Source organism: uncultured Rothia sp. (genome assembly GCF_916049665.1).
In the GTDB taxonomy this organism is placed as follows: domain Bacteria; phylum Actinomycetota; class Actinomycetes; order Actinomycetales; family Micrococcaceae; genus Rothia.
The window spans coordinates 1-57,671 of sequence record NZ_CAJZIE010000001.1 but is presented as its reverse complement, the minus strand read 5'-3'; the positions used below and the strand labels follow the sequence as shown (position 1 = coordinate 57,671).

40 protein-coding genes, 1 tRNA gene and 1 other RNA gene (1 of these 42 running past the window's edge) are annotated in these 57,671 nt (G+C 59.1%); 21 read left to right on the top strand and 21 right to left on the bottom strand.

The features are described 5' to 3' along the window. Together tgt and QZ540_RS00205 are read left to right on the top strand one after the other, a co-directional pair. Positions 1-359, top strand: partial view of a tRNA guanosine(34) transglycosylase Tgt gene (gene tgt / locus QZ540_RS00210; protein ID WP_294626827.1) — the 3' end only. The gene continues 952 nt to the left of window position 1, outside the view; the window shows 359 of its 1,311 coding nt (coding positions 953-1,311); its start codon lies beyond the left edge, outside the window; the stop codon is at positions 357-359. A 32-nt stretch (positions 360-391) separates the two neighbouring features. Further along, positions 392-901 (top strand): SRPBCC domain-containing protein, encoded by a 510-nt coding sequence (locus tag QZ540_RS00205; protein ID WP_294626826.1) that lies wholly within the window; start codon positions 392-394, stop codon positions 899-901. A 118-nt stretch (positions 902-1,019) separates the two neighbouring features. Here QZ540_RS00205 and QZ540_RS00200 read toward each other — a convergent pair whose 3' ends face one another. The 6 genes from QZ540_RS00200 to QZ540_RS00175 form a co-directional block, all read right to left on the bottom strand. Continuing rightward, a complete protein-coding gene (locus QZ540_RS00200) occupies positions 1,020-1,721 on the bottom strand; it encodes a hypothetical protein (RefSeq protein ID WP_294626825.1) in 702 nt (233 codons plus the stop codon). A gap of 191 nt (positions 1,722-1,912) precedes the next feature. Beyond that, on the bottom strand, positions 1,913-3,034 hold the full coding sequence (locus QZ540_RS00195) for a phosphoglycerol transferase (protein ID WP_294626824.1): 1,122 nt from the start codon (positions 3,032-3,034) through the stop codon (positions 1,913-1,915). A gap of 105 nt (positions 3,035-3,139) precedes the next feature. Next, on the bottom strand, positions 3,140-3,652 hold the full coding sequence (locus tag QZ540_RS00190) for a thioesterase family protein (protein WP_012904184.1): 513 nt from the start codon (positions 3,650-3,652) through the stop codon (positions 3,140-3,142). A 344-nt stretch (positions 3,653-3,996) separates the two neighbouring features. Continuing rightward, positions 3,997-5,502, bottom strand: a complete 1,506-nt coding sequence (locus tag QZ540_RS00185; protein ID WP_294626823.1) for an amino acid permease — start codon at positions 5,500-5,502, stop codon at positions 3,997-3,999. Between the two features lie 234 nt (positions 5,503-5,736). Next, positions 5,737-7,191: an amino acid permease gene (locus tag QZ540_RS00180; RefSeq protein ID WP_294626822.1), complete on the bottom strand. Its 1,455-nt coding sequence runs from the start codon at positions 7,189-7,191 to the stop codon at positions 5,737-5,739. A 107-nt stretch (positions 7,192-7,298) separates the two neighbouring features. Further along, complete coding sequence (locus QZ540_RS00175) at positions 7,299-8,027, bottom strand: queuosine precursor transporter (RefSeq protein ID WP_294626821.1); 729 nt, start codon at positions 8,025-8,027, stop codon at positions 7,299-7,301. Positions 8,028-8,299: 272 nt separating this feature from the next. On the opposite strand from QZ540_RS00175, the gene QZ540_RS00170 reads away from it, so the two are divergent. Together QZ540_RS00170 and QZ540_RS00165 are read left to right on the top strand one after the other, a co-directional pair. Beyond that, positions 8,300-9,388, top strand: a complete 1,089-nt coding sequence (locus tag QZ540_RS00170) for a hypothetical protein (RefSeq protein ID WP_294626820.1) — start codon at positions 8,300-8,302, stop codon at positions 9,386-9,388. Between the two features lie 109 nt (positions 9,389-9,497). Continuing rightward, a complete protein-coding gene (locus QZ540_RS00165) occupies positions 9,498-10,193 on the top strand; it encodes a TetR/AcrR family transcriptional regulator (RefSeq protein ID WP_005509262.1) in 696 nt (231 codons plus the stop codon). Between the two features lie 108 nt (positions 10,194-10,301). Here QZ540_RS00165 and QZ540_RS00160 read toward each other — a convergent pair whose 3' ends face one another. The 3 genes from QZ540_RS00160 to ffs form a co-directional block, all read right to left on the bottom strand. Continuing rightward, positions 10,302-10,625, bottom strand: coding sequence for a type II toxin-antitoxin system VapB family antitoxin (locus QZ540_RS00160; RefSeq protein WP_005507186.1), 324 nt, complete (start codon positions 10,623-10,625; stop codon positions 10,302-10,304). Positions 10,626-10,745: 120 nt separating this feature from the next. After that, positions 10,746-10,834, bottom strand: a tRNA-Ser gene (locus QZ540_RS00155). Between the two features lie 341 nt (positions 10,835-11,175). After that, an RNA gene (ffs, locus tag QZ540_RS00150) (signal recognition particle sRNA small type) lies at positions 11,176-11,272 on the bottom strand. Positions 11,273-11,487: 215 nt separating this feature from the next. Between ffs and QZ540_RS00145 the strand changes: the two genes are divergently transcribed. From QZ540_RS00145 to purL, 8 genes are all read left to right on the top strand, one after another. After that, positions 11,488-14,376 (top strand): DNA polymerase III subunit gamma and tau, encoded by a 2,889-nt coding sequence (locus QZ540_RS00145; protein WP_294626819.1) that lies wholly within the window; start codon positions 11,488-11,490, stop codon positions 14,374-14,376. Between the two features lie 180 nt (positions 14,377-14,556). Beyond that, positions 14,557-15,672: a recombination mediator RecR gene (gene recR, locus QZ540_RS00140; protein ID WP_294626818.1), complete on the top strand. Its 1,116-nt coding sequence runs from the start codon at positions 14,557-14,559 to the stop codon at positions 15,670-15,672. Positions 15,673-15,860: 188 nt separating this feature from the next. After that, positions 15,861-17,156, top strand: coding sequence for an aspartate kinase (locus QZ540_RS00135; protein ID WP_044150814.1), 1,296 nt, complete (start codon positions 15,861-15,863; stop codon positions 17,154-17,156). A gap of 155 nt (positions 17,157-17,311) precedes the next feature. Then, positions 17,312-17,854, top strand: coding sequence for a helix-turn-helix domain-containing protein (locus tag QZ540_RS00130; protein ID WP_294626817.1), 543 nt, complete (start codon positions 17,312-17,314; stop codon positions 17,852-17,854). 52 nt (positions 17,855-17,906) lie between these two features. Beyond that, complete coding sequence (locus QZ540_RS00125; RefSeq protein ID WP_294626816.1) at positions 17,907-18,857, top strand: 3-methyladenine DNA glycosylase; 951 nt, start codon at positions 17,907-17,909, stop codon at positions 18,855-18,857. A gap of 122 nt (positions 18,858-18,979) precedes the next feature. Further along, positions 18,980-19,231, top strand: coding sequence for a phosphoribosylformylglycinamidine synthase subunit PurS (gene purS / locus QZ540_RS00120; RefSeq protein ID WP_005507194.1), 252 nt, complete (start codon positions 18,980-18,982; stop codon positions 19,229-19,231). 5 nt (positions 19,232-19,236) lie between these two features. After that, positions 19,237-20,049: a phosphoribosylformylglycinamidine synthase subunit PurQ gene (purQ, locus tag QZ540_RS00115; RefSeq protein WP_294626815.1), complete on the top strand. Its 813-nt coding sequence runs from the start codon at positions 19,237-19,239 to the stop codon at positions 20,047-20,049. A gap of 25 nt (positions 20,050-20,074) precedes the next feature. Beyond that, complete coding sequence (purL, locus tag QZ540_RS00110) at positions 20,075-22,393, top strand: phosphoribosylformylglycinamidine synthase subunit PurL (RefSeq protein WP_294626814.1); 2,319 nt, start codon at positions 20,075-20,077, stop codon at positions 22,391-22,393. 138 nt (positions 22,394-22,531) lie between these two features. Here purL and QZ540_RS00105 read toward each other — a convergent pair whose 3' ends face one another. Continuing rightward, positions 22,532-23,194: a heme oxygenase (biliverdin-producing) gene (locus QZ540_RS00105; RefSeq protein WP_294626813.1), complete on the bottom strand. Its 663-nt coding sequence runs from the start codon at positions 23,192-23,194 to the stop codon at positions 22,532-22,534. Between the two features lie 234 nt (positions 23,195-23,428). Here QZ540_RS00105 and QZ540_RS00100 point away from each other — a divergent pair, with 234 nt between their 5' ends. From QZ540_RS00100 to QZ540_RS00070, 7 genes are all read left to right on the top strand, one after another. Continuing rightward, positions 23,429-25,783, top strand: coding sequence for an HtaA domain-containing protein (locus QZ540_RS00100; protein WP_294626812.1), 2,355 nt, complete (start codon positions 23,429-23,431; stop codon positions 25,781-25,783). Between the two features lie 184 nt (positions 25,784-25,967). Beyond that, positions 25,968-27,131: a hemin ABC transporter substrate-binding protein gene (locus tag QZ540_RS00095; RefSeq protein WP_294626811.1), complete on the top strand. Its 1,164-nt coding sequence runs from the start codon at positions 25,968-25,970 to the stop codon at positions 27,129-27,131. Then, positions 27,131-28,210 (top strand): iron ABC transporter permease, encoded by a 1,080-nt coding sequence (locus QZ540_RS00090; RefSeq protein WP_294626810.1) that lies wholly within the window; start codon positions 27,131-27,133, stop codon positions 28,208-28,210. Before QZ540_RS00095 ends, QZ540_RS00090 begins: the two co-directional genes overlap by 1 nt. Further along, the gene (locus QZ540_RS00085) at positions 28,207-28,977 is read left to right on the top strand and encodes a heme ABC transporter ATP-binding protein (protein WP_294626809.1); all 771 of its coding nucleotides are present in this window, start codon (positions 28,207-28,209) and stop codon (positions 28,975-28,977) included. The genes QZ540_RS00090 and QZ540_RS00085 overlap by 4 nt, the downstream gene beginning before the upstream one ends. Before the next feature lie 241 nt (positions 28,978-29,218). After that, positions 29,219-31,777 carry an HAD-IC family P-type ATPase gene (locus QZ540_RS00080; protein WP_294626808.1) on the top strand — a complete coding sequence of 853 codons (2,559 nt, stop codon included), beginning with the start codon at positions 29,219-29,221 and terminating at the stop codon, positions 31,775-31,777. Positions 31,778-32,373: 596 nt separating this feature from the next. Further along, positions 32,374-34,446 carry a glucose PTS transporter subunit IIA gene (locus QZ540_RS00075; protein ID WP_294626807.1) on the top strand — a complete coding sequence of 691 codons (2,073 nt, stop codon included), beginning with the start codon at positions 32,374-32,376 and terminating at the stop codon, positions 34,444-34,446. A gap of 181 nt (positions 34,447-34,627) precedes the next feature. Further along, positions 34,628-35,653: a dihydrodipicolinate synthase gene (locus QZ540_RS00070; RefSeq protein ID WP_294626806.1), complete on the top strand. Its 1,026-nt coding sequence runs from the start codon at positions 34,628-34,630 to the stop codon at positions 35,651-35,653. Between the two features lie 141 nt (positions 35,654-35,794). Here QZ540_RS00070 and QZ540_RS00065 read toward each other — a convergent pair whose 3' ends face one another. From QZ540_RS00065 to QZ540_RS00015, 11 genes are all read right to left on the bottom strand, one after another. After that, the gene (locus QZ540_RS00065) at positions 35,795-37,498 is read right to left on the bottom strand and encodes an ABC transporter family substrate-binding protein (protein ID WP_060823969.1); all 1,704 of its coding nucleotides are present in this window, start codon (positions 37,496-37,498) and stop codon (positions 35,795-35,797) included. Positions 37,499-37,747: 249 nt separating this feature from the next. Beyond that, a complete protein-coding gene (locus QZ540_RS00060; RefSeq protein ID WP_049361841.1) occupies positions 37,748-39,454 on the bottom strand; it encodes an ABC transporter family substrate-binding protein in 1,707 nt (568 codons plus the stop codon). A 331-nt stretch (positions 39,455-39,785) separates the two neighbouring features. Then, positions 39,786-41,495: an ABC transporter family substrate-binding protein gene (locus QZ540_RS00055; RefSeq protein ID WP_294626805.1), complete on the bottom strand. Its 1,710-nt coding sequence runs from the start codon at positions 41,493-41,495 to the stop codon at positions 39,786-39,788. A 443-nt stretch (positions 41,496-41,938) separates the two neighbouring features. Then, on the bottom strand, positions 41,939-43,639 hold the full coding sequence (locus QZ540_RS00050; protein WP_294626804.1) for an ABC transporter family substrate-binding protein: 1,701 nt from the start codon (positions 43,637-43,639) through the stop codon (positions 41,939-41,941). 408 nt (positions 43,640-44,047) lie between these two features. Further along, complete coding sequence (locus QZ540_RS00045) at positions 44,048-45,778, bottom strand: ABC transporter family substrate-binding protein (RefSeq protein WP_294626803.1); 1,731 nt, start codon at positions 45,776-45,778, stop codon at positions 44,048-44,050. 366 nt (positions 45,779-46,144) lie between these two features. After that, positions 46,145-47,845 (bottom strand): ABC transporter family substrate-binding protein, encoded by a 1,701-nt coding sequence (locus QZ540_RS00040; RefSeq protein ID WP_294626802.1) that lies wholly within the window; start codon positions 47,843-47,845, stop codon positions 46,145-46,147. A gap of 429 nt (positions 47,846-48,274) precedes the next feature. After that, positions 48,275-50,368, bottom strand: a complete 2,094-nt coding sequence (locus tag QZ540_RS00035; RefSeq protein ID WP_294626801.1) for an ABC transporter ATP-binding protein — start codon at positions 50,366-50,368, stop codon at positions 48,275-48,277. Beyond that, positions 50,368-51,369 (bottom strand): ABC transporter permease, encoded by a 1,002-nt coding sequence (locus QZ540_RS00030; protein ID WP_005507216.1) that lies wholly within the window; start codon positions 51,367-51,369, stop codon positions 50,368-50,370. The genes QZ540_RS00035 and QZ540_RS00030 overlap by 1 nt, the downstream gene beginning before the upstream one ends. After that, positions 51,366-52,361 (bottom strand): ABC transporter permease, encoded by a 996-nt coding sequence (locus QZ540_RS00025; protein ID WP_005507218.1) that lies wholly within the window; start codon positions 52,359-52,361, stop codon positions 51,366-51,368. The genes QZ540_RS00030 and QZ540_RS00025 overlap by 4 nt, the downstream gene beginning before the upstream one ends. Before the next feature lie 516 nt (positions 52,362-52,877). Next, a complete protein-coding gene (locus QZ540_RS00020) occupies positions 52,878-54,605 on the bottom strand; it encodes an MDR family MFS transporter (protein WP_294626800.1) in 1,728 nt (575 codons plus the stop codon). 141 nt (positions 54,606-54,746) lie between these two features. Continuing rightward, positions 54,747-55,418, bottom strand: coding sequence for a TetR/AcrR family transcriptional regulator (locus tag QZ540_RS00015; protein ID WP_239661593.1), 672 nt, complete (start codon positions 55,416-55,418; stop codon positions 54,747-54,749). Positions 55,419-55,593: 175 nt separating this feature from the next. Here QZ540_RS00015 and cls point away from each other — a divergent pair, with 175 nt between their 5' ends. Both cls and QZ540_RS00005 read left to right on the top strand, forming a co-directional pair. Further along, complete coding sequence (cls, locus tag QZ540_RS00010) at positions 55,594-57,072, top strand: cardiolipin synthase (RefSeq protein ID WP_294626799.1); 1,479 nt, start codon at positions 55,594-55,596, stop codon at positions 57,070-57,072. Between the two features lie 19 nt (positions 57,073-57,091). Next, complete coding sequence (locus QZ540_RS00005) at positions 57,092-57,640, top strand: hypothetical protein (RefSeq protein WP_294626798.1); 549 nt, start codon at positions 57,092-57,094, stop codon at positions 57,638-57,640. The last annotated feature ends 31 nt before the right edge of the window (positions 57,641-57,671 follow it).

Genomic DNA, 57,671 nt, shown 5'->3' with positions numbered 1-57,671 from the left:
TCGTCGGCATCGAAAACGGCGTGGACACCTTCGACTGCGTCTCCCCCACCCGCGTGGCACGCAACGCAGCCGTCTACTCCCCCACCGGCCGCTACAACATCACCAACGCACGCTTCAAGGCAGACTTCTCGCCCATCTACGAGGGCTGCGACTGCTACACCTGCACCCACTACACCCGCGCCTACCTGCGTCACCTCTTCAAGGCGGACGAGCGTCTGGCGGCGACCCTCGCCTCCATCCACAATGAACGTTTCATCGTGCGCATGGTGGACGACGCCCGCGAGGCAATCAAGGATGGCACCTACTTCGAGTACCGTGACGAGTTCCTCGGCAACTACTACTCCGGCAAGAAGCCCTAAACCCGCTCTTCAACCCGCGTAAGGAGAACCCTATGAGCATCACTCATGTTCCCGATGAGGAGCTTCTCGTCTTCGACCACGAGATCGCCGCACCGGTCGAGGACGTCTTCGGCGCCTACCTGGACCCCAAACTGCTGGTCCGCTGGTACGGCCCCGCCGGCTGGCACGTGCGCCCCACCGACGTTGTCGTGGAGCCCGTCGTCGGCGGTCTGCAGCGCCTCTCCATGATTAACGAGGTCGACCCCTCGGTATCCTGCATCCTGCAGAGCCGCTTTTTGAGCATTGAGCCGTTCAAGGAGATCGAGTACGCCGAGCAGCTGCCCGACCACCTGGGCAACCCCGGTAGCGTGCTGGTGTACCAGCGTCACCGTTTCTTCCCCGAAACCGTGATCACCTCTGACGGCGTGGGCTCCGGTACCCGCATCGTTATCGAGATTGGCCCCATGCCCGCCTCGGTCCATGAGGAGGTGCGCACCACCTGGCGTTCGACCTTCGCCCGCCTGGACGATGTGCTCGCCGCCCGTGCCCGCGGGGAGCTCTAAACCTCGCCGTGCCGACTCCTCGAGATAGCCTCGAGACAGCAAAGCGCCGCGTTGACGAATCACTCGTCAACGCGGCGCTTGCGTTTAACGCCTAAACCTTGCGGGGGTGAGCCGCAGGCTAGTTAGTCAGCTTCACGGTAATGACGGTGCTACCACCATCCAGGGACACGCACTCGGGGGTCGCACGATCCGCGCCGTCACCCGGCTTCCAGTAGCAGCGCGCCGACATGACGGTACGCTCACCATTCGCCTTACCGGTCACCTCCGCGGGATTCTGCATCACAAACTGGCGGACCAGCTCACGCGCAAACAGGCAATCCACCGCACCTGAGGTCACCTGAACAACTCCGTTGTGCTTCAGGTAGCCGGTAGCGTCCATGCTGCCACAGCTACCGCCAGCAGACTGAACATCCGAGCTGGACAGGCTCGCAGTGCTCGATGCGCTCGCCGAAGCGTTCGAACCGGCCTTCGCCGATGCGGAGGAGCTCGCCGCCGCGCTCGCCTGCACGGTCGCCGAGGGGCTTGCGGTGGTGATGGTGCCCGGGGTAACGGTAGCCGCCGCGGTGGGGGTGTGCACAGTACCGGCGGTCGGGGTGCTTTCAGTAACCGTTGCGGTGCGGGTGGGCGAAGGGGTCGCCTTCGCGCTCGTAGCGCTGGGGCTGGGGGTTGCGGTAGCGCTCGGGGAGGCGGTAGTGGCACCTCCGGAGCATGCCGACAGGGCAAGCAGGAGCGTGGCACCGAGCGCCACGGGGCTGTAACGCTTAGCGGTGCGGAGAGTAGTAGAAGAAGTCTGGGTAGAGTGCTTCTGTGCCGGATGCATGGTGACCTTTCTGCGTCATCGGTTCGGGTTCCTAACCAGTATTCTAAAGACGCTACCTGTGAGCTAGCTATGTGGATATGACATCTCAAGGACTCGCGAAATAGCCCCAAGAGCACGAAAGGAAGGGCTCCCCAGCATTGCGGGGAGCCCCTCCTGAGCTATCGACAAACATTATGCCCGCGTGCTCCGTTTTAGAGCTGACCGCCACCAATCGGAACCGAGTAGGTTCCGCCATCGTGGCAGGTCATCATGCCATCCTCCGGTTCGCCGTAGCAGGTAATCTGCTTGCCGGAAGCCGCAGGGAATGTCGTCACATTATTCGGACGCAACATGAGCGTGTTCGCAGTCGTGCTCTCGGCATGCAGGGTCGCGGGGGCGACATCCTCCACGCGCTCATCGTAGGCACCCGTAGCAAAATTCATGCGGGTGATGCGCACCGGCGCTGAGAAGGTACGACCCACCGCGCCGTTACCATCGGTGAGCTGACCGCCCAGACGACGCTCACAGGTCAGAGTCGACTCAGCGGCATTCAACTCGCAGACGGTGCGCTCATCGTAGCTCTTGAAACGGTAGTAGCCGGCACCAGAATCGTACCGGGCAGGATCCATGAGGAACGGAATGTCAGGAGCGTCCGGGTTCTGCAGGCGAGCCACGAAGGCGACATCCTCGCCAATAGTGCATTCGGGGGCGCCGCGGTCCTCACGACGGTTCTCCGCCATCTCGTACTGCGGGTTCCAGTAGCAGGTGGCGTCCTGAACCTTCGCAACCTGATGCTGGGTCATGTTGTCGTCGGCACGCGGGGTGGTGACGTACTCGGTCAGCACATCCAGCGCGTGAGCGCAGTCCACGGTACCGCGCAGCACCATGATCTCCGCACCGGTCTTCAAGTAGCCCTTACGACCAATATGCCCGCAGCGCTCGCCGGCGGAGGCGCGTTCAGCCTCCACCTTTTCGGGCGCGCGAGGAGTGTCACCGGTGGAGCTTGCTGCCGCGGCGGGGGTTTCCTTCGCCTCAGCCGGTGCGGAGGACTCGGACGCCTTCGCCTCGGCGCTCTCTGCGGGAGCCGGCGCCTGAGTCTCGGTGACGGTCGGCTCGGTCTTCTTCGTCGGTGACGGGGACGCGGTGGAGGAAGGGAGCGGGTACTGCGAGTGGTTAGCCGTGCCGGAGGGGTTGGGGGTCGACGAGGAGTTTTCGCTCTGAGAACCGCCAAAACAGCCGGTCAGGGCAAGAAGCAGGGCGGCGGCGCATCCGGTGGCGCGCATCGTGCGGCGACCCCAACCGGCGGGGCCTGCCTGAGTGTGGTGAAACGACATCGTTATCTCTCCCGGGAATGAACCTTTTGCACCCTTTGCAGAAGGTATTTAAAGCATACGCTTCACCCCGTTCAAGACCGTTTTATTACAGCGGAGCACCAGCCCCTACTTCTGCGGCAGGTAGGAGCTCAGCAGGTCACGCTGCTCGGGGCTGAGTCGGGTCAGCCGCCCCGCCACGGAATCCCAGAACGCCAGCACGGTGAAGGCACGCACGCATTCGCGGCCGTCCACCGGGGAGAGAATCGAGTAGCCAATCCGCACGGATGCCGCGCTGACCTTCTCCACGCGCGCACGCACGGGTACGGGCTCGCCGGTGTAGGGCAGCTGAGCCAGGTAGCGGATGCCGTGCTCGGCGATGAGTGCCTGCACGCCCTCGGCGACCAGCTCGAACAGCGGAATCGGAGGCTGCGGTGCCACGCTTGGCTTCTCACCGGACGACGGAGGCGGGCCGAAGAGCGCCACGCGGGCTTCTTCCATGACCGAGAGGATTGCAACGTTGTTGACGTGGCCGTAAGCGTCCATGTCGCCCCAGCGGGCGGGAACGTGCACCAGCAGTTCGTCGGTGGTACCAGCCTCAGAGGCGGCGTTCTTTTCGGGGGTGTTTTCGTGGCTTTGCATGGTTTTAACTCTACTCCCCCGCCGCTTTGAGGGGGCTGTTCACACAGGTTCGCACTATAAAGCAAATGAACACATTATCTAGGTTTAATGCTCTAAAAATATGTTCAGAAATTAAAATGATGAGGCTCGAAAGCTACGATGCTTTCGAGCCTCATCCAACACACAGACATTTGAACGCATACAAGATCATACGGTTCACTGTCTATCATAGACCCGCTCTGAGAGCCCACGGTATTTTTACGGGTTTATTACGAGGAATTCCAGAAATTTTCCGTATTTTTCGTTTATTACCTTCTTGGAGTCTCTACAGACCCCAACACAGGCCCTCCCGGCAGCTGCAGAACCTAACGGCCCAGCTTTGCCGCAGTCTCCAGGGCATGATCAGCGTCGTACTTCATGGCGTCATACTCGGCAGTTGCCTGCTGAGCCTCCACGAAGGTCTGCTCATCAATCATGTGAGTGTGGCGAATACGGGCGAAGTACAGCAGGCTCAGCACCACAAAGTAGCCCACGCCCACAATTGCCGGAACCATGGAACCGCGCACCATGAAGAGCGCAACCCACACCGCGAAGAGCAGCAGAACGCCCACCGCTGCGGTGAACTGGCCACCCCACAGGCGGAAACCGCCCGTTGCCGGTTCAACACGCTTGTACACGATGTACGCGAAAAGAATCAGAACCCACACGGTCAGCGCGCACACCATAATCACAAAAATCATGGAGAGGAACGCTTCCTTCGGGCTGTACAGAGCCAGCAGAATAGCAATCACCATACCGCTGGTTGATAGCCATACCGCACGCGCCGGAACGCCGGCACGGTTCACCTGAGCCAGCTGGATAGGCGCCATACCGTCAACCGCCAGCGAGTGCATCAGACGCGCACCCGCGTACAGGTTCGCGTTCGCGCTCGACAGCGCCGCAATCAGCACCACAAAGTTCACGAAGTGCGCCACACCGTGCACACCCAGCTGCTCAAAGACCAGAACGAACGGGGAAGCTTCCACCGCATCGCCCAGGCCCGACGCCGAACGCCACGGAATAATAGCCACAACAATCAGAACTGCCAGCACGTAGAAGGTCGCCAGGCGAATCATCATCGCCTTCGCCGAGGAACGCACCGAACGGGAGGGGTCCTTCGCCTCCGCAGCAGAGATCGAAATCATCTCAATACCGCCGAAGGAGAACATCACAACAGCCAGCGACAGCCACACCGACTGAGGGCCGTTAGGCATGAAACCGCCGTCGTTGAAGAGGTTTGCGGTACCCACCGCGGCGTGACCGGGCAGGCCGAAGAAAACCAGGCACAGGCCCACCAGCAGGAAGGCAACAATCGAAATGACCTTAATCGAAGACAGGAAGAACTCCAGCATGCCAAAAGACTTCACGCTGGTCAGATTCAGCACAATCAGCGCCACACCAAACACAGCAATACCAACCCACAGAGGCAACTGCGGCCACCAATAATTCAGGTAGGTTGCCACCGATACCAGCTCAACACCGGCAATCAGAACAGTCGCAGTCCAGTAGGCAATGCGAGTCAAAAAGCCCGCGAAGGGGCCCAAGTAGCGGGTAGCAATAGTACCGAAACCGCCACGGACAGGGTAGCGAACCGCCATTTCACCGGTTGCCGCGCCAATCACCGAAGCGAGCGCAGAACCAATAGCGTAGGTGAGAATGACCGCAGGACCAGCCATCGCAATGGCGGTGCCCGAACCCAAGAAGAGGCCCGTACCGAGCGCAGAACCCATCACAATCATGGTCATCTGTCCGTGGGACAGCGAACGCTTCAGGGTGCGCGATCCGGCGGTCCCCGCTGCAGCGTGGCTGCGGGTATCGTCGTTGTGGGACACGAAGGTGCCTTCCGTCAGTACGCCTTAGGGGCGTGATGTGCAATGTGTGCTCGCACCCGGCTCCCGCGGCCTCATGTCCTCGGTGACAGGTGCGAATAGTTAACTATTCTACGGGCACGCCCGAGCCGTTCAGAACGGCGCCGCCAGAACCCGCAGAAAGCAAAAGGCACCGAACGGGGTTGCTCCCCCATCCGGTGCCTTTCATGGTTCAGCCTCGCGAGGCTTTCACGCTATTTAGTGCTGTGCCGCGCTGGTATCCTCGTCGGCGTGCATAGCGTCCAGGTCGGGGCGCTCATAACCGCCCTTAACCTTCGAGGAGATGGCGTAGCCAATAGAAATCAGCACGAAGAAGACGATGCCGACCATGATGGATTCCTGAACACCCGAGCCGGGCAGCATGAACATTGCCGCCAGGGTCGCCAGAACACCCGCCAGAGCCAGGCCAGCGGTGATGCGGCCACCCAGCACGGTGAAGGAGGAGGCATCCTTCTGGTCCTTCTTGTACGCCTGGTAGGTCAGCAGAATCATGATCCACACAATCAGGATGCACAGGGTCACCAGCGCCATGAGCAGGGCAAAGATGTCGCCAATCTTGGCAACAGCCATCACGGTCGCCACAACAACGCCGGTGAAGGAAATCAGCAGAGCTACGACCGGCACACCGCGCGAGGAGGTGCGGGCAGCCACTGCGGGAGCCATACGGTCAGAGCCCAGGGCGTGCAGCAGGCGAGTTGCCGCGTACAGGGAGGCGTTAGCGCCAGAGAGCGCAGCAACGAGCACCACGAAGTTCATGATGTCCGCCGCGAAGGGGATACCCAGTTCAGAGAAGACGAGCACGAACGGCGACTCGGTCAGCTCCGAGTTCTGTGCGGCGGTCTGCCAGGGCACCAGGCACAGAATAATCGCCATGGACACCACGTAGAAGGTGGACAGGCGCCAAATCATTGCCTTCACGCTGGTTGCCACCGAGCGTGCCGGGTCTTTCGCCTCCGCTGCGGAGAGAGAAATCATTTCCACACCGCCGAAGGAGAACATGACAACAGCCATCGAAATCCAGATGGATGCCGGGCCGTTGGGCAGGAAGCCGCCGTCGTTCACGAGGTTTGCGGTACCCGCCGCGGCATGACCGGGCAGACCCACGAACACCAGCAGCACACCAATCACCATGAACACGATGACGGCAGAAACCTTAATCGAAGAGAGCATGAACTCCAGGGCGCCGAAGGACTTCACGCTCACCAGGTTCAGCACCAGAATAATCGCGCCGAAGAGGGCAACGAACACAGCCAGGGGAACGTCCGGGAACCAGTACGCCATGTAGTGGCCAACCGCCACCAGCTCAGCACCCGCCAGCGGCACGGTGCATGCCCAATACGCCCAGCGAGTCAGGTAGCCGCTAAAGGGGTTCAGGTATCGGCTCGCAATGGTGCCAAAACCGCCCTGGACGGGGTGACGCACGGACATTTCGCCCGCGCACGCGGCAATGGTTGCCGCAATCATCGCACCAATAGCGTAAGAGAGGATTGCGCCGGGGCCTGCAATTTTAATGGCGGAGGAGGAGCCCAGGAACAGGCCCGTACCCAGCGCCAAGCCCATCGCAATCATGGTCAACTGGCCGTGGGAGAGGGAACGATTCAGCGAGTCGTTCTTCTCCGACTGCTCGGGGGTGTTCCCCTGCAGTTTAGACATAACGTATCTCTTTCTTAGACATGCTGTGTATTGAATAAAGCTGAAATGGCAATGCCGCCCAGTCGTTAGGCCGGGCGGCTCTGCACATCAGCTGTAAGGAGGTTAGCTTATGCCACGTACTCGAGTTCGTGACGCTTGAACCAACCAATAATCGGGTAGCTGATCGGCATGAGGAGCACCTCGACCAGGCACTTATAGATATAGCCAATCAGCACGTAGTTGATGAACGCTTCGATGGTCTCGATGCCGAGTACCGGTGCGGCGATCGAGCAGAAGATGAGGGTGTCGAGCAACTCGCCAACCAGGGTGGAGACAATCATGCGCAGCCAGAGGAAACGACCCTTGCTTGCCTTCTTCATCGCTACCATGACCCAGGCGTTCAGGGTCTGACCGAACAGGTAGCCGAGCAGGGAGCCCGCAAAAATCTGCCAGACCGGGCCGAGAACCTGTGCGAACGAATCCTGGCCGGTGTAGAAGCTTGCCGGCGGCAGGTGCACAATCAGCAGGAAGCACAGGGCGGCAAAAGCAGCCGAGGCGAAGGACGCCACAATGGCGCGGCGGGCACGCTTAAAGCCGTACACCTCAGAGAGAAGGTCGCCAATAACGTAGGCGAGAGGGAAAAGGAAGAAACCACCATCGGTGACGATGGTGTTACCGATGAGGGGCAGTTCGAAGGGCAGCGGACCGAATTCCACACCCTTGGTTGCACCAATATTCGAAATGATCAGGATGACGCAGGACGCGCCCAGCAGCAGATCAAAGTAGCCGCGGCGACCAGCCCAGGGCACCTTGACGGTGCTCGTCTGAGCCTTAGATTCGCTAACGGGTTTAGCCATTACTTTCCCCAAGTCTTTCTTCATGCGATGTGTTTCTTGACGCGAGGACACCGCCCTCACGCGTGGTGGGTGAGCGCGCTATGCAGGGCGCTACTCACCGGCTCGCCTGCCACCCGAGCCTATCTAATAGTACCTATATGCCGTGACGGCGGCAGGTTTCTGCGCCTCTTTCAAGAGTGTGGACGCTCTATGCACCCGGTTACCCGGCATGGAATGCCTGCGGCACCATCTCATCCCGGTAGCGGCAGAACCCGCACATTTACAATGGAGATATGAAGAGACTGAGCCGCAGAGTTCACCGTAGCGGAGTTTACCGCAGCGGCGCTCACCGTACTGAGCAGGTGGCATCCCTGCTGGAAGCGGGTACGGGTCGTGCTCTACGCGCCTCGATACGACGTTCGCTACGGCGTTCTGCACGTCGAGCGCAGAAGAGGCGGCACCGCAATCAGCGTAGGCTCAGCGCACATATTCCACGGTTGCATCCGCTGCTGACCTATGCGGCACATGCGGTTCGTACCGGCATTTCCCTTCTTGAGCCGATGCTGCTGGCGTCCTCTGAGCTTCTCGGCTACCGGTCGTTTACGCATCGCGGCCGCAATATCTACTACCGGGTCGATAACCTGCACCTTCTGACCGAGTCTGATTCCGCGCCCGGTGTGCTGTTCTATTTTGATGGTGATCATCTCTCGCGTGCCGGTAGTCGTCTGCTACGCCGCACCTCCCCGTTGCGTACAGAGTTGGCGAAGGTGGCGGCTGAGTTCAATATGCTGTCCGTGCCGGTGCTGTCGCCGGGTAGCCTGCGGGAGCCTCGACTGAGGGATGTTGGTGCCTATGCGCCTCCGCTGACCTATAACTGGTGGGTTCGCGCCCGTTCGAACGGCAGGATGGTCCGCGCTCTCATTGAGGAGATTGCCCTGGCGTACGGGGTGGATATGAGCCGCGTGTGGCTTGCGGGCTATTCGGGCGGCGCGGAGTTCCTCAGCTACGAGCTACTGTCGCACGATATTGAGTGGATTCGCGGAGGTGGCGCGGCCTTCATCGGTGGCGGCGGCGCTGACGGCGTGCCCGCGCGGGTGCGTGAGCAGGCTGCGCTGAACCCTTCTTCGCATAAGCGTCTGCTGATGAGCTGGCATGTGGGTGTGCTGGATGGGCGCTCGCCGTCGGGTCGTCGGCGTATGGCGACGAGTTCTGAGGGGAGTTGGTCGGCGCGGATTGCGGTGCAGGAGGGTAGCGCGTTCTACGAGAGTTTGGGGGCGCGGACTCTTCTGCAGGTGACTCCGGGGCGTGGCCATACGGGGTATCCGATTGCGTCGTTGGTGGGTGCTGATTTGGCGGTGGCTACGCGTTTGGGGTTCCTCTAGGGGCGGTTGTTCTGTCATAAACATGAAAATTCGCATGGATTGGGCAAATTTCTTGGTGACACATTCGATAAATTCGTCATTTGCTGACGATTTGGGGTAGAGTGTCACTATGCCTCGTATTTCTGCAGCAACCAACGCCGCCCAGCGCGAAAACACCAAGCGCGCCATCCTCAACTCCTTCGGCGAGATCCTCTACAACCGCGGCCTCTCCGGCCTGACCATGACCGACGTCGCCAAGAACGCCGGAATCGGCCGCACCGCGGTCTACAACTACTTCGCCGACATGGGCGAACTGCTGGTCGCCTACGCCCTGGACGAGACCGAACGCTTCCTCAACGAGCTGCGCGTCGGCCTGGAGGGCATCGAAAACCCGATTGACCAGCTCGCGGTCTACATTCGCTTGCAAATCAACGACCTGGCGCGCCGCCACCTGCCTCCGGGCCCTGCGATGCGCTCCATGCTCTCCCCCGAGTCCTACGCGAAGCTCGGCAAGCACGTTCACGAGCTGCAGATGGTGCTCGCGCATATTCTTTCTGCCGCCATTGCCGAGAACTACATTCCGAAGAACGACATTCGCGAACTGGCGATGCTCGTGCACGGCTCCCTCTCCTCAAGCGCCGGTCGCGCCGAGGACGCGCCGGACGAGGAGACCCGCGAGCGCCAGATTCTGAATACCATCCGTTTTATTCAGATGGGCCTCGGAGCGCGTTTTGACGCCGAGGGCAACCCTGTTCGCCTGGACTCCGAGGAGTCTCTGCCGGAGCAGTCCCCGGTGCAGGAGGCGGGCCTGAAGGTCGCATCCTAAGCGTGGCGCCCTAAGCAACAAATACGTAGCAGTTATACGTCACTAAAAATGCCGCGGACCTGATGCTTCTTTGCATCGGTCCGCGGCTTTTTCTGTATTCGGGGGGGGTTACGCACCGGGCAGCAGTGCCGGTGAGATGGAGTCCAGGTCGAGTACGCGCGCGTACATGACGGCGCGGCGGTGCAGGGCGTTTCGGAGCGCGCGGTGCACGCCGTCTTCGAGGTAGAGTTCGCCACCCCATTTGACGACGTGCGGGAAGAGGTCGCCGTAGAAGGTGGAGTCTTCGGCGAGTAGGGTCTCGAGGTTGAGGGTTTTTTGGGTGGTGATGAGGGTGTCGAGGCGTACCTGCTGCGGCGGGATTCCTCCCCAGTCGGCGTGGGTCATGCCGTGCTGGGGGTAGGGGCGACTGTCGCCTACTTTTTTGAAGATCATGGTGGTGCTTTCTGCAGGTGCGAGGCGCCTCGGCGGCGCGTGGAACCGTGGGGGTTCTGAAGAAATAGTACCAAGGGGTATAAAAAATCCCCGGTCTTAGAAGCTAAGACCGGGGATCGGTGGCGGAGGATGGGGGATTTGAACCCCCGAGGGCTGTTAACCCAACACGCGTTCCAGGCGTGCGCCATAGGCCGCTAGGCGAATCCTCCAGCTATGTTTTCTACGCATTGCGTAGGCAACGAATAAAACTTTACTACGCTTTTGCCGGGCACGCAAGCCCTAGGCGGCAAAAGTAATAGAAAGCACATTTGTGGGGGCTTGTGTCTTACTTTTAGGCATAGAAAAACCCCTTACGCAACCGCTGAGGATCCGGATTCTGAGCTCGCGAACTGAGACGCAGGATTCCGAGCGCGCGAGGCAATAAATCCTGCGTCGAAGCCACCGAGCTCTAGAGAGGCGGAAATCCGGATCCGAAGCCGCGGAGCGCCAGCGGAGCGGGCACGCAGTGCATATGACGGGTGTGAACTATCCAGGTACCCGTTTTTGGGCATGAAAAAACCTCCTACGCACCCGCCATAGCTCGAATACCCTTGCTACCTTCCGGTCCTGGGGGAGTTTTCCAAGATAACGCCACGTAAGAGGCAAGAACCAGTGTACCGGATTTTTGGGTTCTTGGGAATTCGGTGCATCCGCGGTATTTCTGTGGGCGTACATGCCACCCGGGTGAGCATCCACGGTAGGTGTCACGGTGGCGGTGTTGTGGTGGTGTGTTCGCCGGTGACTGGTGACCACTCGTGCCGGGGGTGGAGCGTCTAAAATGGTAGGGATTGTCCTATCCGCACCCCGAGTTGAAGAGGTTGCTGTGAGCACTGCCCTTTATCGTCGTTATCGCCCCGAGACCTTCGCTGAGGTTATCGGGCAGGAGCACGTGACCGAACCTCTTATGGTCGCTCTGGAGAAGAACCGTGTGAATCACGCGTACCTGTTTTCGGGTCCGCGTGGTTGCGGTAAGACCACGTCGGCGCGTATTTTGGCGCGCTGCCTGAACTGTGCGCAGGGTCCGACTCCTACTCCGTGTGGTGTGTGCGATTCGTGCCGTGAGCTCTCGCGTGATGGTGGCGGTTCCCTTGACGTGATTGAGATGGATGCGGCGAGCCACGGCGGTGTGGATCATGCCCGTGACCTGCGTGAGCGCGCTACTTTGGCGCCGGTGCGTGACCGTTACAAGATCTTCATTATTGATGAGGCACATATGGTGACCCGTGAGGGTTTCAATGCGTTGCTGAAGATTGTGGAGGAGCCGCCGGAGCACGTGAAGTTTATCTTCGCGACGACCGAGCCGAATAAGGTGCTGGGTACGATTCGTTCGCGTACTCACCATTACCCGTTCCGCCTGGTGCCGCCGGAGGTTCTTCTGCCGTATCTGCAGGGTCTGTGCGATCAGGAGCAGGTGGCGGTGGAGCCGGGCGTGCTGCAGCTGGTGATTCGTGCCGGCGGCGGCTCGGTGCGTGACTCGCTGTCGATTCTTGACCAGTTGATGGCTGGCGCGTCGTCGCAGAACGGTATTGAGTATGACCGTGCGGTGGCGCTGCTGGGTTATACCCACGCGCAGCTTCTGGATGAGGTCATTGATGCGTTGGGCGCGAAGGATGCCCCGACTCTCTTTGGCGCGGTGTCGCGTGTGGTGGCGACCGGTCAGGATCCTCGCCGTTTTGTGGAGGATCTGCTGGAGCGTCTGCGTGATTTGATTGTGGTGAAGGCTGTTCCGCAGGCTGCCGGCCAGATTTTGCAGGGTGTTCCGCAGGACCAGTTGGAGCGCCTGGGTCAGCAGGCTCAGGCTTTGGGTGAGCGTGAGCTGATGGTTGCCGCGGGTACGGTCAATGAGACTCTGAATGGTATGACGGGTGCGGCGAATCCGCAGCTTCAGCTGGAGTTGCTGTGTGCTCGTCTGCTTCTGCCTGCTGCGGAGGGTTCTGCCGGTGGTGCGGAGGTTGCGGCCTTGGCTTCTCGCCTGCAGGTTTTGGAGCGCCGCGTGGCTTCTGGTGCTGCTGGTTCTGCCGGTTCTGTTCCGGCGCAGGGCGGCATGTCTGCGGCTCGTGCGGCGGGTATGGCTGCGGCTGGTCTGACCCCTAAGACTCCGGCGGCTAATGCCCAGGCCCCTAATGCTTCTAGCGCGCCTGTTCAGGAGGCGACTCAGCCCGCCCAGCAGGCTAGTTCTCAGCTGGGCGGTTCTCAGCATGCCAGCGCGGGTGCTCCCCCGCTGGCTGGTGCGCCTCTTGCTGCGGCTACCCCGCAGTCTTCTGGCGCCCCGCTTAGCGCCGCGCCTCTTGCACCCGTAGCACAGACACCCGCAGCACAGGCCCCTGCAACTCAGGCACCTGTAGCTCCGGCTGGCACTCCCCCGACGGGTAACGCCCCGACGGCATCCAATGCCCCGGCTTCTCACGTAGCTGATGCCGCTCCGGCGGCCACCCCCTCCGCACCCTTGAAACTTGACCCGAATGATCCGCTGTCGGCGGTTCAGGGTAATTGGCGCGCCATCCTAAACCGAATGAGCGTTCCCGGTGCGGCTGAGCAGCTGATGAAGGTTCGCCCCGCCCGCATGGACGGCGCAACCCTGTACGTGAGCGCCGACATTGCGACCCTGCGCGCGGTCAAGGGCTTCGTACCCGAGCTGACCGCCCGCGTGAGCGAGTTCCTGCGCCGTCAGGTGACCATTCACGCACAGGTGGCGAAGCCCGGCGAGCAGGCTAAGCCCGTCCCGGCGGCGGCGCCCGTAGCGCAGCCTACCCCCGTACAGCCCCCTGCTACGGCGGTTCCTGCACCGCAGGCACCTCAGCAGCCCGTTCAGCAGACTCCCCCGCAGCCCTCTCAGCCGGCGCCTCTGGCTGATGGTCCGCGCGGCGGTGAGGATGCGTGGCGTCGCCACGGTCAGCCGCTGACCGGCGCAAACAGCCCCGAGTCCACCAGCGTGGATGCGCCCCTGGGTGCGTGGGAGGTTACCCCGATTCCGCAGAGCGCCCCCGAGGAGGCGCCCCAGCAGGCTGCTCCGACTGGTCCTCTCGCGCCCGAACCCCAGGTTGCCCCGCAGTCACCGATTCAGGAGGCTCCGGCGGCACAGGCGGGCCCGGCGGGTGGTTTTGGTGAGCGTGATTCCTTCGCCGCATCCGGTAGCGGAGTTCCGCAGCAGGAACCCCTTCATGTAGAGGAACCGCCCTACGAGGAGGAGCCCCCTTTTGAGGATGAGCCTCCCTACGCCGAGCCGGTTGAGGCGCCCCCTGCACCCGCAACGCCTCCTGCACCTGCAATGCCCGTCGAGCCTGTAGCGCCGGCTGGTCCGCTCGCGCCTCCGGTTGCCCCGGCGGGTCCGCTGGGAGCGCCTCCGCAGGATTCGGTAGCCCCGATTGAGCCGGCAGGCCCGCTTGCTGCTCCGGTTGAGCCTGCAGGTCCGCTTGCACCCGTAGCACCAATTGCTCCGGCTGGCCCGTTGGCTACTCCCCCGCAGGCGGCTCCGGTTGATAATGCCCCGGTCGATAACGCACCGGCACGCGAGGAGAAGCTCGCCCAGCCCGCTGTACCGGAACCTGTAGCACCGGCACAGGCTGCTCGCCCGGCACGCGCCGCATCCGATGAGGACTATGTCTCTGAGGATGACGAGAAGGTCGAAAACAGCACCTTCATCGGCCTGCGCGCTATTGAAAAAGTTATTGGTGGCACCGTCATTGACGAACGCCCCCTGCACCAGCCCTAATCCGGGGTTCTAACACCCGGCAGGTGCCGCGCCCGCCATCGCGCCGATGGCGGGCGCACTCATTCCCGCCTCATACCCGCTGCGCGAAACAGCCCTAAACTGTCAGGGGTTTGGGGCATACTCTTACCGTCACCCGGATACCGACACCCGGAACGAAACACCGCATCAGAAGGAGAAGCCTTGTACGAGGGAGCAGTTCAAAACCTCATTGACGAGCTCGGACGCCTGCCGGGCGTGGGTCCTAAGTCGGCTCAGCGCATCGCTTTTCACATTCTGAATGCGGACGCTGCCGATATGGCACGCCTGGCCAACGCGATTTCCACGGTGAAAACCAGCGTGAGCTTCTGTGAGGAGTGCGGTAACGTCTCCGAGACGAAACTGTGCTCGATTTGCCGTGATGAGCGCCGCGACCCGTCGGTGCTGTGCGTGGTCGAGGAGTCCAAGGACGTGGTCGCGATTGAGCGTACCCGCTCCTTTACCGGTCGTTACCACGTGCTCGGCGGCGCCATTAACCCGCTGGCGGGCGTGGGCCCGGAGCAGCTGCGTATCCGCGAGCTGGTGTCCCGCCTGGCGGATGAGCGTATCCAAGAGATTATTCTGGCGATGGACCCGAACCTTGAGGGTGAGGCGACCGCAACCTACCTCTCGCGCATGCTCGTGCCGTTGGGTGTGCGCCTCTCGCGCCTGGCGTCGGGTCTGCCGGTCGGTGGCGACCTGGAGTACGCGGATGAGATTACCCTGGGCCGCGCATTGGAGGGTCGCCGCGTCATTAGCGAGGGCACGGCGGTGGCTCATACTGCCGCCGAGGATTTTGAGCGCGTGAACCGCGAGGAGGAGCAGGAGCGTGAGCAGGCGGCTCAGGTTCAGGCTCAGGAGGCGAAGCAGACCCGTCGCCGCTGGAATTCGAGCATGTTCGATGACCTGGATTCTGAGGTTTCTGCCGTTTCCGCCCCGCAGGCGGCTGAAGGCGTGCAGGGCACCGTGGATGAGCAGCTGATTGAGCAGGTTCTGCAGGGGGCTGAGGAATCCCGCGATGAGGACTCCCCTGCCGATGCTGAAACCGCCGCGGAATCCACCCCTGACCTGGGCGAAGACTCTGCCGAGGAGGCTCCGGCGAGCGCCGCCTCCGACCCCGCAGAGGCGCCCGCGCCTGAGCAGTCGGAGGATGCTCCGGAGGTGTTCCGCACCCCCGATTATGAGGAGAAGATCCGCTCGATTCAGAACGCCCCGTTGCGCACCCCGAAGCCGGATGTTCCGCCGCTGCCGGGTGTCACTTACGTGAACCCGTGGACCTAAAAACTCGCTTCCGAGGGCTTGCTGTACCCGCCTCCGCACCCCGCGTCGCTACCGCGTAATACTACGTAATATTTCACGGGGCAATACATACGGGGGTGCAGTTCGCCGCCTGCACTGAACGCCGTCTACTATAGGTGAGGAGCCGGCGTCTGCCGGTAGCACACAAAGTAACTGACCTGGAGATATCTATGAGCCTGATCGTCCAAAAGTTCGGCGGTTCCTCCGTAGCGGATGCGGAGGGCGTCAAGCGCGTTGCCCGCCGCGTCGTGGACACTCAGAAGGCAGGTAACGATGTGGTCGTCGTGGTGTCCGCTATGGGTGACACCACCGATGAGCTGCTCGACCTTGCCGCAGAAGTCACCAGCAATGTCACTCCTTCCCGTGAGCTGGACATGCTGCTGACTGCCGGTGAACGCATTTCGACTGCCATCCTATCGATGGCTATTAACGACCTGGGTGCTAAGGCCCAGTCTTTCACTGGTTCTCAGGCAGGCATGATTACTGACGGCGTGCACGGTTCTGCGCGTCTGGTGGAGGTCAACCCTGACCGTATCCGTGAGTCGATTGAGGCTGGCAACATTGCGATTGTGGCTGGTTTCCAGGGCATGAACCGTCAGAGCGGCGACATTACGACCCTGGGCCGCGGCGGTTCTGATACGACCGCTGTTGCTCTGGCTGCTGCCCTGAACGCTGATGTGTGCGAGATTTACTCGGATGTTGACGGCGTGTTCACTGCCGACCCGCGCATCGTGCCGACCGCGCATAAGCTGGATACCGTCACTAGCGAGGAGATGCTGGAGATGGCGGCGAATGGTGCGAAGATTCTGCACCTGCGCAGTGTCGAGTATGCTCGTCGTTTTAATTTGAAGCTTCACGTGCGTTCTTCGTTCTCGAACCTTGAAGGCACCATTGTGATCCCGGAGGAGTCCGCGGAACTGACCCCCACCCATCTGAAGGAGATTCCCTTGGAACAGCCCCTGATTTCTGGTGTTGCGCATGATCGCACCCGCGCAAAGATTACCGTTGTTGGTGTTCCGGATGTTCCCGGTTCGGCAGCGAAGGTGTTCGGCCTGCTGAACGAGGCGAAGGTGAACCTGGACATGATTGTTCAGAACGTTCCCACTGACCGCCCGGGCGTGACCGATATTTCCTTCACTCTGGATCAGGCGCAGGGCCCGACCGCGCTGAAGGCTCTGGAGGATGCTAAGGCTGAGCTGGGCTTCCAGGAGGTTATTTACAACGAGTCGGTTGGTAAGCTGTCGCTGGTTGGCGCGGGTATGAAGACCAACCCGGGTGTTTCGTTCACCTTCTTCGAGGCACTGTCTGCTGCTGGCGTGAACATTGACATGATTTCGACCTCTGAGATCCGTATTTCGGTGATTACTGAGCTGAGCAAGCTGGATGAGGCTGTTCGCGCGGTGCACACTGCGTTCGGTCTGGATGCCGAGGGTGAGGCTACTGTTTACGGTGGTACTGGCCGCTAAGGTTTAGGTGGTTAGCTCGTTTGTGAGCTGCACGCTTCGGGAGGGGCGGTGCTGGTTTATTCCAGTACCGCCCCTCCCCTTTTTCTGCCTACAACTGAAATAACTGAAATGCTTTACAGTTATTTCAGTTAGGGGTAAGGTTGTATCAACCATGGATGAGCCTCTCACCGGATGATATGCACCCCATCGACGTGGTGCCTTCAGACGCTTATTCACCCAACCCCAAGGAGAAGATGATGACCACCGCCCTAATCAGTCCTCTGGAGGAAGATACCCTCAACCAGGCTCGCGCAGAGGCACGGGAGATTCTTAAGAACTCTGAAGAAACCACTATTGAGCTGACTGTTTCAGGCCGAGAAAGCCAGCAGCTTGGTGATGCCCTCAACCAGGTCATTCAGCACGTTCTCCACGCCCTAGCGCAGGGCCAGAGTATTGACGTTCAGGTTGTCCCTCACGATTTGACGACGACCGTTGCGGCTCAGCGTATCGGTATTTCCCGTCCCACGCTTATGAAGGCTATTCGTACCGGTGAACTGCCTGCGCATAAGGTGGGTAGCCACTTCCGTATCCGTACTGAGGATGCTGACGCTTTCCGCAAGGAGCTGCTCAAGAAGGCTGTTTCGCAGAAGGAGCAAGCCCTCAAAGAGCTCTGGGAGCTCGAGGAGGAACACGGCCTTGTTGGCACCTTCACTGAATGAAGTCGCTTAACCTCCTGCACTACCTTGTCGCGGCATCGTTTAGGCTAGAAGCATGAGTAGTGTTGTGTTTTCCCAGGTGATGGATGGCTCCGAGTGGCGTGCCGCCGCGGTAGCGCATGAGGCGCGTGCCGGCCGCTACGCTGACCCGTTTGCGCAGCGTCGCGCCCGCCACGAGGTGCACCCCGTTGAGGACTTCCTCTTCACCTACTACACTCTCAAGCCCGGCCAGTTCAAGCGCTGGCACCCCGGCGCCGGGGTCATTCTGCTGGATGCGCCCGAGCGCGCCTCCTGGCGTTTTTACCGCCTCGCAACCGAGCGGGAGCTGCTCGAGGCGGGTTGCACCCCCGAGCAGGCGCGTGCCCGGGTGGATGCCGCCTCCGCCGTCACTGTGGACGTCACCGATTTTGTGGAGCGCCGTGCTACCGCTCTCGCCTTCACCCACGAGATCCTGCGCAACACCGCCGCGAAGAAGGGCCAGTTCGGATGCTTCGGCATGCACGAGTGGGCGATGGCGTACAAGTCGGTGGAGAACAATATCCGCCACGACTACCTACAGCTGCGCCTGGGTGCGGAGGGCACGGACCGCGTGGTGGAGGAGCACCGCATCCGCTGCTCGCACTTTGATGCGTTCCGTTTCTTCATGCCGCAGGCAGCACCGATGAACGAGCTACAGCCGACCCGCGAGTTGCAGCGCGTACTGGAGCAGCCGGCATGCCTGCACGCGAATATGGACGTGTACAAGTGGGCGTACAAGCTTCTGCCGCTGGTTGATTCGACCCTGGTCATGGATTGTTTCGATCTGGCGTGGGATGCGCGCGAACTGGATATGCGCGCGGCCCCCTACGATATTCGTGACTGGGGGTACGAGCCGATTCCGGTGGAGACGACCGAGGGTAAGGCCGAGTACGTGCGGATTCAGCGTGAGCTGTCGGAGCGTTCGATTGAGCTGCGTGAGCGCCTGCTTGCGGTGTGCGAGCGCTATCTTCCGCCCCTCGAGGCGTAAAAGACGTGATTCGAGCCTCTTAGGGTATCCACCAACCGAACGCATACCCCCGTTACGGTCGTTAGTACGGTAAGATGAGATACGGCTCATACAGAACCCACGCACCCAAGGAGTGCCCACACATGGCCCGTATTGTTGTTGATGTTATGCTCAAGCCCGAAATTCTTGACCCGCAGGGTAAGGCTATTTCTCACGAACTGCCCCGTATCGGCGTTGATTCCTTCGTGGATGTTCGCCAGGGTAAGCGCTTCGAGCTGACCGTCGAGGGTGAGGCTACTGAGGAGCACCTCGCAGCTGCCCGCAAGGCTGCTGAAGAGCTGCTGTCGAACCCCGTCATCGAAGACGTTGTGAACGTTTCGGTTCTGGAGGACTAATACCTATGGCAGAGTCCCTCGCACCTACTGAAGTCCCCCTGGTTGGCGACTTTTCTACTTATTCCCCGAACCCCGCCTTCGCTGATGCACGCGTTGGTGTGGTGACTTTCCCCGGCACTCTGGATGACCGTGACGCTGCGCGTGCTGTCCGTCTGGCTGGCGGTACCGTCGTTGAGCTGTGGCACGACGACGCTGACCTGAAGAACGTTGACGCCGTCATTATTCCCGGCGGTTTCTCCTACGGTGACTACCTGCGTGCCGGCGCTATTGCTGCGAAGGCTCCCGTGATGCGTTCGGTGATTGATGCCGCTAACGCTGCTGGTACCTCCGGTTCTTCACCCCTGCCTGTTCTGGGTATTTGCAATGGTTTCCAGATTCTGACTGAGTCTCACCTGCTGCCCGGTTCGATGATTAAGAACGATCACCGCAAGTTCATTTGCCGTGACCAGGTTCTGCGCATTGAGAATAACTCCACCTCCTGGACGAGCGATTACGCTGCAGGCCAGGAGATTGTTGTTCCTCTGAAGAACCAGGACGGTCAGTATGTTGCTGACGCGAAGACCCTGGAGGCGCTGGAGGCTGAGGGCCGCGTGGTGTTCCGCTACGTTGGTTTCAACCCGAACGGTTCCCGTAACGACATTGCTGGCATCAGCAATGAGCGCGGTAACGTGGTCGGCCTGATGCCGCACCCGGAGCACGCTGTGGAGCCCGGCTTCGGTCCTTCCTCTTCCGGTTTTGGTGAGGTTTCTCTGCGCGGTGGCGCCGATGGTCTCGGCGTGTTCACCTCGGTTCTTGCCAACCTGATTAACGCCCGCTAACGCACGACAAGGATTCTAAGAAGTTATGAGCGAAAAGCAGTTTAACCTCGACACCGTCGAGCACGCGGCGGCAACCCCGGACACCGAACTCCCCTGGGCTGAACTGGGCCTGAAGGAGAACGAGTTCGAGGACATTAAGGAGATTCTGGGTCGCCGCCCTACCGCGGCTGAGCTGGCAATGTACTCGGTCATGTGGTCCGAGCACTGCTCCTACAAGTCTTCTAAGGTTCATCTGAAGCAGTTCGGTGCGAAGGTCACCGATGAGATGAAGAAGGACCTGATGGTCGGTATCGGTGAGAACGCCGGTGTGACCGATATTGGTGACGGCTGGGCTGTTACCTTCAAGATTGAGTCTCACAACCACCCCTCGTACGTGGAGCCCTACCAGGGTGCTGCGACCGGTGTGGGCGGTATTGTGCGTGACATTATTTCGATGGGTGCACGCCCGATTGCTGTGATGGATCCGCTGCGTTTCGGCGCGATTGATCACCCGGACACCGCCCGCGTTATTGGCGGCGTGGTTGCTGGTATTGGTGGTTACGGTAACTCCCTGGGCCTGCCGAACATCGGTGGCGAGGTTGAGTTCGATTCCTGCTACCAGGCAAACCCGCTGGTCAACGCACTGGCTGTGGGCATTATGCGCCACGAGGACATCCGCCTGGCGAACGCATCGGGCGTGGGCAACAAGGTTGTCCTCTTCGGTGCGCGCACCGGTGGCGACGGCATCGGCGGTGCGTCGGTGCTGGCGTCGGAGTCCTTCGATGATACCAAGCCCTCGAAGCGTCCTGCCGTTCAGGTGGGCGACCCCTTCGCTGAGAAGGTTCTGATTGAGTGCTGCCTGGAGCTGTTCAAGGGCTCCGTGGTTGAGGGTATTCAGGACCTGGGTGCTGCGGGTATTTCCTGCGCAACCAGCGAGCTGGCTTCTAACGGTGAAGGCGGCATGCACGTCGACCTGACCAAGGTTCTGCTGCGTGACCCCACCCTGACCCCCGGCGAGATTCTGATGTCTGAGTCTCAGGAACGCATGATGGCTGTTGTCTCCCCTGAGAACGTGGAGCGCTTCGAAGCGATCATGAACAAGTGGGGCGTGGAGTACTCCTTCCTCGGTGAGGTGACCGACTCCGGTCGCCTGGTCATCGAGTGGGACGGCGAGGTCATCGTGGACGTTGACCCCCGCACCGTTGCACACGACGGCCCCACCTACGAGCGTCCCTACGCACGCCCCGAGTGGCAGGACGATGTTCAGGCTAACCACTTCACCGGTTCGGCTGCTGACGAATCCCGCCCGCGTGGCAAGGAGCTGGGCGAGGCAATCAAGGCGTTCATGGCGTCCCCGAACATGTGCTCCAAGTCCTGGATTACCAACCAGTACGACCGCTACGTTCAGGGCAACACCGCCCTGTCCATGCCGGATGACGGCGGCGTGGTGCGCGTGGACGAGAACACCAACCTCGGTGTTGCTCTGGCGACCGACGCCTCCCCGCGTTTCACCTACCTGGATCCGTACGAGGGTGCTCGCGCGTCCTTGGCTGAGGCGTACCGTAACGTGGCTACCGTTGGTGCACGCCCCGTGGCTGTGTCTGACTGCCTGAACTTCGGTTCTCCCGAGGATCCGGACGTCATGTGGCAGTTCGCTGAGGCTGTTCGCGGCCTGGCTGACGGTTGCATGGAGCTGGGTGTTCCGGTGACCGGCGGTAACGTGTCCCTGTACAACCAGACCGGTGGCAAGGCTATTAACCCGACCCCCGTGGTGGCGATGATGGGCGTTATGGATGACGTCACCCGCCGCACCCCGTCGGGTTGGGCTCCTGAGCATGATGGTCAGGCTATCTACCTGCTGGGTACCACCCGCGATGAGCTGGACGGCTCCGAGTGGGCTCGCTTCAAGGGTCACCTGGGCGGTCAGCCGCCGAAGGTTGATCTGGCTCTGGAGCGTCAGCTGGGTGACATGCTGGTGAACATGTCTCGTGACGGCATGATTGATGCCGCACACGACGTGTCTGCTGGTGGTCTGGCTGCCGCTCTGTCGGAGGCTTGCCTGCGTTTCAACACCGGTGCCCGCATTGGTCTGGGTGAGGTTGCTGAGCGTGACGGTCTGGACCTGTTCACCCTGCTGTTCTCGGAGTCCCTGGGCCGCGTTGTGGTTTCGGTTCCGCGTTCTGAGGAGGTGCGCTTCAAGGATATGTGCACCGCTCGCCAGTTCCCCTTCGCACGTATTGGTGTGGTGGATGCTGCGTCGAACGCTCTGGACTTCCAGGATGAGGTTTCCATTGACCTGGATGAGCTGCGTGCAGCTCACGAGGGTACTCTCGCTTCTTACTTCGGTGAGGTTGCGAAGGGCTAGTCTTCGACTAGTTTGAGACTAACGCCGAAAGGGGCGGATGCTTGTGAAAGCATCCGCCCTTTTGTTATGCCCGCGGGCTTGTGCACTGAGCGGTGAGAGGTTGTGCGTTGAGGCGTTCTGTTTATGCGCGTTCTGGGTTTATGCCTCAGCGACCTGGCGGCCCAGCTGCGCGAACAGGGAGGCGTTGATGCGGAAGCCTTCGATGCACTCTTCGATGAGGGCCTCGCGCTGTTCGTCGGTCAGGGGTGCGTTGTCGAGCAGTTCGCGGTAGCCGTCCTTGAAGACCTTGGGCTTGGGCAGTTCGGTGAAGCGGTACATGCTCAGTGCTTCGGCGGGGATGCCGTAGTGGCGGTTGACGAGCGCTGCGACGGCCTGGCCGCCGGAGAGGTCGCCGAGGTAGCGCAGGTAGTGGTGTGCGAGGTAGCGTTCGGGGGAGTTGATGGTGGCGCGGATGCGCTCTACGTACTCTGCGGTTGCGGGCAGGGGCGCATCGATGTCGCCTTCCTGGCCGAGTGCGCGGATGTCTGCACGGATGTATTCTGCGCGGTCGAGGCCGGGCTGGGTGAAGGGTTCGGTGATGGGGTTGGGTTCTGCGCGGTAGTGTGCGGAGACTGCTTCGAGTGCTTCGTAGATGTGCACGTACTGGTTGATGAGGCGCAGGTATGCCTCGGTGTTGAGGGCGCCGCCCATGAGGTCTTCCATGAAGGTGGAGTGTTCGGCGTTGTCGTGGACGTGCTTGGTGCTTTCCTTCAGGCGTGCGGAGAAGCGTTCCTGGGTGGTTTCGGGGGCGGTAATAGTCATGGTGAGCTCCTATAGCGACTTGTGGGTGAACAATAAAGGTTTTGATGACACTGTGTCACCAAACTGTTAATGACATATTGTCACCAAAAACCAGTTTTGGCAATAGCCCCCACAAAAAATTTGCTAAGGTAAACCTTATGCACAAGTCACCCTAGGCATTAAGTTACACAAACATAGGCTAATAGGTCTAGACTTGATACGAACACCACAATCACTAATTCAAGGAGACACCGAATGTCTACCCCCTCTCTCACCAAGCGCACTTGGGCGTTCTTGGCTTCAGCAACCATCGGCCTCAGCGGCGTCGCCGGCGTACCCGCAGCCTTCGCAGCTGAAACCAACTCCCACATCAGCGCCAGTGAGGTAACCGCAGCCTCAGAGCAGAGCCTGCAGGACGTCACCGTCAACTGGGGTCTGAAGAAGTCCTTCCGCTCCTACATCAACGGCCCCTTCTCCCAGGGCTCTCAGGAACTGACCGGCGTCACCACCAACGAAGACGGCTCCTACCACTTCACCTCCGCCGAAGGCACCGTAGCCAACGGCGAATACTCCGTCACCTTCACCGGTTCCTCGATCCACTACACCGCACACCACGGCCTGCTGGAAGTCATCATCTCCGACCTCTCCGTCACCATTAAGGACGGCGTGGGCACCGTGCGCGCCAACGTTCAGTCGCGCCCCTACAACGGCAACACCACCCCGAACGACCTGGTCGAAACCAAGAACATGACCATCGGTACCTTCAACGCCTCCGGCCTGAAGGTTGAGGGTAACACCATCACCCTGCCCAGCGTTGACGAAGAAAACGGCACCCGCGTCAAGCTCTCCGAAGAGGCAACCGGCGCCTTCGCCGGCTTCTACAAGGCAGGTCAGGAGCTGGATGCGCTCGGCTTCTCCGCAACCATCGTGACCAAGGAAGCACCCGCGCCCGCACCTTCCACTGAGCCCAGCGCCGAGCCGACTGCAGCGCCGACCGCAGAGCCCAGCAGCGAGCCTTCCTCCGCACCGACCAGCGAGGCACCCAAGCCCGCCGAGCCCACTTCTGCAGCGCCGAGCGCAGCCCCCACCTCCGCGGTGCCCTCCTCCCCCGCCGCAACCACCGAGCCCAAGCGTGAAGAGAAGGTCACCGGCAACGTCGTCGAGTCCGGCACCCTCAGCTGGGATATCCGCGAGTCCTTCCTGAAGTACCTGACCAGCTTCGCCCACGGCTCCGTGAACGTTGACGGTCTGGAGAAGACCGCGGCAGGCGGCCTGAAGTACACTCAGGCATCCGGCGTGTACAACCCCGAGACCAAGACCGGTCAGATCAACTTTGCGGGCACCGCAGAGTTCACCGGCCACAACGGTCAGCTCAAGAGCACCATCAAGAACATGCGCCTGGTCGTCGTCAACGGTAAGGGCACCTTGGTCGCCGATGTTGACGCGCTGACCCGCGACGGTAAGTCCATCTCCAAGACCGGCTTGGCTATCGCCGAGGTAGACCTCTCCGGCGCGAGCGTGAAGGACGGGGTTTTCTCCGCGCAGAACGCGGCGGTTGCCCTCACCAATGAAGGCTCCGAGGTTCTCTTCGCGGGCCAGTACCGCGGCTCCGACAACGCCATGGCACCGCTGAGCTTCTCCGTAAAGCTCAGCGAGCAGACCGCGGAGAACACCGTTGAGGTTCCGCGCGTCTCTGAGGACAAGTCCTCCGACAACAAGGGTTCTGAGAACGGCTCCTCCGATAACAGCTCCTCGAACTCCTCCGGTAACTCCGGCGCGAGCGGCTCCGGTTCTGGTGGTTCGGCAGGCACCTCCGGCAGCGTCTCTAACGGCGGTTCCTCCTCGAATGGCTCTGTCAGCAACAACCCGGCACAGCCTGTCTGCGTACCCGTCACCCGCACCCGCGAGGTACAGGAGCAGGGCGCATCCGACGGCACCATTAAGAGCGCTAACCTCGGCTGGGGCGTGCGTGATTCCTTCCGCAACTACGTGCGCGGCGGCATCGCGAACGGTAGCTGGGAGCTGAACGGCACCTCCTACTCTTCGGATGCGTTCAACTGGTCTAACGGCACCGGCACCTTCAAGGGCGGTAAGGGTTCCATCTCCTTCAGCGGTTCGGTTCGTTTCACCGGTCACCACGGCATTCTGGACACCACCATTGCGAACCCGCGCCTCGAGATTAACGGCAATTCCGGTACTCTCTACGCGACCATGAACAGCAATGACTCCTCCGGCAAGGCAACTAACTACGGTGAGGTGGCACTGCTGAAGGTGGATCTGTCCGGTCTGCAGAGCTCCGCCGAGGCTGTGAGCGTCAACGGTGCGGCAACCGCTCTGACCGCTGAGGGCGCGAAGGCATTCGCTGGCTTCTACGAGGCTGGTAAGGACATGGCTCCGCTGAGCTTCTCCGCAGCAATCAACGGCGCTAAGACCACCACCAAGACCGTGACCGAGACCGTCTACGAGGGTGAGGGTTGCGACCCGGTCACCGGCAAGCCCCTGGCTTCCACCGGTGCGTCCGGTGTTGAGGGCACCCTGGTTGCTGGCTTCATCGCTGTCGCGGCCGGTGCGGGTACCGTCGTGTACACTCGCCGCCGCAAGAAGGCATAGCGGCACCTCACGAGGATGCCCACACTGTCGGCTCGCCCGTGAGACTCAACCATGAGGTTCACCGGTGAGCTGACACGGTCCGTGCGGGGGTGCAGATTTTCACTGCACCCCCGCTTCAGGTGCCAGATTTTGCCCCGGCACCTACCCCAGTTTTTCTAGCTCCCTTTTTCTCTGTGAGACGACGATGTTTTCTTCTCTTTCTTCTTCTGCCCTGAACCGCCGCGATGCAATGAAGTATGCGGCGTTCTCCATCACCTCCGCGTTCCTGTTGAGCTCTTGCGGCGTGGGTACTCAGAACCCGTCTGCTTCTTCGAACACGTCGCAGGCTGTGGTGGATGAGCAGAGCACCCGCACCGTTTTGGAGAACCTGGCAGATCAGCTGCGTTCTTCTATTGCCCCTGATCAGAAGGCTCTGCGCGGCCCCAATAGCGCGGCGGATACCCCCGAAATTCAGCCGATGGTCGATACCCCCACTCCGGCTTTCCCCGTGACGTTCAAGGATTTCAACGGCACTGAGGTGACCGTTAAGTCCGCTGACCGTGTGCTGGCGCTGGACCTGTACGGCACTCTGGCTCAGCAGATGATTGCATTGGGTCTGGGCGGCCGCCTGGTGGGTCGCGTCACCTCCTCGACGGAGCAGTCGCTGGCTCATCTTCCGCTGGTGACTCAGAACGGTCACGACCTGAATGCTGAGGCGATTCTGGCGACCTCCCCTGACCTGGTGCTGTGGGATAAGAGCAACGGCCCGATTGAGATTGTGGATCAGCTGCGCGCGGCGGGTGTGACCGTTGTGGTCTTCGACCATGAGCGCCGCATGGATAAGATCATTCCGCAGCTCAAGGCTGTGGCGCAGGCGCTGGGTGTTCCGGAGGCGGGCGAGCAGGTTGCCGCCCGCGTGCAGAAGGACCTGGATTACGCCCTGCAGGTACTCAAGGAGGTTGCACCGAAGGGCGAGCAGCAGGTGTCGTTCGCGTTCCTGTACGTGCGCGGTACCGCTGGCGTGTTCTTCGTGCTCGGTAAGGGCTCTGGCGCTGATGATTTGATTCAGGCTATTGGCGGCAAGGATGTGGCGTCTGAGCAGAACGCGACGAATATTATTCCGGCGACCAGTGAGGCGCTGGTGAAGCTGAACCCGGACGTCATTCTGACCATGAGCGGCGGCATTAAGTCCACCGGTGGTTTGGATGGTTTCTTGGCTCGCCCGGGTGTGGGTGAGACGACTGCCGGTAAGAATAAGCGCATTATCGATATGGGTGACGGTCAGATTCTGTCCTACGGCCCGAATACTCCGGCGGTGTTGCTGTCGCTGGCTAAGGCTGCGTACTCGACTCCTGCGGGAGCCCAGTAGTGGCTGCCGTGAAGAGTGCGGCGGGCGCGAGGGATTATCGTGCGTCGCGTCGGCGTCGTGCCGGTCTGACGTTTACGTTTTTGGCGGTGGCGCTGTGCGCCGTGATGGTGCTGTCTGCGGGTTTGGGTCAGTACAATATCCCGACTGATCAGGTGATTGCTTCTGTGGGCCGCCGTCTGGGTTTTGTGCCGGAGAACCCGGCGATGCAGCTTGCCGATAATACGCTGTGGAATATCCGTTTCCCGCGTGTGCTGTTGGGTGTGCTGGTGGGTGCCGCGTTGGGCACTTCCGGTGCGGTGATGCAGTCGGTGTTCGGTAACCCGCTGGCTGAGCCGGGCGTGATTGGTGTTTCCTCGGGTGCGGCGGTTGGCGCGTGTTTGTCGATTGTGTTGAACCTGCAGTTCTTCGGCATTTTCACGACTCCCGCGTTCGCGTTTGTGGGTGCGCTGGCGGCTACCGCGCTGGTGTATTTCCTGTCGCGTTCTTCGGGGCGTGCTAAGGTCCTGTCGATGATTTTGACGGGTATTGCGGTGACCGCGGTGGCGAATGCGATTATTGCGTTCCTCATGTTCATTGCTGATACGACGAGCCGCGATCAGATTGTGTTCTGGCAGATGGGTTCGCTGAACGGCGCCACGTGGAAGGCTGTTGCGAGCGTGTGGCCGGTCATTCTGATTGGCTTGGTGGCGTGTTTCGTGATGGCTTCTTCGCTGGATGTTCTGGCGTTGGGTGAGCGCGCGGCGCAGCATTCGGGTGTGAATGTGGAGCGCCTACGTGCGGTGTCTATTGCGGCGACGGCTTTGTTGACGGGTGCCGCGGTGGCGTATGCGGGCATTATTGCGTTTATTGGTCTGATTATTCCTCACCTGTTGCGCATGATTTTGGGTCCGTCGAATCGTGTACTGTTGCCGGCTTCGGCGTTGGGTGGCGCTCTGTTGATTGCGCTATCTGATTTGGGTGCGCGTACGCTGGTGCCTTTTGCTGATTTGCCGATTGGTATTTTTACGGCTCTGGTGGGCGGCCCGACGTTCTTTGTCTTGTTGCGTCGTTCTCTGGGTCAGGGCGGAGGTGCTTCGTGAGTGAGTTGTTAAGCCTGTCCGGTGTGTGTTTTAACGCTGGTGGGCGCCAGATTCTGAATGATGTGTCTCTGTCGGTTTCTGCGGGCGAGGTTGTGTCGCTAATTGGTCCCAATGGTGCCGGTAAGTCCACTCTGTTGGGTGTGATTGCTGGTGATATTGCGCGCAGTAGCGGTGAGATTCTGCTGGATGGCGCCCCCCTGGGTTCGATTCCTGCCCGTCAGATGGCTCGTCAGCGTGCGATGCTACTGCAGAAGTTGAATGTGGCGTTTTCGTACACGGTGCATGAAGTGGTTCAGATGGGCCGCACCCCGTGGAAGGGTACGGAGCGCGCTGAAGAGGATGATGCCGTGGTCGCTTCGATGATGGAGCGCACGTCGGTGACTCATTTGTCGGATCGCGATATTACGACCCTGTCCGGTGGCGAAAGTGGCCGTGCGCATTTGGCACGTGTGTTTGCTCAGCAGACTCCGCTGATTCTTTTGGATGAGCCGACTGCGGCGTTGGATATTACACATCAGGAGCAGACGTTGCGGGTGAGCCGTGAGTTGGCTGCCGAGGGTGCCGCGGTGTTGACCGTGCTTCATGACCTGGATGTAGCGGCTGCGTATTCTGACCGTATGGTGTTGTTGCGTGGTGGCGAGGTGGTTGCTTCGGGCACCCCTGAGCAGGTGTGTTCGGCGGAGTTGTTGTCTGAGGTGTATCAGCATCCGATTGAGGTGTTGAGGCATCCGGTGACGAATCGTTTGTTGATTCTGCCGGAGCGCTGACCTGCTAGCGCGCTGATTCTACAGAAGCGTTAGCGAACCGCTCAGCAAACACTTTCTACCTCAAAATATGCCAGTATTCGCATATATTAAATCTCCGTTCTGGGATGACTGTAACTATCAGCTCATTACAGGGCGGAGATTATCTTTATCCCCGCTTGCACGGATACACTGAAAGGTAGTGTCCGCAATGCTGAACTCTATTCAGTTCTGCATTCCACCCATTCGAGAAAGAGACCCCTGCATGGATCCTCAGCAGAAAACGGCAACGGCTGCCGTTGCCGGCTACATTCCCGAATATTCTGAAACACCGCATAGCGGATCTTTCGATATTGCCCAGCACGGCTTGAGTAGCGATGATGTTGCACGCCTGACGGCTGAGGGTAAGGTCAATACCCAGAACAATAAGTCTTCCCGCACGCTGTGGAGCATTATGCGTGCGCATCTGTTCACGGTCTTTAACTTTGTGTTGGGTGCCTGTGGCGCTGTAGTGATCATGTACCAGCGTTGGGCTGATTTGCTCTTCCTGGCGGCTGTTATCGCTAACGTGGTGATTGGTTTTGTGCAGGAGTACAAGGCGAAGCTTGAGCTGGACCGCATCTCTCTGCTGGACCGATCCCCCGCGACCGCTGTGCGTGACGGTAAGACCATCGAGGTTCCGATGGAGCAGCTGGTTGAGGGTGACGTTGTCATCCTCAAGCGCGGCGATCAGGTTCCCGCGGATGCTGTTGTGCTCACCTCCGATTCTTTGGAGCTGGATGAGTCCCTGCTGACCGGTGAGAACGACCCGATTGCTAAGCGCCCCGGCGATATGGTGCTGTCGGCGTCGAGTGTGCTGGGTGGTACCGGCCGCGTCCTGCTCTCGCACGTGGGTGCGAATTCTCGTGCAAGCAAGATTTCTGACGAGGCGCGCCAGTTCTCGCGTATTCAGTCTGAGCTGCGTGATGCGCTGAACCGTGTAGTCCGCTGGATTACGGTGGGTCTTGCGGTCATTATTCCTGTGGTGTTGTGGGGTCAGATTCAGGCGGCTGGCGGCCTGGAGACCGTGCAGCAGAACAACCTGTGGGAGCAGGTTTCTATTGCTGTGGTGTCCTCGGTTGCTTCGATGATTCCGCAGGGCCTGGCGCTGATGACTACCCTGGCGTTTGCTGCGGCGGCTGTGACGCTGGGTCGTAAGCACAACATCCTGGTGCAGGAACAGCCTGCGGTTGAGGTTCTGGCTCGTGTGGACGTGGTCTGCTTCGATAAGACCGGCACCCTGACTGAGGGCGGCGTGATTTTTGATTCGGTGCGCCCGCTGGACACCGCTGCTGAGGCTGAGGGCCCGGATGCCGACTCTGCCGAGCACACTTCTTGGCGTGCTTCTCTACCTGCCGGCTGGAATGAGGCGCTGGCGTGGTTTGGTCACGATGAGAACGCGAACCCGACCGCTGCGGCTCTGACCGGTGGCTTCCCGGATGCTTCGTCAGCGTCGGTGACCGGTATTGTGCCGTTCTCCTCGGCTCTGCGTTTTAGCGCGATTGAGTTTAAGGATTCGGGTGCTTGGCTTCTGGGTGCTCCGGAGGCGCTTCTCGCCAAGGGCACCGCTGAGCGTGAGCGTGCGGCCGAACTGGCGGCGTTGGGTCTGCGCACGATGGTTTTGGCGCATGCTTCTGCGGTGGTCCGCAATGAGAAGGATGAGCCGATCCAGAAGATCCCGTCGGATGCTACCCCGGTTCTGTTCGTGATTTTCCGTGAGAACGTGCGTGCGGATGCGCCTGAGATTGTGGAGTATTTCCACCGTCAGGGCGTGACTCTGAAGGTCTTCTCGGGTGATAACCCGTTCACTGTGGCGGCGGCTGCGAAGACCGCGGGTATGGACACCTCCGCTGGTGCGGTTGACGCGTCGACTCTGCCCGAGGACGGCCCGGAGCTTGCCGAGGCTGCGGCTACTCACAACATTTTCGGTCGTGTGTCGCCCGAGCAGAAGAAGAACATGGTGATTGCTCTGAAGGAGCGCGGCCATGTGGTGGCAATGACCGGTGACGGTATTAATGACGCTCTGGCGCTCAAGCATGCAAGCTTGGGTATTGCGATGGGTAACGCGGCCCCTGCGACGAAGGCTGTTTCTCGTCTGGTTCTGCTGGACGGTAAGTTCTCGTCCCTGCCGGCTGCCCTGGAGCAGGGCCGTCAGGTCATTACGAACATTGAGATGGTGGCGAACCTGTTCTTGACGAAGACCGGTTTCGCGATTCTGCTGGGTGTTCTGTTCAGCCTCTTCGGTTTGACCTTCCCGTTCTTGCCGCGTCAGTACTCGACCGCTGACTTCTTGATTGTGGGCGCGTCGTCCTTCGCGTTGACTCTGCTACCGAATTCGCGCCGTTACGTGCCGGGCTTCTTGCGCCGCGTGCTGAATTACACGGTTCCGAACTCGATTATTGTGGTTGCGATGCTGTTGGCGGTGACGTTCACGGCTCGCGGCATGGGTGTTGAGGATATCCGTCAGATTCAGACGGCTTCGTTCATCACCCTGGTGATGATGGGTCTGTGGAACTTGGCTGCGGTGGCTCGCCCGTTCAACCGTGCTCGTGTTCTGCTGTTTGGCGCATTGCTTGCGGTGTTCTTCGCGGCGCTGTTCGTGCCGGTTCTGGTGGAGTACCACCAGTTCGTTACGGTGCTTCCGCATCTGCTGTGGACCGCGGTTGGTGCCGGCGCCCTGGGTGCGGCTCTGATTGAGGTGAATGCGCATCGTAACCGCCGTTGGCAGAAGCGTAATTACCCTGAGCTGGAGGTTGCTCCGCTGAATTTCTTCCCGACTAAGTAGTCGAAAGGTAGCTGCTTCGGTAGCGTGTGGGCCCCGTATCCTGTGGATGCGGGGCCCTTCCGCGTCTTCATGAGCGGCGTCTTCGAGGGGCACCCGGTCTGGGGCGTGCCGGAATGTTCCGGAGCGTTCCGGAGCCAGTCTGGGCACTCCTACTAGCACTGCCGATGGTGTGTCCCAGCTATCACTTGAGTGAAACATTTAACAGCTTCTGATAGCTTTTCTCTCTCACCTTGCTCTTAACCTGGGAAAACCCTTAGAGTTACAGGGAACTATTTGAGAAGGGAAACCTTCTTCAGGGTTGTTACTGGTTTGGCAGGCAAGACCTGAGTTACTCAACACCGTATGGGACGGCAGTTTGTATCTGCCGATAATCCCCTCTATTTGCTGTACCGAAGCTCCATAGTGGGCACAAAGTGTAGTGCTTCCGGTGGTCGAGAGACTCGGGTCTTTTGTGTTTTCTGGGGCGTTTCCCGCTTCTGGGTTTCCCCGTTCTGGGTTTCCCCGTTCTGGGGTTCCCCCGTTTGGGTTTTCTTCAGCGAGCGCAGCCTCCTGTAGCAACGTTGAGTAGACATTGACCGCATATCTAAGGAAGTATCGTGAATAACCGCGAACTTGGCGAGAAGATTCTTGACGGCCTGGGTGGCCCCGAGAACATCGCGCACATTACTCACTGCGCAACCCGCCTTCGTGTCACTCCTGTGTCTAACGATGCAGTGCAGAACAAGAAGATTGAGGGCCTGCCCGGCGTTCTCTCTGTGATTGAGCAGTCCGGCCAGACTCAGGTTGTTCTGGGCGATCGCGTTGAGGCTGTGTACAACGAGATCAACGCTCTGCCTTCTATGTCCGGCCACGCTGAGGGTGACACCAAGGTTGAGGCTGAGGGTAAGAAGTCCGGCTGGCTTACCAACGTCTTCGACGTTCTGTCTGACTCCTTCCGTCCTCTGCTGTGGGCGCTTCTGGGTACCTCGATGATTCTGACCCTGATTGTGTTCATGCAGCAGCTGGGCTTCTTCGGTCAGTACACTGACTTGACCGGTCAGAGCGTGAACATTGACATCATTAACGGTGCTCGTGTGGCTGACCCTGCGGAAGCTAAGGCTCTGAACAACCAGTGGATGCAGCAGTTCGCTTTCTGGTACATCCTGAAGGCTGCTTCGCTGTCGGTTCTGAACTTCATGCCCATCATGCTGGGCGCTACCGCCGCTAAGCGTCTGGGCGCGAACATGTGGGTTGGTGCGGCTATCCCCGCTGCGCTGATGACCAGTACCTTCACCGATTTGACCGCTCTGGCTGACCCCACTACCAAGATCCTGAACGTTCCGTTCTTCGGTCTGGATCTGCCGCTGTACGCATTCAGCTACACCGGTCAGGTCTTCCCCCCGCTGCTGGCTGCTGCTCTGCTGGCTCCGCTTGAGCGCTTCCTGAAGAAGGTTATTCCTTCGATGCTGCAGATGGTGTTCGTGCCGATGATTTCGGTCATCATTCTGGTTCCGGTGACCGCGTTCCTGGTTGGCCCCATCGGCATTGGTGTGGCTATGGGTATCTCTGACTTCCTGAAGATGGTTAACGACGTTGCTCCGGCTCTGGTTGGTGCTCTGATTGCTGGCCTGTACCTGTTCATGGTTCCGCTGGGTCTGCACTGGCCGCTGAACGCTGTCATGATTAACAACCTGCAGACCATGGGTACTGACTTCATTCAGTCCCCCATGGGTGCTTACAACTTCGCTGTGTTCGGCCTGGTCACCGGTGTGGCTATTAAGGCTAAGCACGACCGCGAGCTGCGCCAGACCGCTGTTGGTGCGTCGATGTCCGGTCTGCTCGGTGGTATTTCTGAGCCGTCCCTGTACGGTGTTGTGCTCCGCTACAAGCGCGTGATTCCGATTATTCTGGTTCCCGCTGTTATTGGTGGTGCTACCATTTCCTTCCTGGGCGTTAAGTCCTACGCGTTCGCGTTCACTTCGCTGCTGTCGATTCCGGCTATGCAGCCTTCCTACCTGTACGTGATTGGTCTGGCTATTGCGTTCTTCGGCGCTATGACCGGTGTTCTGCTGTTCGGTTACGAGTCGAAGGCTGACGCTGTAAGGCACGCTGCGGAGCGTAAGGCTGAGGATGCTGAGGCCGCTCCTAAGGCTGAGGCTGTTGCCGCTAAGGCTGCTCCGGCTGCTGCCGCTGCTGCGACCGCGGCTGCTGCACCCGCTGCTTCCGCTGGTGAGGTCATTGAGCTGCACGCTCCTCTTGAGGGTACTGCTGTTGCTCTGTCTGATGTTCCGGACCCGATTTTCGCTGCTGGCAAGCTGGGCGAGGGTGTGGCAATTGAGCCGACCGGTACCACTGTTGTTGCTCCCGCAGCCGGTAAGGTTGCTGCAACCTACCCCTCGGGCCACGCTGTGGGTCTGAAGCTGGAGAACGGCATTGAGCTGCTGATTCACGTTGGTCTGGATACCGTGAACCTGGACGGTAAGGGCTTCAGCGTGAAGGTTGCTAAGGGCGATGTTGTTGCTGCTGGCGACGCTCTGATTGAGTTCGATCCTGAGGTTATCAAGGAGGCGGGTTACCCGCTGATTACCCCGGTTATCGTGACCAACACCCGCAAGTTCGCTGAGGTGAAGGGTCTGCCGGGCGTTGCTCACCAGAACCTGAGCACTGTCCTGAAGGTGACCACTAAGTAGTTCCCTTTATAGGCTCTAAGGGGCCCCACCATTATGGTGGGGCCCCTTTCCTTATGCCTGTTCTCTTATGTACTGATTCTTTAGGCAGGTTTTGCTTGGGCGTATGCACTAGCCGGGGGTATTTCTGCTAATGTAAGAATACGCTCAACAAGGAAGTTCTCAGGTGATATGGAGTACGATGATGTCTTCTGATACTAGGACGTGGGATACCGGAGTGTGGGAAGAGCAGCAAAAAGAGCTACGCGCTCTTTCTCCTGTTCGGCGGCTGATGCGCCGGCTCAATCTTGAGGCGCTCGTCTACGAGTCCGCGCCGTTTCCGGTTCTGTTGCGTAAGCTCTCCGCGCTGATTCCAGCGTGCCTTCTGTGGTGGGTTATCTACGAGCCGCACCGGTTTGCTTCCTCCACCAGCCTCCCCGAGGGCACTCACGCTATTACGCTGCTCCCCGGAGCCTGGGGCGACCCCGCTACGGGGGCTTATGGAGGTCTTCCTGAGCTGCCGGGGGTCCTCGTGCGCTGGGTACTGTGCATCGCGGCAATGGTGGCTGTCGTTCATCTCTGCGGCGTCAAGGCGAAGGGTCAGAGCTTCACCATTCCTCACGATGCGCGTTCACGGTTGATTGCTCTGATGCAAGCTCTGGGCATTTTCGGTGCTTTTGCGCTGGTCGTCTGGATTGAGTACATGATGACTCCGCTGACCCTCATGTTTGAAACCGTGTACGCGGGCCCGACCGCCGTCTATAGCGGCGACGGCATGATTCCCCTGCACCTGTTCCTGTCCTCATCGTTGAGCGCTATTTTCTTGGGCTATTTTTGTGTGAACATTCTTGCCTCGCTGAATATCCCCGGGTACCTGGGCATCCCCGCAATTATTTACGTGGGGGCGCTTCCCTGGGCTCAGGCGGAGCGTCACCAGTTCACGTTGGCGCTGGCGTGGGTCATTGCGGTGACACTGGTAAGCTGGCTCGTGCGCGGCATGTGGGGCACTCTGCTCGCCTGCGTGGGCTATTCTCTCTGGATTGTACTGGTGGCAACCAGCGGTGATCCTTTTGATCTGTCCGCCAATATGAGCCGTGTGCTCGTGATTTTAGGTTTCCCGCTGGCTTTCATCGTCGCTGGAGGCGGCATTTACCGCATCTTCTATCTGCGGCAGAACCCGAAGATGTTGAGGTACCTGCAGGAGCGTGCCCTGTACCTGGGCGAGTGGTAGCAGCCAGTTAGAGTGGCGCTCCCCTCGTTTTTTGTAATTACATATCCGGCTAAAGGGCACAAAAAATCCCGGGCACTCTCTCGTGAGAGTACCCGGGATTTCGAGTCCTACAGGACGGCTAGAGCGTTACCGTAAGCGGTACTACTCCTGCCAGCCAACGTTGACCCAGTAGTCAGCGCTGGTGTAGCTCTGCTTGAACAGGGACGGACCGTAGTTCGCAACCTTAGCCTTGACAGCGGCGTACATCGGGCCGTTTGCGTAGGGCAGGTACACTGCGACCTTCTCGTAGTAGAGCTTCTCCGCCTCGTTAGCGATCTTGATGCGCTCGTCTTCCTTCTCGGTGTTCTGCAGCTTCTCGATGAGCTTATCAACTTCGGGGTCACCGACTCCGAACACCTCGGTGGTGAAGAAGTAGGGTGCCGAGGAAGCCAGGTCGGGCAGAACGCCCCAACCGGTGAAGATTGCTTCGTAGCTCTTCTGGCCGAGCACGGAGTTGGAGTTCGACTGCGGCTGGTTGTCAGCGCTCAGGCGGATACCTGCGGACTTCAGCTGCTGCTCCAGAATCTGGTAGACCGCCTGGTAGACAGCCTCGGAACCGAAGGAGGTCAGGGCGAAGCCAGCAACCTTGCCGTCCTTAGCGTAGTAGTCGCCGGACTTGGAGTAGCCTGCTGCCTCCAGAATCTTGCCAGCTGCCTGTGCACCGGTGTCACCAGCGTAGTTGTTCTGGTAGCCCTTCTGGAACGGCATTGCGATGATGGAGCCGGGCAGCGGCTCGGTCCAGCCGAGCTGCGAGAAGTATGCCTTAGCAATCTGCTCGCGGTCCACAGAAGCGAGGATTGCGCGGCGCAGTGCCAGGTCCTCGATGCGCTTGGGGTTCAGCTGAATGATGTTGACGTTGGTGTTCTGGCTCTGGCGAATCTCGGTGCCTGCCTGGCCCTTCACAGCGTTGTAGCTGGTTGCGCCAACGAAGGTGAAGGCGTCCAGTTCGCCGTTCTTGAAGCTTGCACGGATTGCTTCGGAGTCCATCTGACGCCAGATGATGCGGTCCAGCACCGGCTTCTCGCCCCACCACTTGTCGTTCTTGACCAGGGTGAGCACCTTCTGGGAGGAGTTCCACTCGCCAACCTTGAAGGGACCTGCCCAGTACTGGTCGAGGGGCTTGTCAACGAAGCCTTCGTTGAAGAGGTTGACGTCTTCCAGGGCGGGGTGGATTGCGAAGGCGCACAGACCCTCGGAGGGGTAGTACGGAGCCTTCATGGTGACCTTGACGTGGAAGTTGTCGCCGTCCACAGCCTCGATGCTCTCAACCTGCTGCCACATGGTGTTGTCGGTGATGTGGTAGGGGTTGTCGGTGGTTGCGCGGTAGACCTTCCACACGGCGCGAACAGCGTTCACGTCCATGGGGGTGCCGTCGTTGAAGGCAGCCTTGGGGTTGATCTTGAAGGTCGCGGTCTGCACGCCATCGACGGTCTCGGTCTTGTGCTCGGTGCAGAACTCGGGGTTGAGGGTACCTTCGCCTTCGGGGCTCATGGTGTAGAAGCCCATCACGGCGGGAATGTTGCAGGGTGCCAGAGCGTCCAGGTTGCTGGAGGTGTAGCCGCTCTGGGTCTGCAGGTTGAAGTTGGGGCCCAGGGCGGTAGCCGCGAGGGTCAGGGTGCCACCCTGCTTGAGGGAGGAACGGTCCTGCTTGTTGACCTGAAGGTTCTTCAGAATATCTTCAGCGTTGTTAGCGGCGCTACCGCCAACCTTTTCCTTCGAGCTGCCGCAGGCAGCCAGTAGACCAACGGTGCCGAGGGCAACGGTGCCGGTCAGGAGGGTACGGCGAGAGACAGACATGCTCTTCATGGAATTTCTCCTAGAGTATTCGCAGTGTTGTGGAGGCGGTACGCGAACGGTGCGTAACCCACACTCCAACCCGGCGGGAGGACAGTCTCTGCCGGGGTTGCGGGCAGAATGCCCACATTTGTTTTAAGTATATCCGTGCGACTCTCTTAGGAACGGGAAAGCGGCGTGCTACAGAAGGTTTTAATCCTTTTGTAACACGCCGCTGTAGCGCTTTTACCCCTTATGGAGTGTGTGAGCGGTGCTCAACGCTTAGTTTTGCTTCTCCCAACCGACGTTGATCCATACGTTCGGGTTGTAGTAGGGCAGGCCGAAGAGCATGGGGCCGTAGTTCGCCAGGCCCTTACGGCACGCCTTGAAGTTCGGGCCGTTGTGGGTGGGCACGTAGATGGCGACCTCGTCCAGGTGGCGCTTCTCCAGCTCGTTCATGATCTTGAGCTGTTCCTTCGGGTCCTCGGTGGACATCATGGTTGCTGCCAGCGAGTCCAGATCCTTACCGTGACCGTTGTTGGTCTCGGAGATGTAGAAGTAGTTCGCCGCATCCACCGGGGAGGTGGTGATGCCGTAGCCACCGGTCTTAATCGCGAAGTTCTTCGAGGAGATGATGCTCGACATTTCAGAGGCACCGTGGTTCTCGATGGTCAGTTCAACGCCGATTTCCTTCATCTGCTGGACGAGGAACTGCGCGGTGGAGCTGACAACCGGGTCGCTACCGAAGGTGATGACCGGGTAGGAGACCTTAGCGCCGTCCTTGGTGTAGTAGTCACCGGACTTGGTGTAGCCTGCGTCCTCAAGGATCTTGGTAGCGACGTCCTTGCCGAGCTTGGTCGGGTAGTTGTCCTGGTAGCCTTCCTGCATGGGCAGCATGCACATGGAGCCGGGCAGGGTTTCCTTCCAGCCGAGCTTCTCGTAGCGCAGCTTCTGCAGCTGCTCACGGTTGAGGGCTGCAACGAATGCGCGGCGGACGGGCAGGGGCACCTTTTCGGGGTTGATTTCGTAGTTGCCCACGCTGAGAGCGCTACCCTTGCGAATGTCGGTGTTTGCCACGCCGGAGAGCTCGTTGTAGGAGCTGAGGGTGCTGGCATCCACGTAGTCGATTTCGCCGTTCTTGTAAGCTGCCTGCTCTGCCTGGGAGCTCATTTCACGCCAGGTGATGCGCTCAAGAGCGGGCTTGGTGCCCCACCACTTCTCGTTGCGGACGACGGTGAGCACCTTGGAGGAGGAGTTCCACTCGCCGACCTTGAAGGGACCTGCCCAGTACTGGTCGAGGGGCTTGTCGTTCAGGCCGTCGTTGAAGAACTTGGGGTCGGCGAATGCCGGGTGCAGGAACGAGGTGAAGCTGCCTTCGATGGGGTACCAGGGCTTGGACATGGTGACCTTCACGTGGCGGGTATCGCCGTCCACAGCCTCGACGCTTGCGACCTGTTCCCAGATGGGCGAGGGGGTGATCTGGTAGTCCGAACCGGATGCCGCGGCGGTGTAGATGGTCTGGTAGCTCTTGACGGCGTTCACGTCGATGGGGGTACCGTCGTTGAAGGCTGCCTTGGGGTTGATCTTGAAGGTCACGGTCTGCACGCCGTCAACGGTCTGCGCCTTGTATTCGGTGACGTAGTCCTTGTTCATGTGCGACTCGCCGCGGAAGTCAGCGTAGAAGCCGCCGGTGAAGGCAGAGTTGATAGCCGCCTGAATATTCAGGTTACCGGCGGTGTAGCCGTTGGTGTTGAGGATGTTGAAGTTCGGGCCAATGCCGTCTGCGCTCAGTCGCAGCTCGCCGCCGTCCTTGAGGGCGGAGCGGTCCTTCTCGTTGTAGGAGACTGCCTTGGAGAGGTCGTCGCCGGCGGAGAGAGCGCTGGTTTCGTTCTTGGAGGAGTTGCCGCCGCAGGCTGCGAGCAGGCCGACGGTACCCAGGGCAACGGTGCCGGTGAGCAGGGTACGACGGTTGAGGGTGAAAGTGGTCATTAGTTTTCCTCAGTTAGGTGGGATGCTGCTTTGCTGTACGCGGGGGAACACAACCCGCACACCTTTGTGACAGCACGCACATTTTGCATTGAGATTAGTATACACACATTTCCCACGCACTATGACCTAGTTCACCGTTTTAGGGAAAATATTTCAGCCAATCCCCGAAACCACCCCACCACAAACCCCCCATCAAAAACACAGAAAAGCCCCGCAGTACCCCGCCACTGAGGCGGAATACCGCGGGACTTTACCCTTCTGGAGACCTGAACCGGCGCCTCCGAAAATTCAGAAACTACCGAATAGGAATCCAGAAAATTAACCTGTGGCTTTAGTTCTGCCAACCCACATTGACCCAGCGCTTGGGGTCGGTGTAGCTGGTTGCGAAGAGGGAAGGACCATAGTTAGCCAGCTTCTCCTTCACAGCTGCGTAGCTGGGGCCGTTAGCGTAGGGGAAGTAAATAGCGACCTTCTCCATGTGCTGCTTCTCAGCCTCAGCAGCCATCTTCAACTGCTCCTCGTGGGATTCCTTCTCGTAAATAGACGCGATGAACTTATCCAGCTCGGGATCGCCCACACCTTCGTTGATTTCGCTGGTGTAGAAGTACTGAACACTGTCTGCGGGGTCAGCACCAATACCCCAGCCGGAGAAGGCGCAGTCGTACTGCTTAGAGCCCATCACGGAGTTGAACTGGGACTGCGGCTGGTTGTCCTGCTCGAGCTTAATACCTGCTGCCTTGAGCTGCTGCTCGAGGTTCTGGAACTGAGCCAGGGAGGTTGCATCCGAACCGAAGTAGGTGATGGAGAAGCCTGCAGTCTTGCCGTCCTTGGCGTAGTAGTCGCCATTCTTGGAGTAGCCTGCTGCTTCCAGGATCTTTGCCGCAGCCTCGGCGCCGGGGTTGGACGGCATGTTGTTCTGGTAGCCCTTCTGGAAGGGCATAGCGATCATGGAGCCGGTCAGCGGCTCTTCCCAGTTGATCTGGCCGAACTTGACCTTAGCCAGCTGGGAGCGGTCAACCGCGGCGAAGACTGCACGGCGCAGGGCGGTGTCGGTCACGCGGGTCGGGTTGAACTGCAGGTTGATCACGCCAACGCTCTGGCCGGAGCGAATCTGAACACCGGGCTGACCCTTGACGGCGTTGTAGGTTGCCAGGCCAGCAAAGCCGATGCTGTCCAGCTCGCCGTTCTTGAACGCTGCGCGCTCTGCTTCGTCGCCCATTTCGCGCCAGATGATGCGATCCAGCAGAGGCTTCTCGCCCCACCACTTGTCGTTGGGCACGAGGGTGAGGGTCTTAGCCGAAGAGTTCCACTCGCCAATCTTGAAGGGGCCGGACCAGTACTGATCCATGGGTTTGTTCACGAAGCCGTTATTGAAGAGCTCCTTGTCGGTCAGTGCGGGGTGCAGACCGAGCAGGCCGAGGGTCTCAGCGGGGTACAGGGGCTTGGACATGACGATCTTGACGCGGGTCTTGTCGCCATCCACGGGGTCGATGGATGCTACCTGCTGCCAGAAGGGAGCGGCGATAACGTTGTAGCCGTCATCAGGGTTGCGGTAGACGGTCCACGCGGCGCGGATTGCCTCAACGTCAACGGGGGTGCCGTCATTGAAGACAGCCTTAGAGTTGAGCTTGAAGGTGATGGTCTGCACGCCGCCAACGGTCTCTGCCTTGTAGTCGCTGACATAGTCGTCGTTGAGGCTGTATTCGCCAGCAGGGCTTAGGGAGGTGAAGCCGATAGCGGAGGGGATGTTGCAGGCGCCACCGAATGCGGTGAGGTTCTCGGTGGTGTAGCCGCTCTGAGTCAGAATGTTGAAGTTCGGGCCGACTGCGGAGACGCTACCGCGGAACTCGCCACCCTGCTTGAGGGAGGAGCGGTCCTGCTTGTTGATTTCGAGGTTCTTGACGATTTCCTCGGTGCTTGATGCAGCCTTACCGCTGATCTTCTTGTCAGAGCCGCCGCCGCATGCAGCGAGCAGGCCGACGGTACCCAGGGCAACGGTGCCGGTCAGCAGGGTACGGCGATTAATACGTAGATGAGTCATGTATTCTCCTCATGCCGGAGGGCTCGGGTGCTATTCGATAAGCGCACCGTGTTGTGCGCTGATTTTTCGGGAGCGCCGAAGCTCCCGCCCATCACCTTTGTGAGAGCCCCCACATTGTTTGTGGTTGAAACACAGTATACCCCCAAAAGAAGCGACGCAGACCACAGTCCAATCCGTGGAAGAACTATACACCGTCTAAAAATCACGGGTTCAGCGCCTGAAACCGCATCATCATGCGGAAGCCGCGTGCGAAAACTAAAAAATGAAATATTATGTAGCATTGGCGCGCGAGCGCGTCACACCCGGTACTTTGAGAGTCGTTACAAGTTACAAGCACAGCGTCGGGGCAACTAAAGCGCACTGAACCCTCCACAAGAAAAAGCTCCCCACCCCTATACGACACTGCGAAAACGTATAGGGGGCAGGGAGCTTAAAACTGCGGCTTATGCCATCCAGCCGACGGTAGACCAGTCGGTGGTCTTGAAGAGGAACGCACCGTAGTTAGCGAGCTTCGGGCGGCATGCCTTGAAGTCCGGGCCATTGAGGAAGGGGATGAAGAGGCAAACCTCGCTCATGTGCTTCTTCTCAATTTCGTTGCACTTCTCGGCGCGCTTAGCGTCATCGAGGATGGTGACCATCTCGTCGACCATAGCGTCGATTTCGGGGGTGCCGACGCCGTTCCAGTTCTTGGAGTGGTAGAAGTACTCGGCTGCACTGGTCGGCTCGGAGGTCACGCCGAAGCCCGAAATGCTTACGTCGTACTCGCGGTTACCAACAACCTTCGAGAATTCAGACTGTGCACGCGAATCGAGCTCGAAGTTAATGCCGATTTCCTTCATGCTCTGGATGAAGGTCTGTGCCTGGCCCTTGGTGGTGGCGTCATCACCGAAGGTGGTCAGCTTCAAGGTGATGGTCTTGCCGTCCTTCGCGTAGAAGTCGCCGGACTTGGTGTAGCCTGCCTTCTCCAGGACCTTGCGTGCTTCCTCCGGGTTACGTGCCGGGTAGTTGTCGCGGTAGTACTGGGAGGAACCCAACAGAAGCATCGAGCCGGGAACTTCTTCTTCGTAGGGCAGACCCTGGAAGCGAATCTTTGCCAGAGCACCGCGATCGATACCCAGGAAGATTGCCTTACGCACGGCAACATCGGTGATGTGCTGTGCGTTCAGGTTCATACCACCGGCGAAGAGGCGGCGACCGCGGCGGATTTCAGAGTTTGCAACGTCCTTCATCTCGTTGTAGGCGCTGAGGGTACGTGATTCCACGACGTCCAGCTCGCCGTTCTTGTAGGCGGCGCGAGCTGCAGCGTCTGCCATTTCACGCACGACGATGCGGTCCAGCTTGGGCTTCTCACCCCACCACTTGTCGTTGGGCACAGCAGTGAAGGTCTTCTCGGAGGAGTTCCAGCCGTTGGGTGCCAGGGTGAAGGGGCCGCAACCGAGCTCGGGGTGGGGGTTGTCCACGAAGCCTTCATTGAAGAGGTTTACGTCGAGCATCGCCGGGTGCAGGATTCCGCCGAAGAGCAGACCCTTGACGGGGTTGTGCGCAGTCTTGAAAACAACGCGTGCGTGGTAGCGGTCGCCATCGATAGCTTCAACGCTTTCGATGTACTCGTAGATACCTGCTGCGGCAATCTTGTATTCACCGTCGGGGTCACGCTGGATCTGCCAGGTTGCCTTGAGTGCATCGATGTCGATGGGGGTGCCGTCGTTGAAGACTGCCTTGGGGTTCAGACGAACCTCTGCGGTGATCTTGCCGTCTACTTCCTTAGCTTCGAAGCCGAGGCAGTAGTTGGGGTCGAGCTCATCTTCGCCCTTGAAGGTGCTGCGCCAGATGCCGGCACCGGCGATAACGCCCATGGTTTCGGAGACGGAGGTGCTCGAGCCGTTCTGGGAGAAGCGGTTGAAGTCCGGACCAAGGGAGTAAGTGCTCAGGTTCAGGGTACCGCCCTGCTTGAGCTTCGAGGCATCCTGCTCGTTGATTTCATAGAACGGGGTTTCGCTTGCCTTGTGCTCGGTCTTGGAGGACGAGGAGCCACAAGCGCTCAGTACGCCGGCAGCAGCGACGGCGGTTGCGCCGCCGAACAGTACGCGGCGGCTCATGATCGGGTTGAATCCGGAGAGGGAGGGGATGGGGTGGGGGCTCATGATGGGCTCCTTGTGGGTGTGGACTGCGCTGATGCAGTGTTTGCAGTGTAGAGTGGGTGGCTTGCGTGCTCTGGAGGCGGGGTTTCCGTCTGCAGGAGCGCCTGCTATCTGCGGTGATGGGCGGGCAGGTCAAGCCATGCAAAATAATGTGACCTAAAGCTATGTTCTAAGCCACATTTAATATTTTTAGTAGTGTACACCACATAAATCACTACAGGTGCGCAACACGATAAATATTTCTCAATTATTACGCCCGACCCTAATGCAGCGGGCCTAAATCCATATCGACACAACCCCACTATCCTTCGCGCAACACCCCTCCCCCACCTCCAGAAATAGCCAACGGGCACAGCAAAGCGGGCCGAACGCGCATATACGCATTCGACCCGCTCGCAAGACAGGCACCTTTTAGGAGTTCATCCAGCCCACAGCAGCCCAGTCCATCGACTTGTACAGGCGCGGACCGTAGTTAGCCAGAGTCTTCTTGACCATCACAAAGTCAGGACCGTTCGTAATGGTGCCCAGGAAGGCGAACTCCGCCATGTGCTTCTTCTCAATCTCGTTGCAGGCGAGGTTACGTTCCTTGTCATCCTCAATGAGGGTCATGGCGTCGATGAGGGCATCGATTTCCTTGCTGCCGATACCTTCGTTGTTCTCGGAGTAGTAGAACTGCTTGGTACTCTCGGTCGCGTCAGCAGAGACCGAGTAGCCGCTGAAGGAAATATCGTAGTCCCAGTTGCCCAGAATGGTGGCGAACTCGCTATCGGCGTGCTGATCAATCCGGATCTCGATACCGACATCCTTCATCTGCTGAGTGAAGGTCTGAGCCTTACCCTTGTTGGTCGGATCGTCACCGAAGACCACCACTGCGCAGCCAGCCTTCGTGCCGTCCTTCTCGTAGTAGTCGCCGTTCTTGGTGTAGCCGGCGGCCTCCAGAATCTTCTGCGCCTCCGAAACGCTGTTATTCGGGGTCGGGTAAGAATCCTGGTAGTAGGGCGAGAAGGGCATGTGAATCATCGAACCGGGAATAGCCTCCTCATAGGGCAGACCCTGGAACTGAATCTTTGCCAGTGCTTCACGGTTGGTGCCGACGAAGATTGCCTTACGCAGGGCAGCATCCTTGACGCGACGGGGATTAATATCCAGGCCACCGGCGTAGAGGCGGGTACCCTTACGCAGTTCGGTACCCGCAATGTTCTTCACCTCGGCATAGGTGGAGGAGGTGCTTGCACCGATAGCGTCAATTTCATCATTCTTGAACGCGGCACGTGCAGCGCTGGACTCCATCTGGGTAAAGACAATCTTGTCCAGCAGGGGCTTGGTGCCCCACCACTTATCGTTGGGTACAACACTGAAGGTCTTCGCGGTGGAGTCCCAGCCCTTATCCGCCAGGGTGAAGGGGCCGGCCCAGTACTCGGGGTGGGGCGCATCCACGAAGCCGTTGTTGAAGAGCTCGACGTCTTCCAGTGCGGGGTGCAGAATCTCAGAGAAGAGGCTCTGCAGCGGGTAGAAGGGCTTGGAGAAGGTGACGATTGCACTGTAGTCGTCTTCGCCCTTTTCTACGGATTCGACGAATTCGTAGATGCCGCTGGTGACAATGTTGTAGCCGTTATCCAGGCTCTTGAAGATGTTCCAGGTGGACTGGAGCGCCTTGTAGGTGATGGGGGTGCCATCATTGAAGACAGCCTTGGGGTTGAGCTTGACGGCAACCTGAATCTTGTCATCCTTCTTGCTGTGCTCGAAGGAGACAGCGAAGTCGGTGTTCAGCTTGTAGGTACCGTCAAAGTCGAGGTTCCACATGCCAGCCTGGCTGATGGTGCTCATAACGTTGACGTTATCGCTGGTGTTACCGCTCTGGGTGTAGAAGTTAAAGTTCGGGCCGATGGATCCGGCGGGCAGGCGCAGAGTGCCGCCCTTCTTCAGGCTGTTCACGTCCTGAGCGTTGATGTTGTAGAGGTCTTCGATATTGGCACCGGCGCCGGCGGCCTTGGTCTTTTCAGAGCTTGCGCTGCCGTTGCCGCAGGCGCTGAGCAGACCTACAGCTCCCAGAGCCGCGGTGCCGCCAATGAGCGCGCGGCGGCTGAAGCTGTTCTTGGTCGCTTCGTGGCTACTCGCGGTGTATGCGGTGTTGGCGGTCATGGGAGTGGTTTCCTTCTGTCTTGTGCGGGCGGGTGTACCCCGTATTCCCGAAGTAATGATTATTTATGCAGAGCACTGCATAACTTTGTATGACTTCACTGTAGCGCACCTCGAGAGCGAAAACCAAGCATTTTCACAATATTTCTTAATATTTATCGTATTTTTTGAATATTCATACTATGAATACCCTGTTTTTGCGCGAATTTTTCGGATTTTGCCGGATAGCTATACCATCACTCCCCCACATAGGTACACAAAAGCACCCAAAGCCCCCTCCAGAAATGCAAAAAGTGTCCACCCGGATAATCCGGGTGGACACTTTCAATAGCTCTAGGCTATTCACCTAGGAGGTGAAGGGATGAGGACTTACTTAGCCCAACCAACCTTCTCCCAGTGAATGCCGGTGCCCTGGAAGAGGGACACGCCGTAGTTGCGCAGACCCTTCTTCACGAACTTGTACTCGGGGCCGTTCATGAGCGGAATCAGCACTGCGAACTCAGCCAGGTGCTTCTTCTCGATCTCATTGCAAGCCTGGTTGCGTTCCTTGTCGTCAGCAATGAGCTTCATCTTTGCGATCATCTCATTGATCTCATCGGAACCGGCTTCCTCAGGCTTACGGCGCATGTAGAACTGCTCGGTAGCCTCGGTAGCATCCGGGGAGCTCGGAGCGAAACCGGAGGAGGTTGCGTCGTAGTCCTTGGAGGCCATGGTCTTGTTAAACTCGCTAACAGCACGGGAGTCGAGCTCAGCATTAATACCTACGGACTTCAGCTGCTGAACCAGGGTCTGACCGACAGCCTTGGAGGTGGGATCCTCACCGAAGATGGAGAACTTGAAGGCAGCCTGCTTGCCGTCCTTCTCGTAGAACTCACCGTTCTTGGTGTAGCCTGCATCTTCCAGAATCTTGGATGCTGCAGCAGCATCGTTGTTCGGGGTCGGGTAGGTGTCCTGGTAGTACTCGTTGAAGGGCATGTGAATCATCGAGTTGGGAAGCTTCTCTTCGTAATCCAGGCCCTGGAAACGAACCTTGGCGAGAGCCTCACGGTTCAGACCAGTAACCACAGCGCGGCGCAGAGCAACATCCTGCATGCGGGCGGGGTTCATGGTCACGCCACCGGAGAACAGGCGAGAGCCTCGGCGGATCTCGATGTTAGCAACGTCCTTGAGCTCCTTGTATGCGGAAGCGGTGGTAGCACCAATCGCATCAAGCTCATCGTTCTTGAATGCCGCGCGCTCAGCAGCGGGATCCATCTGACGGAAGACAATGCGCTCCAGAACGGGCTTCTCGCCCCACCACTTGTCGTTGCGGGTCAGGGTCAGGGTCTTCTCGGTCGAGTTCCAACCACCTTCAGCAATGGTGAAGGGGCCAACCCAGTACTCGGGGTGCGGCTTGTCAACGAAACCAGTGTTGAAGAGTTCCTTGTCCAGCAGAGCCGGGTGCACAATGCCAGCGAAGAGGGTATTCAGCGGGTAGTAAGGTGCGGAGAAGGTTACCTTCACCTTGAAGTCATCACCGTCGCGATCCACGGAAGCAATGCTGCTGTAGATGCCGCTGCTTCCGACCTTGTAGTCACCATCGGTGCTCTTGAGGATGTTCCAGGTAGCCTGCAGAGCCTTGTAGTCGATGGGGGTACCATCGTTGAACTTAGCCTGGGGGTTCAGCTCAATGGAGACGACGGGCAGACCGTTTTCTTCGGCGACATCGAAGCTCTTCGCAAACTCGGGAGCCAGAGTGCGCTTACCCAGGGGGTCACCCTGCCACAGGCCTGCGTAAGCCACGGGGCTCATAGCGGTCTGGGTGTACAGGGAGTTGCCGTCCGCGCTGAAAAGGTTGAAGTCCGGACCAATACCCGGAACAGCCAGGCGCAGAGTGCCGCCATCCTTCAGCTCAGAAACAGCGGCCTCGCCAAGGTCATAAAGCTCCTTGGCATCGGTGCCCACGGTTGCACCCTTGGTGGTTGCCTTGGAGTCCTTGGACGAGCCGCACGCAGCCAGTACGCCCACGGTACCCAGTGCTGCAGCGCCACCGAGAACGGTACGACGGTTCAGGATGAAATTCTTCTCCATGAGAGTGTCCTCTTATACGTTTGACCCTCAATAATCCTGCAGGAAAGCGTCAAGGATTCCCTGCTCATGCGCCGCAATAGGGTGCGGTGAGCGATGAATTAGTGCCGGTCTATGAATGTGTTCCTTGAGGTACGCCCCTAGCGGCGCACCCACAGGCTTAATTATGGCTTACTGCCAGCAGGAAAGCTCTTCCATAAATATTCATATCTTGAATGGTGAGAAAGGTTACGCCTAGTCAGTGCAGTTTTTCCTGTTTTCTTGGTGGTTTCAGTGCCTAGCGCCACATTCTGCGGCTCGCACCGTCTCACTAGGTGACAATCTCGAACAACGTACAGCCCACCAATACCGGGCATAAAAAACCCGAGGGGCGAATATTCAACGAATATTCGCCCCTCGGCACACATGCGACTTATTCAGCCGACTCTAGAGCTACACCGTAGCGGCCTCAGCCTCAGGGTAGTAGCAAGCATAACCGTGATCCTGGCCCTCAACGGGGGTCAGTTCCGGCATCTCCTCCAGGCAACGACGCTTCTTGTCCTCAGGCAGCAGCTTGAAGACCGGGCAACGGCTCGAGAAGCCACAACCCTTAGGCGCGTTCACCGGAGTGGGCAGGTCGCCCTCAAGCATAATGCGGTGGCGCTTTGCCTCAACCTCGGGATCCGGAACCGGAATCGCCGAGAGCAGTGCACGGGTGTACGGGTGAATCGGGTTGTCGAACACCTGGTCGACGTCACCGATCTCAACAATACGACCCAGGTACATCACTGCAACGCGGTCGGATGCGTGGCGAATCACCGCGAGGTCGTGAGCAACCATCAGGTAGCTCAGGCCCAGGTTTGCACGCAACTCCTCCAGCAGGTTGATCACACCAGCCTGGACGGACACGTCCAGTGCGGACACCGGCTCATCCAGAACCACGAGCTTAGGGTTAACGGCAAGCGCACGAGCAATACCGATACGCTGACGCTGACCGCCAGAGAACTGGTTCGGGAAGCGGTTCACGTGGTCGGGCTGCAGACCCACAATGTGCATCAGCTCGATGACGCGCTTCTTGATGTCTGCCTTGTTCATGCCCTGGTTTTCCAGGGGCTCAGCCAGCACCTCGTAAACGGTGAAGCGCGGATCCAGAGCACCGGTGGGGTCCTGGAACACCATCTGCTGGTTCTTACGCAGCTCAAGAATCTCACCTGCGGACTTGCCGTCCTTGGTGGAGGTTCCGTTAATCAGAATCTCACCGTCGGTGTTCTTGTTGAACTCCATGATTTCCAGCAGGGTGGTGGTCTTACCACAACCGGACTCACCCACGATGGAGAAGCACTCGCCCTCGCGAATGTCGAAGGACACGCCGTTCACAGCCTTCACAGTGCCCACGCGGCGCTTAATCAGCGCACCCTTCATGAGCGGGAAGTGCTTCTTGACGTTGCGGACCTCCAGGACGGGGGCACGCTCCTCACGCGGGATGCCGTCGTACTTCGATACCGGGGGTTCCGGAACCGGGTACAGCTCGTCTGCGGTCTTACCGACCAGCTCCTGAGAGATGGTGCAGGAGGAGTAGTGGCCCTCGCCAACGCCTTCCAGCAGCTGCAGATCGGGCTCGCCGTTGGAGTCCTGGCAGCACTGGCCACCGCTTTTAGCGATGGGGCAACGCGGGCGGAAGGAGCACGCGGTCACCGGGTTAATCAGGTTCGGAGGGGTACCCTCGATGGGTACCAGGGAGACCTTCTCGGAACGGTCCACACGCGGGACCGCACCCAGCAGACCGATGGTGTACGGGTGGGAGGGATGCTTGTACAGGTCTTCTGCCTTCGCAATCTCCACCGGCTTACCGGCGTACATCACCAGAATGTCGTCAGCCATACCAGCCACAACACCGAGGTCGTGGGTAATCATGATGGTCGCTGCGCCGGTCTCATCCTGAGCCTTCTGCATAACCTCCAGCACCTGCGCCTGAATGGTCACATCCAGTGCGGTGGTGGGCTCATCGGCGATGAGCACGCGGGGGTCATTCGCAATCGCCATAGCGATCATGATGCGCTGACGCATACCACCGGAGAACTCGTGCGGGAAGGAACGCAGGCGGTCAGCCGGCGAGGGAATACCCACCATACGCATCAGTTCGATGGAACGGTCCTTGATAGCCTGCTTGCTCATGCCCTTGTTGTGGACCTTGAGCACCTCAGCAATCTGATCACCAATGGTGTACACGGGGGTCAGAGAGGACAGCGGATCCTGGAAGATCATAGAGATCTCCTTGCCGCGGTATGCGCACATTTCCTTATCGCTCAAGCCCAGCAGCTCGGTGCCGTTGTACTTGACCGAACCGGTGATGTCAGCGGTAGTCGGGTGCAGACCCATGATTGCCATGGAGGCAACGGACTTACCGGAACCGGACTCACCCACAATACCCAGGGTCTTACCGGGGTACAGGTCAAAGTTCACACCGCGAACAGCGTGCACGACGCCATTCTCAGTATTGAAGCGGACGTTGAGGTCCTTAACGCTCAGAACGGGAGAGGTACTCATTAGTTCTTCGCCTCCTTTGCAGCGGCAGCGGGTGCCTCTGCCTTCTCGTTCTTCTTGGACTTCTTGATCTTACCGACCGACATCGAAGTCGGGTCGAATGCGTCACGCAGACCGTCGTTCATGAGGGCCAGCGGACCAACCAGCAGGAAGAAGAACAGAACCGGGAACCAGAACATGTGCGGCAGGGTGTTAATCTGCTGCGAAGCATCCGAAATCAGCGAGCCCAGCGAGTAGTTGGGGTACTTAATACCGATGCCGATGAAGGAGTAAGCGACCTCAGAGAGCACAGCGCCCATGATGCCGCTGGTGAAGTTCAGAACCAGCAGGGAGCCAATGTTCGGAACCAGGTGGCGCATCACAATCTTGAAGGGGTGCACACCCATGTAGCGTGCAGCCTTCACGAAGTCGCGGTTGATGAGGGACTGCGCCATTGCACGAATAACACGGGCGCTACCCATCCAGCCGAAGGCAATCAGCACTGCAGAGAGCAGAACCCAGGTGGGGACGCTCTTCTGAATCTGCTTACCAACCTGACCGTTAATCAGAATTGCCAGAATCAGCAGCGAGGGAACCATGATCAGGGTCTCGAGGATGAACAGCATAATCTTGTCAATCCAGCCACCGAAGTACGCCATCACACAACCGTAAACTGCGGAGATGAACACAGTGGCCAAACCGACGACCACACCAATCTGGAGAGAGGTCCAGACGGCCTCAGACATCATGGCGAACACGTCATTACCCGCGATGGTGGTACCGAACCAGTGCTCGGCCGAGGGGCCTTCACCCAGCGCCATGTAGTCAATGTCGTTGGGCTTGTACTTGGTCAGGTACTTACCGAACAGACCGAACAGACCCATGCCGATGAACACGCACAGACCGAAGACTGCAGCCTTGTTACGCAGGAAGCGGCGCAGAATAATAACGCTCTTGTTGATGACCTTGAAGTCACCGTTCTCCTGTACCACCGGTACGGAGGAAGTTGCAGTTACCTGACTCATGAGATCCTCACTCGGGGGTCGACGATGGTGGTAGCGATATCAGCGATGATCGCACCGACAGCGAACAGTGCAGAACCGTACGCGAGGGTCACGGTCGCAGCGTTCACGTCCTGCGCGGAAATGGAGTCAATCGACCACTTACCGATACCGGGCCATGCAAAGACGGTCTCGGCGAAGAATGCACCCGCAAAAATCATCGGAATCTGGTACGCGATGGACTGTGCCACGGGGATGAAGGAGACGCGCAGTGCGTGGCGAGTAATCGCCTGGTTACGGGTCAAGCCCTTAGCACGAGCGGTACGCACGAAGTCAGCGTTCACGTTATCGAGCAGGTACTGACGCTGTGCAATCTGGTAACCAGCCCAACCGAAGATGGTCATACAGAAGGTCGGCACGACGTAGTGCGCCGCCATATCCATGGTGATTTCCCAGAATCCGGTCAGACCCGGAGTCGAAATACCGGTCACATAGAAAATCTTCTCTCCACCATTAGCAACGGCGATGTTGTTGATAGTGGTCGCGCCCTGCTGCACCACGAAGTAAGCAACGGGAGCGGGGATGATGTAGACCAGGTAGGAGTAACCGGTGATAACACGGTCAGAGAACTTGTACTGGCGAGCTGCCGAGTACACACCCAGGGCAATACCAATCACAATCGAGAGAATGGTAGCCACCAGCAGCAGGCGGGTAGAAACCCACACGCGCTGGCCAAATTCCTGGTTAATGTACGCGCCGTTGGGGCTACGGCCCCAATCGAACTTGGTGACCACATTGGTCAGCCACTGAACGTAGCGGTCCCAGGGGTTCATTTCGGGATCGAGACCCAGGGATGCGAAGTTACGGTTCACCTGCTCGGGGCTAGGCTTCGGAACCTTTTCCTGCTCCAAGAGGGCAGGCTTCAGGGCAGTAACCGCTGCAAAGTAACCCATCGTGGTCGTAATAAAGACCATGACGAGGTACGTCAGCGATCGCTGGAGGATGTACCTAAACATGGGACGGTTCCCCTCCTTGTGTAGATGTCGGTGTTAAGGCATGTGTGTCATGCTGTCCTAGCGCACTGCTTCGTGATGACTGTCACTAGGAGCATATGTACTTTATCTTATATAGCCTGTAACACTTCCACCAAACCCACATTGGGCACTTTCACCCCTTAGAACAGCCTGTATGCAAGCTAAAAGGGAGCTGGGTAAAAAAATGCCCCGGAATACCGGGGAAAAGGGGCGGATTAACAATTTTTACGAAAATTTTACATCGGAAACAATTCTCTCGACATAGGGACGTAATAACCTTTTCGATAAGCGTTTTAACGGGGCAAAACACCACGTAAACCCACTATTTAAGGGACTAAACCAACACTTCCAACCCCTAAACCAAGCACTAAGGCACACCTCTTAAGCGCGCTATTTAAGGCAACTCAGCCAAAAACAGCGCCCCGACACGAGCACACGACTCGCACCGGGGCGCCACTTATATAGGAAGGCAACGCCTCCGCATCTAGTGCTAAGACCCTAGCTCTTAGCGTTAGGCTCCGAATCCGGCGAAGCCTCCGAACTCAACGACTCATCAATACGAGCACGAGCAGAGCCGTGAATGCTCTTCAAAGCCTGCGCATCCTTAGCAGCCATCTCCGGAGTAATTACCGGAATCGCACCGGTCGCCGCACGGGCAATATCAACAGCCGGCTCAGTCTCCAGGGTCGTCGCCAGCGCATCCTCACGAATGAAGAACAGAAGCAGCGTAGACACCAGGCCCAGCGGCACCAGGTACAGGAACAGCGGAATCAGCGCATCGTTATACGCATTCACAATGATGCCGTGCACCGGCTCCGGCAAAGACGCCACCAGCTCAGGAGTCAGAGACGAAGACGCATGGCTACCCGAAGACTGCAGCGCCTGCTGCGGCATACGCTCAGAAATCAGCGACGTCAGACGCGAGGTAAACAGACCACCCACCAGCGAGGCACCCACAGTAGCACCCACCTGACGGAAGAAGTTATTCGACGCCGTCGCGGTACCAACCACACTCACCGGGAACGCATTCTGAACAATCAGAGTCAAGAACTGCATAGACATACCCAGACCGGCACCCATCACCGCAAGGTATATACAGAACAGCCAGGTCGGAGTCTCAACAGTCACAGTCGACAGCAGGAACAGGCCCAACGCCACAACCGCGGTACCGGTCGTCACGTAACTCTTATAGCGACCGGTCTTCGACACCACGCGGCCCGTCACAATCGACACCACCAGCATGACACCCATCATCGGGATCATCAGCAGGCCAGCCACCGTAGCACTCACGCCCAGCGCCATCTGCAGATAGGTCGGGATGTACTCCACCGCACCGAACATCGCCACGCCCAGCGCCAGCGAAGCACCCAGAGTCAGCAGGAAGTTACGGTTCTTGAACAGGTACATGGGCATAACCGGCTCAGCCGCACGGTTCTCCACCGGGATGAACACCAGCGCAGCAACCACCGAGAAAATCAGCAGACCAATAATCTGCGGCGACGTCCACTCGTACTGGTTACCGCCCCAGATCGTAGCAAGCACGAGCGCACTCGTACCCGCCATCAAAATCAACGAACCAAGGTAGTCGATGCTGTGCTTCTCACGCTCACGGAACGGGCGGTGCGGCAGCAAGAAAATCACCGCGAGAATCGACAAAATAGCCAACGGCAGATTCAGCCAAAACGCCCAACGCCAACCCGGGCCCTCAGTAATCCAGCCGCCAATCAGCGGACCAGCCACCGACGAGAACGCGAAAACGCCACCGATAATACCCATGTAGCGGCCTCGGTCGCGAGGAGGGATCACGTCAGCAATCACCGCCTGAGAAAGAATCATCAGGCCACCACCGCCCAGACCCTGCAGGGCGCGAGCAAAAATCAGCCAGTTCATGTTCTGCGCGAGCGCGCCAACAACCGAACCCGCCATGAAAGCGACAATCGCAAAAATCAGGAAGGGCTTGCGTCCGAACTGGTCAGAAAGCTTGCCGTAGACCGGCATCGTAATCGTCGACAGCAGGATGAAAATGGTAATCACCCAGCTCATGTGCTCCACGCCGTGAAGCTCACCGACGATCGTGGGCAGCGACGGCGCCAGAATCGTCTGGTTCAGCGAGGACATGAGCATCACAATGACCAAGCCCAGGAACATGGCGCGGATGCGGTTTTTACTTTCCTGCTTAGTCTCACCGGCTGGCGGCTGAGGTAGCTTCTTTTCCTCTGTACTCATCGTTTAATCCTTAGTTACGTTCTATATGTTTCTGTTATGTGTCCGCCAGGTTCTTGATTCGGTTGCTCGAATCGGTCGCCCCGATTTGGTCGCCCCGATTTGGTTCCGGCGGGCTTTGCCGTTTGCAGTAGTAAACCGCCGCTAGATTGCAGGTCGACTCTGCTCAAAAAGCAGGAACTGGAAGGTCTTCACCGTCTGGCGAATACCGCGGGCGATATCCTCTTTGTCCTCCAGGTTGCGGGCAAACTCCAGCTGACGAAGCACCGCGGAGGCAAGCTGGACCTTTGCGCGCGATCGCTCGCGGAAGTGATCGGTCAGCGGGTCAGCCGGGTTTCGGCGCGGGAAGGGGCCGCGGCGACCAGCAGCATCAAAAGCCACCCAGTCGATGGTGTTCAGGTACTCGGTGAGCACCTGTTCGCACTTCATGTAGTGCATTTTCATTCGCTTCGCGGACTCGGGGAACTCCTGATAGGGAGCTCGAGGGTCCTTGCCCTTGGCGTAGTGGAAGCTCTGGAAAATGACCTCCCAGAGAAGATGGGTTACACGAATAATCGTGTTGTCATCCTCGTGGGCGCGGTCTGTTTCGAGGATTTCCTCGCTGACCACCGGTTCACGCAGACCCAGGACGGCGTCCTCTTTGGAGGGGAAGTAGTTGAAGAAGGTACGCGGGGAGACGCCCGCCTCCTGGGCGATTTCTTCAACGGTGGTTCCGCGCATCCCGTGGTCGCGGACGCGTTTGAGGGCTGCTTCGTGGATTGCCGTCCAGGTTTGTTCGCGGCGGCGTTCGCGAAGACTCTGTTCCTTTTTCTGCATAACTGCAATTATTTCACCACTGCACACAATGCTCAAGTGCATTTTTAGCGTTAAGGCTCACAGCATAGCCAGCTAAACTCCAGCCCCGCCGCTGGCACACAATACCGACACATCACATACGAAGCGGCAAACCCGCTCTCCCAAGCCCCACACGAAATACTGGCATAATAGACGGGTGAACTTGTTTGCCCCCACCTCCCTCGACTTCCTGCCCGACTGGCTGCGCCTCGCACTCGGCATAGCCGATATCCTCATCCGACTCGCAGCCCTCTGTTGGCTCCCCTACAACCGCAAACCCGTGGTTGCACTGGGCTGGCTCATGGCCATCTTCTTCATCCCCTTCGTAGGGTTCATCGCATTCCTCGTCTTCGGCTCCTCGCGCCTGCCCGCCTACCGCCGCGCACGCCAACACGCCATGAACGACTTGATCCGCGAAGTCAGCGAGAACAAGCCCTTCCTCACCCGCACCGACGACCTCTCCGACCCCGCAAAGGCAGCCAGCCAGCTCAACTACACCCTGGGCTCACTCCCCCTGGTCGGCGGCAACCAATTCACCCTCCACACCGACAACCACGAGGCAATGGTCGCCATGGCGGAAGAAGTCGACCGCGCCACCAAATACGTGCACTTCGAGTTCTACATCACCGCCTACGACGAGGCGAGCGCAGTCCTCTGGGACGCCCTCTTCGCAGCCCACGAACGCGGTGTACAGGTGCGCGTACTCATCGACCACATCGGCTCCCGCAAATACCCGTCCTATAAGAAACTCGTGAAAATGCTCAACGACTCGGGTATGCAGTGGCGCCTCATGCTGCCGCTCAAACCGTGGAAACTCAAGTGGCAGCGACCCGACCTGCGTAACCACCGCAAGGTCCTCGTCGTGGACGGACGCGTCGCGTTCTCCGGTTCGCAGAACGCTATTCACCGCTCCTACGACATGCCCGAAAACATTAAGAAGGGCTTGGAGTGGAAGGACCTGACCTTCTCCTGCACCGGCCCCATCGTTGAAGAGCTCAACGCCGTTTTCGTCTCCGACTGGTACTCCGAAACGAACCAGCTGATCCTGGCAGAAATTAACACCGCCATCCCCTACTACGAGGATGGGATGCGTGCCCAGGTTGTTCCCTCCGGCCCCGGTTTTGAAACCGAAAATAACCTGCGCCTCATCAACTACTTGATCTACAATGCCGAGCGGCGTATTACCATCTGCTCGCCCTACTTCGTGCCCGAAGAGACCCTACTGCAGGCACTCACGAACGCCGCCTACTCCGGTATTGAAACCACCGTGATTGTGTGCGAGAAGGGCGACCAGTTCCTGCCGAACATGGCGCAGCGTTCCTACTACGAGCAGCTGCTGCAGGCGGGTGTGCGTATTCTGCAGTACCCCAGCCCGACCGTGTTGCACTCCAAGTTCATGATGGTCGACGACGAAATTACGTTCATTGGCTCGTCCAATATGGACCCGCGTTCCTTCTCACTGAACATGGAAGTGTCAACGTTCGTCATTGACCGCACAATGGTCTCGATGCTGGATGAAGTGTCCGCCGAGTACGAGCAGGTCTGCACCGAGCTGCTGTACACCCAGTGGGCGGAGCGTCCGCGCCGCATCAAGATGGCGGAGAACCTCTGCCGACTCTGGTCCTCACTCCTCTAGCCCCTCGCGAAGGAACATTATGCCACTCATCGACCGTAAAACAGCTCGAGCGTTTGAACGCCTCGACGCTCACGACATTGCGCATCGTGTCTCCGCGTACACCTACGGTAATTTCTTGGTGCTGGCGGCTCTGCTGAGCATTTATGATGTGCACGCCCTCTACGACGGCACCGCGATTCTCTACATTGCGGGCACCGGTCTGACCACCTACGCGGCCCACGTCATTTCGGAAATTCAGGAGCACCGAGTAGTCCACGGGGACAAGCTGTCCCGTTCGTTCTTGCGCCACGCTCTCGGAAATGCAAGCCCGATCCTCAGTACAACGGTTTTCCCGGTGACCGTACTGGTTCTAGCCGCGCTACTGCTCCACCAAGACCTCTCTGACGGAATCTTCGACCTCACCATCGGATTGTGCCTTGCAACCGTCGTGTGGCGTATCTTTACCCTCAACTTCGTCATTGCCCGATACCGTAAAGAGCCGTTCACGTTCAGAACCCTCAAGATGGCTATCTTCCTCACCGTTATAGTGGTGGTCCTCGCCGCCATCAAGATGATAATGACCCATTAGTATCCACAGCGAAAGATATAGGACCGCCCTC

Excerpts from the sequence above, each read along its gene's own strand:
- QZ540_RS00205 (WP_294626826.1), top strand. The coding sequence starts at position 392 with ATGAGCATCACTCATGTTCCCGATGAGGAGCTTCTCGTCTTCGACCAC.
- QZ540_RS00200 (WP_294626825.1), bottom strand. The coding sequence starts at position 1,721 with ATGCATCCGGCACAGAAGCACTCTACCCAGACTTCTTCTACTACTCTC.
- QZ540_RS00195 (WP_294626824.1), bottom strand. The coding sequence starts at position 3,034 with ATGTCGTTTCACCACACTCAGGCAGGCCCCGCCGGTTGGGGTCGCCGC.
- QZ540_RS00190 (WP_012904184.1), bottom strand. The coding sequence starts at position 3,652 with ATGCAAAGCCACGAAAACACCCCCGAAAAGAACGCCGCCTCTGAGGCT.
- QZ540_RS00180 (WP_294626822.1), bottom strand. The coding sequence starts at position 7,191 with ATGTCTAAACTGCAGGGGAACACCCCCGAGCAGTCGGAGAAGAACGAC.
- QZ540_RS00175 (WP_294626821.1), bottom strand. The coding sequence starts at position 8,027 with ATGGCTAAACCCGTTAGCGAATCTAAGGCTCAGACGAGCACCGTCAAG.
- QZ540_RS00170 (WP_294626820.1), top strand. The coding sequence starts at position 8,300 with ATGAAGAGACTGAGCCGCAGAGTTCACCGTAGCGGAGTTTACCGCAGC.
- QZ540_RS00165 (WP_005509262.1), top strand. The coding sequence starts at position 9,498 with ATGCCTCGTATTTCTGCAGCAACCAACGCCGCCCAGCGCGAAAACACC.
- QZ540_RS00160 (WP_005507186.1), bottom strand. The coding sequence starts at position 10,625 with ATGATCTTCAAAAAAGTAGGCGACAGTCGCCCCTACCCCCAGCACGGC.
- QZ540_RS00135 (WP_044150814.1), top strand. The coding sequence starts at position 15,861 with ATGAGCCTGATCGTCCAAAAGTTCGGCGGTTCCTCCGTAGCGGATGCG.
- QZ540_RS00130 (WP_294626817.1), top strand. The coding sequence starts at position 17,312 with ATGAGCCTCTCACCGGATGATATGCACCCCATCGACGTGGTGCCTTCA.
- QZ540_RS00125 (WP_294626816.1), top strand. The coding sequence starts at position 17,907 with ATGAGTAGTGTTGTGTTTTCCCAGGTGATGGATGGCTCCGAGTGGCGT.
- purS (WP_005507194.1), top strand. The coding sequence starts at position 18,980 with ATGGCCCGTATTGTTGTTGATGTTATGCTCAAGCCCGAAATTCTTGAC.
- purQ (WP_294626815.1), top strand. The coding sequence starts at position 19,237 with ATGGCAGAGTCCCTCGCACCTACTGAAGTCCCCCTGGTTGGCGACTTT.
- purL (WP_294626814.1), top strand. The coding sequence starts at position 20,075 with ATGAGCGAAAAGCAGTTTAACCTCGACACCGTCGAGCACGCGGCGGCA.
- QZ540_RS00105 (WP_294626813.1), bottom strand. The coding sequence starts at position 23,194 with ATGACTATTACCGCCCCCGAAACCACCCAGGAACGCTTCTCCGCACGC.
- QZ540_RS00100 (WP_294626812.1), top strand. The coding sequence starts at position 23,429 with ATGTCTACCCCCTCTCTCACCAAGCGCACTTGGGCGTTCTTGGCTTCA.
- QZ540_RS00095 (WP_294626811.1), top strand. The coding sequence starts at position 25,968 with ATGTTTTCTTCTCTTTCTTCTTCTGCCCTGAACCGCCGCGATGCAATG.
- QZ540_RS00080 (WP_294626808.1), top strand. The coding sequence starts at position 29,219 with ATGGATCCTCAGCAGAAAACGGCAACGGCTGCCGTTGCCGGCTACATT.
- QZ540_RS00070 (WP_294626806.1), top strand. The coding sequence starts at position 34,628 with ATGTCTTCTGATACTAGGACGTGGGATACCGGAGTGTGGGAAGAGCAG.
- QZ540_RS00065 (WP_060823969.1), bottom strand. The coding sequence starts at position 37,498 with ATGAAGAGCATGTCTGTCTCTCGCCGTACCCTCCTGACCGGCACCGTT.
- QZ540_RS00060 (WP_049361841.1), bottom strand. The coding sequence starts at position 39,454 with ATGACCACTTTCACCCTCAACCGTCGTACCCTGCTCACCGGCACCGTT.
- QZ540_RS00055 (WP_294626805.1), bottom strand. The coding sequence starts at position 41,495 with ATGACTCATCTACGTATTAATCGCCGTACCCTGCTGACCGGCACCGTT.
- QZ540_RS00050 (WP_294626804.1), bottom strand. The coding sequence starts at position 43,639 with ATGAGCCCCCACCCCATCCCCTCCCTCTCCGGATTCAACCCGATCATG.
- QZ540_RS00045 (WP_294626803.1), bottom strand. The coding sequence starts at position 45,778 with ATGACCGCCAACACCGCATACACCGCGAGTAGCCACGAAGCGACCAAG.
- QZ540_RS00040 (WP_294626802.1), bottom strand. The coding sequence starts at position 47,845 with ATGGAGAAGAATTTCATCCTGAACCGTCGTACCGTTCTCGGTGGCGCT.
- QZ540_RS00035 (WP_294626801.1), bottom strand. The coding sequence starts at position 50,368 with ATGAGTACCTCTCCCGTTCTGAGCGTTAAGGACCTCAACGTCCGCTTC.
- QZ540_RS00030 (WP_005507216.1), bottom strand. The coding sequence starts at position 51,369 with ATGAGTCAGGTAACTGCAACTTCCTCCGTACCGGTGGTACAGGAGAAC.
- QZ540_RS00025 (WP_005507218.1), bottom strand. The coding sequence starts at position 52,361 with ATGTTTAGGTACATCCTCCAGCGATCGCTGACGTACCTCGTCATGGTC.
- QZ540_RS00020 (WP_294626800.1), bottom strand. The coding sequence starts at position 54,605 with ATGAGTACAGAGGAAAAGAAGCTACCTCAGCCGCCAGCCGGTGAGACT.
- QZ540_RS00015 (WP_239661593.1), bottom strand. The coding sequence starts at position 55,418 with ATGCAGAAAAAGGAACAGAGTCTTCGCGAACGCCGCCGCGAACAAACC.
- QZ540_RS00005 (WP_294626798.1), top strand. The coding sequence starts at position 57,092 with ATGCCACTCATCGACCGTAAAACAGCTCGAGCGTTTGAACGCCTCGAC.